Annotated in this window: 56 protein-coding genes, 1 tRNA gene and 1 pseudogene; 49 read left to right on the forward strand and 9 right to left on the reverse strand. The window is 67.8% G+C overall.

Features of this window, described 5'->3' with window-relative positions; translation table 11 throughout:
* Positions 1 to 815: Holliday junction branch migration DNA helicase RuvB (gene ruvB, locus VD997_13985; protein HYE63101.1), on the reverse strand; the 815-nt coding region annotated here is incomplete at its 3' end.
* Between the two features lie 10 nt (positions 816 to 825).
* Positions 826 to 2370 carry a hypothetical protein gene (locus tag VD997_13990; protein ID HYE63102.1) on the reverse strand — a complete coding sequence of 515 codons (1545 nt, stop codon included), beginning with the start codon at positions 2368 to 2370 and terminating at the stop codon, positions 826 to 828.
* Between the two features lie 299 nt (positions 2371 to 2669).
* On the opposite strand from VD997_13990, the gene rpsJ reads away from it, so the two are divergent.
* The 31 genes and pseudogenes from rpsJ (at position 2670) to VD997_14145 (ending at position 21087) form a co-directional block, all read left to right on the forward strand.
* Positions 2670 to 2978 carry a 30S ribosomal protein S10 gene (gene rpsJ, locus VD997_13995; GenBank protein HYE63103.1) on the forward strand — a complete coding sequence of 103 codons (309 nt, stop codon included), beginning with the start codon at positions 2670 to 2672 and terminating at the stop codon, positions 2976 to 2978.
* Between the two features lie 61 nt (positions 2979 to 3039).
* Entirely contained in the window at positions 3040 to 3726 is a 687-nt protein-coding gene (rplC, locus tag VD997_14000) for a 50S ribosomal protein L3 (GenBank protein HYE63104.1), read from the forward strand.
* Positions 3727 to 4076: 350 nt separating this feature from the next.
* Positions 4077 to 4775 (forward strand): 50S ribosomal protein L4, encoded by a 699-nt coding sequence (gene rplD, locus VD997_14005; GenBank protein ID HYE63105.1) that lies wholly within the window; start codon positions 4077 to 4079, stop codon positions 4773 to 4775.
* Positions 4775 to 5065 carry a 50S ribosomal protein L23 gene (gene rplW, locus VD997_14010; GenBank protein ID HYE63106.1) on the forward strand — a complete coding sequence of 97 codons (291 nt, stop codon included), beginning with the start codon at positions 4775 to 4777 and terminating at the stop codon, positions 5063 to 5065. The genes rplD and rplW overlap by 1 nt, the downstream gene beginning before the upstream one ends.
* Positions 5066 to 5112: 47 nt before the next feature.
* Positions 5113 to 5970, forward strand: a complete 858-nt coding sequence (gene rplB, locus VD997_14015; GenBank protein HYE63107.1) for a 50S ribosomal protein L2 — start codon at positions 5113 to 5115, stop codon at positions 5968 to 5970.
* A 15-nt stretch (positions 5971 to 5985) separates the two neighbouring features.
* A complete protein-coding gene (rpsS, locus tag VD997_14020) occupies positions 5986 to 6282 on the forward strand; it encodes a 30S ribosomal protein S19 (GenBank protein HYE63108.1) in 297 nt (98 codons plus the stop codon).
* A gap of 53 nt (positions 6283 to 6335) precedes the next feature.
* The gene (gene rplV, locus VD997_14025) at positions 6336 to 6899 is read left to right on the forward strand and encodes a 50S ribosomal protein L22 (GenBank protein HYE63109.1); all 564 of its coding nucleotides are present in this window, start codon (positions 6336 to 6338) and stop codon (positions 6897 to 6899) included.
* A gap of 2 nt (positions 6900 to 6901) precedes the next feature.
* Positions 6902 to 7603, forward strand: coding sequence for a 30S ribosomal protein S3 (rpsC, locus tag VD997_14030; GenBank protein ID HYE63110.1), 702 nt, complete (start codon positions 6902 to 6904; stop codon positions 7601 to 7603).
* A 50-nt stretch (positions 7604 to 7653) separates the two neighbouring features.
* Positions 7654 to 8073 (forward strand): 50S ribosomal protein L16, encoded by a 420-nt coding sequence (gene rplP, locus VD997_14035; GenBank protein ID HYE63111.1) that lies wholly within the window; start codon positions 7654 to 7656, stop codon positions 8071 to 8073.
* 53 nt (positions 8074 to 8126) lie between these two features.
* Positions 8127 to 8330, forward strand: coding sequence for a 50S ribosomal protein L29 (gene rpmC / locus VD997_14040; GenBank protein HYE63112.1), 204 nt, complete (start codon positions 8127 to 8129; stop codon positions 8328 to 8330).
* 120 nt (positions 8331 to 8450) lie between these two features.
* The gene (rpsQ, locus tag VD997_14045; GenBank protein HYE63113.1) at positions 8451 to 8717 is read left to right on the forward strand and encodes a 30S ribosomal protein S17; all 267 of its coding nucleotides are present in this window, start codon (positions 8451 to 8453) and stop codon (positions 8715 to 8717) included.
* A 34-nt stretch (positions 8718 to 8751) separates the two neighbouring features.
* Positions 8752 to 9138 (forward strand): 50S ribosomal protein L14, encoded by a 387-nt coding sequence (gene rplN / locus VD997_14050; GenBank protein HYE63114.1) that lies wholly within the window; start codon positions 8752 to 8754, stop codon positions 9136 to 9138.
* A gap of 45 nt (positions 9139 to 9183) precedes the next feature.
* Positions 9184 to 9570, forward strand: a complete 387-nt coding sequence (rplX, locus tag VD997_14055; GenBank protein HYE63115.1) for a 50S ribosomal protein L24 — start codon at positions 9184 to 9186, stop codon at positions 9568 to 9570.
* Positions 9571 to 9610: 40 nt separating this feature from the next.
* Entirely contained in the window at positions 9611 to 10342 is a 732-nt protein-coding gene (rplE, locus tag VD997_14060; GenBank protein HYE63116.1) for a 50S ribosomal protein L5, read from the forward strand.
* A gap of 39 nt (positions 10343 to 10381) precedes the next feature.
* Positions 10382 to 10567: a type Z 30S ribosomal protein S14 gene (locus tag VD997_14065; protein HYE63117.1), complete on the forward strand. Its 186-nt coding sequence runs from the start codon at positions 10382 to 10384 to the stop codon at positions 10565 to 10567.
* Positions 10568 to 10629: 62 nt separating this feature from the next.
* Entirely contained in the window at positions 10630 to 11028 is a 399-nt protein-coding gene (gene rpsH, locus VD997_14070) for a 30S ribosomal protein S8 (GenBank protein HYE63118.1), read from the forward strand.
* Between the two features lie 63 nt (positions 11029 to 11091).
* A complete protein-coding gene (gene rplF / locus VD997_14075) occupies positions 11092 to 11646 on the forward strand; it encodes a 50S ribosomal protein L6 (GenBank protein ID HYE63119.1) in 555 nt (184 codons plus the stop codon).
* A 28-nt stretch (positions 11647 to 11674) separates the two neighbouring features.
* Positions 11675 to 12037 carry a 50S ribosomal protein L18 gene (rplR, locus tag VD997_14080; GenBank protein HYE63120.1) on the forward strand — a complete coding sequence of 121 codons (363 nt, stop codon included), beginning with the start codon at positions 11675 to 11677 and terminating at the stop codon, positions 12035 to 12037.
* 50 nt (positions 12038 to 12087) lie between these two features.
* Positions 12088 to 12573, forward strand: a pseudogene (rpsE, locus tag VD997_14085) (30S ribosomal protein S5).
* Positions 12574 to 12901: 328 nt separating this feature from the next.
* On the forward strand, positions 12902 to 13513 hold the full coding sequence (rplO, locus tag VD997_14090; GenBank protein HYE63121.1) for a 50S ribosomal protein L15: 612 nt from the start codon (positions 12902 to 12904) through the stop codon (positions 13511 to 13513).
* Between the two features lie 151 nt (positions 13514 to 13664).
* Positions 13665 to 15068, forward strand: a complete 1404-nt coding sequence (gene secY, locus VD997_14095; protein ID HYE63122.1) for a preprotein translocase subunit SecY — start codon at positions 13665 to 13667, stop codon at positions 15066 to 15068.
* Positions 15069 to 15074: 6 nt separating this feature from the next.
* Positions 15075 to 15839, forward strand: a complete 765-nt coding sequence (locus VD997_14100; GenBank protein HYE63123.1) for a M24 family metallopeptidase — start codon at positions 15075 to 15077, stop codon at positions 15837 to 15839.
* Between the two features lie 103 nt (positions 15840 to 15942).
* Positions 15943 to 16167: a translation initiation factor IF-1 gene (gene infA / locus VD997_14105; GenBank protein HYE63124.1), complete on the forward strand. Its 225-nt coding sequence runs from the start codon at positions 15943 to 15945 to the stop codon at positions 16165 to 16167.
* A 183-nt stretch (positions 16168 to 16350) separates the two neighbouring features.
* Positions 16351 to 16467: a 50S ribosomal protein L36 gene (gene rpmJ, locus VD997_14110; GenBank protein ID HYE63125.1), complete on the forward strand. Its 117-nt coding sequence runs from the start codon at positions 16351 to 16353 to the stop codon at positions 16465 to 16467.
* A gap of 52 nt (positions 16468 to 16519) precedes the next feature.
* The gene (rpsM, locus tag VD997_14115; protein HYE63126.1) at positions 16520 to 16900 is read left to right on the forward strand and encodes a 30S ribosomal protein S13; all 381 of its coding nucleotides are present in this window, start codon (positions 16520 to 16522) and stop codon (positions 16898 to 16900) included.
* 96 nt (positions 16901 to 16996) lie between these two features.
* Entirely contained in the window at positions 16997 to 17371 is a 375-nt protein-coding gene (gene rpsK, locus VD997_14120) for a 30S ribosomal protein S11 (protein ID HYE63127.1), read from the forward strand.
* Positions 17372 to 17545: 174 nt separating this feature from the next.
* A complete protein-coding gene (locus VD997_14125; GenBank protein HYE63128.1) occupies positions 17546 to 18568 on the forward strand; it encodes a DNA-directed RNA polymerase subunit alpha in 1023 nt (340 codons plus the stop codon).
* A gap of 67 nt (positions 18569 to 18635) precedes the next feature.
* Positions 18636 to 19262, forward strand: coding sequence for a 50S ribosomal protein L17 (gene rplQ / locus VD997_14130; GenBank protein HYE63129.1), 627 nt, complete (start codon positions 18636 to 18638; stop codon positions 19260 to 19262).
* Between the two features lie 168 nt (positions 19263 to 19430).
* On the forward strand, positions 19431 to 19799 hold the full coding sequence (locus VD997_14135; GenBank protein HYE63130.1) for a hypothetical protein: 369 nt from the start codon (positions 19431 to 19433) through the stop codon (positions 19797 to 19799).
* Between the two features lie 76 nt (positions 19800 to 19875).
* On the forward strand, positions 19876 to 20916 hold the full coding sequence (gene pheS, locus VD997_14140) for a phenylalanine--tRNA ligase subunit alpha (protein HYE63131.1): 1041 nt from the start codon (positions 19876 to 19878) through the stop codon (positions 20914 to 20916).
* Between the two features lie 99 nt (positions 20917 to 21015).
* Positions 21016 to 21087 (forward strand) — tRNA-Gly (locus tag VD997_14145).
* A 93-nt stretch (positions 21088 to 21180) separates the two neighbouring features.
* Here the strand turns inward: VD997_14145 and pyrH are convergent.
* Positions 21181 to 21966 carry a UMP kinase gene (pyrH, locus tag VD997_14150; GenBank protein ID HYE63132.1) on the reverse strand — a complete coding sequence of 262 codons (786 nt, stop codon included), beginning with the start codon at positions 21964 to 21966 and terminating at the stop codon, positions 21181 to 21183.
* A 420-nt stretch (positions 21967 to 22386) separates the two neighbouring features.
* Here pyrH and VD997_14155 point away from each other — a divergent pair, with 420 nt between their 5' ends.
* From VD997_14155 to metG, 9 genes are read left to right on the forward strand one after another with little or no spacing between them, the layout of a single operon-like run.
* A complete protein-coding gene (locus VD997_14155) occupies positions 22387 to 23397 on the forward strand; it encodes a hypothetical protein (GenBank protein HYE63133.1) in 1011 nt (336 codons plus the stop codon).
* The gene (locus tag VD997_14160) at positions 23394 to 24620 is read left to right on the forward strand and encodes a hypothetical protein (GenBank protein ID HYE63134.1); all 1227 of its coding nucleotides are present in this window, start codon (positions 23394 to 23396) and stop codon (positions 24618 to 24620) included. Before VD997_14155 ends, VD997_14160 begins: the two co-directional genes overlap by 4 nt.
* Entirely contained in the window at positions 24617 to 25447 is an 831-nt protein-coding gene (locus tag VD997_14165) for a MotA/TolQ/ExbB proton channel family protein (GenBank protein HYE63135.1), read from the forward strand. The genes VD997_14160 and VD997_14165 overlap by 4 nt, the downstream gene beginning before the upstream one ends.
* Complete coding sequence (locus VD997_14170) at positions 25444 to 25854, forward strand: biopolymer transporter ExbD (protein HYE63136.1); 411 nt, start codon at positions 25444 to 25446, stop codon at positions 25852 to 25854. Before VD997_14165 ends, VD997_14170 begins: the two co-directional genes overlap by 4 nt.
* A gap of 3 nt (positions 25855 to 25857) precedes the next feature.
* Positions 25858 to 26271, forward strand: coding sequence for a biopolymer transporter ExbD (locus VD997_14175; protein ID HYE63137.1), 414 nt, complete (start codon positions 25858 to 25860; stop codon positions 26269 to 26271).
* A gap of 12 nt (positions 26272 to 26283) precedes the next feature.
* The gene (locus VD997_14180; protein HYE63138.1) at positions 26284 to 29040 is read left to right on the forward strand and encodes a hypothetical protein; all 2757 of its coding nucleotides are present in this window, start codon (positions 26284 to 26286) and stop codon (positions 29038 to 29040) included.
* The gene (locus VD997_14185; GenBank protein ID HYE63139.1) at positions 29037 to 31901 is read left to right on the forward strand and encodes a hypothetical protein; all 2865 of its coding nucleotides are present in this window, start codon (positions 29037 to 29039) and stop codon (positions 31899 to 31901) included. The genes VD997_14180 and VD997_14185 overlap by 4 nt, the downstream gene beginning before the upstream one ends.
* On the forward strand, positions 31898 to 32980 hold the full coding sequence (locus VD997_14190; protein HYE63140.1) for a hypothetical protein: 1083 nt from the start codon (positions 31898 to 31900) through the stop codon (positions 32978 to 32980). The genes VD997_14185 and VD997_14190 overlap by 4 nt, the downstream gene beginning before the upstream one ends.
* A 41-nt stretch (positions 32981 to 33021) precedes the next feature.
* A complete protein-coding gene (gene metG / locus VD997_14195) occupies positions 33022 to 33432 on the forward strand; it encodes a methionine--tRNA ligase subunit beta (protein ID HYE63141.1) in 411 nt (136 codons plus the stop codon).
* 3 nt (positions 33433 to 33435) lie between these two features.
* Here the strand turns inward: metG and VD997_14200 are convergent, their stop codons facing one another.
* From VD997_14200 to VD997_14210, 3 genes are read right to left on the reverse strand one after another with little or no spacing between them, the layout of a single operon-like run.
* A complete protein-coding gene (locus VD997_14200; protein HYE63142.1) occupies positions 33436 to 34419 on the reverse strand; it encodes a hypothetical protein in 984 nt (327 codons plus the stop codon).
* Positions 34416 to 34901, reverse strand: a complete 486-nt coding sequence (locus VD997_14205; GenBank protein ID HYE63143.1) for a hypothetical protein — start codon at positions 34899 to 34901, stop codon at positions 34416 to 34418. Before VD997_14205 ends, VD997_14200 begins: the two co-directional genes overlap by 4 nt.
* The gene (locus VD997_14210) at positions 34894 to 35481 is read right to left on the reverse strand and encodes a sigma-70 family RNA polymerase sigma factor (protein ID HYE63144.1); all 588 of its coding nucleotides are present in this window, start codon (positions 35479 to 35481) and stop codon (positions 34894 to 34896) included. The genes VD997_14205 and VD997_14210 overlap by 8 nt, the downstream gene beginning before the upstream one ends.
* A 499-nt stretch (positions 35482 to 35980) precedes the next feature.
* On the opposite strand from VD997_14210, the gene VD997_14215 reads away from it, so the two are divergent.
* The 5 genes from VD997_14215 (at position 35981) to VD997_14235 (ending at position 39569) form a co-directional block, all read left to right on the forward strand.
* Positions 35981 to 36580 carry a sigma-70 family RNA polymerase sigma factor gene (locus VD997_14215; GenBank protein ID HYE63145.1) on the forward strand — a complete coding sequence of 200 codons (600 nt, stop codon included), beginning with the start codon at positions 35981 to 35983 and terminating at the stop codon, positions 36578 to 36580.
* A 52-nt stretch (positions 36581 to 36632) separates the two neighbouring features.
* Positions 36633 to 37901, forward strand: coding sequence for a hypothetical protein (locus VD997_14220; GenBank protein HYE63146.1), 1269 nt, complete (start codon positions 36633 to 36635; stop codon positions 37899 to 37901).
* Positions 37902 to 38023: 122 nt separating this feature from the next.
* Complete coding sequence (gene rpmI / locus VD997_14225; GenBank protein ID HYE63147.1) at positions 38024 to 38335, forward strand: 50S ribosomal protein L35; 312 nt, start codon at positions 38024 to 38026, stop codon at positions 38333 to 38335.
* Between the two features lie 86 nt (positions 38336 to 38421).
* On the forward strand, positions 38422 to 38799 hold the full coding sequence (rplT, locus tag VD997_14230) for a 50S ribosomal protein L20 (GenBank protein HYE63148.1): 378 nt from the start codon (positions 38422 to 38424) through the stop codon (positions 38797 to 38799).
* A 101-nt stretch (positions 38800 to 38900) separates the two neighbouring features.
* Positions 38901 to 39569: a site-2 protease family protein gene (locus tag VD997_14235; protein ID HYE63149.1), complete on the forward strand. Its 669-nt coding sequence runs from the start codon at positions 38901 to 38903 to the stop codon at positions 39567 to 39569.
* A gap of 25 nt (positions 39570 to 39594) precedes the next feature.
* Here VD997_14235 and VD997_14240 read toward each other — a convergent pair whose 3' ends face one another.
* Positions 39595 to 40620, reverse strand: a complete 1026-nt coding sequence (locus VD997_14240; GenBank protein HYE63150.1) for an agmatinase family protein — start codon at positions 40618 to 40620, stop codon at positions 39595 to 39597.
* Positions 40621 to 40673: 53 nt separating this feature from the next.
* Here VD997_14240 and VD997_14245 point away from each other — a divergent pair, with 53 nt between their 5' ends.
* Genes VD997_14245 through galK form a run of 3 tightly spaced genes read left to right on the forward strand, consistent with a single transcriptional unit; the run spans position 40674 to position 43905 of the window.
* Positions 40674 to 41960 carry a hypothetical protein gene (locus tag VD997_14245; protein ID HYE63151.1) on the forward strand — a complete coding sequence of 429 codons (1287 nt, stop codon included), beginning with the start codon at positions 40674 to 40676 and terminating at the stop codon, positions 41958 to 41960.
* Positions 41957 to 42730 carry a hypothetical protein gene (locus VD997_14250; protein HYE63152.1) on the forward strand — a complete coding sequence of 258 codons (774 nt, stop codon included), beginning with the start codon at positions 41957 to 41959 and terminating at the stop codon, positions 42728 to 42730. The genes VD997_14245 and VD997_14250 overlap by 4 nt, the downstream gene beginning before the upstream one ends.
* A 44-nt stretch (positions 42731 to 42774) precedes the next feature.
* Positions 42775 to 43905: a galactokinase gene (gene galK / locus VD997_14255; protein ID HYE63153.1), complete on the forward strand. Its 1131-nt coding sequence runs from the start codon at positions 42775 to 42777 to the stop codon at positions 43903 to 43905.
* Here the strand turns inward: galK and VD997_14260 are convergent.
* Entirely contained in the window at positions 43899 to 45800 is a 1902-nt protein-coding gene (locus VD997_14260) for a peptide MFS transporter (GenBank protein HYE63154.1), read from the reverse strand. The two genes, galK and VD997_14260, sit on opposite strands and share 7 nt — an antisense overlap.
* Positions 45801 to 45896: 96 nt before the next feature.
* Positions 45897 to 47102, reverse strand: a complete 1206-nt coding sequence (locus VD997_14265; GenBank protein ID HYE63155.1) for an amidohydrolase family protein — start codon at positions 47100 to 47102, stop codon at positions 45897 to 45899.
* Between the two features lie 78 nt (positions 47103 to 47180).
* On the opposite strand from VD997_14265, the gene VD997_14270 reads away from it, so the two are divergent.
* Positions 47181 to 48065: nucleotide sugar dehydrogenase (locus VD997_14270; protein HYE63156.1), on the forward strand; the 885-nt coding region annotated here is incomplete at its 3' end.

Consider the following 48065-nt stretch of genomic DNA (forward strand, 5'->3'; position numbering starts at 1 on the left):
ATCGTACGCAGCAGCTTGCGATCGACCTCGTCGAAGCCCTGGTCGTCGACCTCGAGCAGCTTCAAGCCGGCACGCGCGACATCGGCCGTGATGTGTCCGTCCGCCCGGACCTGCGCGTAATCACGAACGCGCCGCAGCAGCCGGTTGGCGATCCGCGGCGTGCCGCGTGAGCGCTCCGCAATGGTCTCCAGCGCGCTGCGGTCCGCGCCCGGCACGTTCAGCAGCCGGGACGAGCGCTCGAGAATCGCCAGCAGGTCCGCCCGCGTGTAGTACTGCAGGTGGTGGATCAGCCCGAAGCGGGATCGCAGCGGCGAGCTCAGCATGCCCGCCCGCGTCGTCGCCCCGATCAACGTGAACGGCTTGCACCGCACCTGCACCGTCCGCGCCGCCATGCCGCTGTCGAGCGTCACGTCGATCCGGAAGTCCTCCATCGCCGGGTAGATGAACTCCTCAACCGCGACCGGCAGCCGGTGGATCTCGTCGATGAACAGGATGTCGGCGTGCTGCAGGCGCGTGAGCGCCGCGACCAAGTCTGTGCCCCGTGCAAGGGCCGGCCCGCTCGTAACCGCGATCTTGACGCCCATCTCCTGCGCCAGCACGTGCGCGAGGGTGGTCTTGCCCAGCCCTGGCGGGCCGTGCAGCAGCACGTGCTCCAGCGGCTCCTTGCGGGCCTTGACCGCCTGGATCGCGATCGACACGCGGTCGATGAGTTCGCTCTGGCCCACGTACTCGCTGAGCGCGGTGGGGCGCAGCGCCCAGTTCACCTGCTCATCCTGCGGCGCGGCCTGCGAAGACAGAAGTCGGTCAGTTGCCAACGGAGCCCCTTTACCGCTTGCCCTTCTCCACCGGCAGGTTCTTGCTCTTCCACAACTGCATCAGCTTCTCCGGCGTGACCGGCTCCCACACGGCGCCGTCGGGCATCTCGGTCCGCAGCAGCTGGCCCTTGCCGTTGTAGTAGCTCACCAGTGCAGGCTTCTTGTCGCTCAGCTTGGTGGTGAGCTTCCACAGGCCGGGTCTTTCGGCCGGCTGCTCCAGCGTCTCGCGACGGTAGCACACGGTGGACTCATCCGAGAGGTAGCTGTAGAAGCCGTAGTCCATGGCCGCGCCGCTCTTGAGCAGAATGAGCGGCAGCAGCACTGATTCCACGCGGCTCACATACCCGTCCGCGACGAACACCGGGCGGATCTCCCGCGGCGCCATGCCCGTGCCCTCGACCTGCACCACCATGCCGTTGCCGGCGCGGGCGCCGCGCTCGGTCATGGTGTTGACCTGCGTGCCCTTGCGGATGGCGTTCTGCACCGTCCACGACTCGTCGCCCATGTCAGAGCTGACGAAGTACGAGGCGGTGGTGTCGATGATCACCGCCTTGTCGAGCATCCGCGACTCGATCTGCACAGTGAAGCCGTCCTGGTTCCCGCCGATCTGCCCCGCGGCCCGGGGGCCGACCTTGGCTGTGATGCGGCGGTAGCCGATCTCGGTCGCATCGGCATCAGCCCCGCTGGGTGAAGGCTTGTAGCAGCGTTCCCAGCGTTCGGGGTAGGCCGCGATGACTTCCTTCAGCTTCTGCGGCGCGGCGTCCCCGAGCACCTTCTGCCCGGCCGCGATTGCCGCGGCTCGGGTCAGCATGAGCTTGGCCGGATCCTCAAAGGTCGCCGAGGCGACCGTCGCCTCGTAGATCGACCGTGCCTTGTCGTAAGCGGCCGGTGTGGTGACCAGCTCGAACACAACGAACTGGTTGGTCCCCGGCTTGAAGATGGTCAACCCGCGGATGATCTCGGGCGAATCGACGGTCGCGCCCGGTACCGAGAAGTACACCCGCTCGGAATCCATCCCGCCAATGCGGATGGTCTTCCGCTGTTCCAGCAGCTTGCCCTTGAGCCCCGCCAGCTCCAGGTTGTTGGGGTTGCCCTCCTTTGGCACGAATACCTCGCCCCCCGCATTCCGGAAGTGCTCGGTCACGATCTGGTCGCACACCTCGGCCGCGGTCGTGTCCGAGTTGACGACCCGCGGCGTCTGGATGTTCACGATCCAGGTGCTGTTGGAGGTGGTGGGGGTGATCTGGACCGAGCTCTTGCCCCCGGCGGTACTGGCCTGGGCCAGTGTGTCGATGGGCAGGAACATGCTCAGGCCGACACTCTCGAGCTTCCAGGCGTCGGTCGCAAGCTCAACCGGGGACGGGTTGTACGTGCGGCTGGGCAGGGAGGGCTGGGCTGCCGGCTGGCCCGCCGGCTGCCCCGAAGGCGCAGGAACTGCCGGAGGCCGCTGCGGCTGCCGCTGGGGAGAGGTCTGGGCCGCCGCGGCGCCCGCCGCGAGGGCCAGGGCGCAGGCGGTAACGAGCTTCCAGCGGGAGTGGGGGGCGAATCTGGGCATGGCTTCTCCGGTACGGACCAATGTAGAGAGTTGGATCGGCCGAAACACGGACCGGCTTGTAGGAATGCTGTTCGGGGTGCCGTCGGGGGTAGGTTGATCACCCCAATGGGCGTGGAAAGCCGCTGTGGGCGGCCGTTGGAGAGCCAACGTTCAGAAACTGCGAACCCTGCGCAGTTGACACGACGGGGGCTGGGTCTATTCTTCCCTCCCGCTTCTCCGGGAGGAGCGGGTTTTTCGCGCCGTACTTTGGCAAGTAGCACGGGCAGCAGGTTCGGGGACATCCCCCAGGTGGTTTACGAATGACTGGCGGCAAGATTCGAATCCGGATGGAAGCGTACGACCACCTGGCCCTCGATGCCTCGGCGAAGGAAATCGTCGAGCACGCCAAGCGCACCAACGCGAAGGTCGCGGGTCCCATCCCGCTGCCCACCCGCATCGAGCGCTACACCGTCCTCCGCTCCCCGTTCATCGATAAGAAGTCCCGCGAGCAGTTCGAGATCCGCACTCACAAGCGGATCATCGACATCATCGAGCCCAACGCCCGCACCGTCGAGGCGCTCAACCGGCTCGTGGTCCCCGCGGGTGTGTTCGTGAAGATCAAGGCCTGAGTTTGAAGCCCCTGGAGCACTGAGCCCCGGGGGTTTTCGTTGGTAGGAAGTCGAGGACGCCATGGGCTTGTCTCTGCTGGGTAAGAAAATCGGTATGACCCGCGTCTACAACGACGCCGGCGTCAGCGTGCCTGTGACGGTGATCGAGTGCGGTCCCTGCGTGGTGACCCAGCTCCGCACCGCCGAGAAGGACGGCTACTCCGCCGTGCAGATCGGCTACGGCGAGGTCAAGGCGCGCAACAGCACGATGCCGCTCATCGCGCACGACGTGAAGGCGGGCACCACCCCCAAGCGTCACCACCGCGAGTTCCGCGTTGACGAGAAGGGCGCCGGCAGCTTCACGCTCGGCCAGACCCTCACCGTCAAGGAGCTCGAGGGCACGATGTTCGTCGACGTCATCGGCCGCAGCAAGGGCAAGGGCTTCGCCGGCGTGATGAAGCGCTGGCACTTCAAGGGCATGTTCGCCAGCCACGGCACCGAGCGTAAGCACCGGTCCCCCGGCTCGATCGGCTCGCTCTGCTCCAACCGCGGTTTCGGCGGCGGCCTCAAGAAGGGCAAGAAGATGGCCGGGCACATGGGTGACGAGCGCGTCACCACCCGCAGCCTGGACATCGTCCGCATGGACCCCGAGAAGAACCTGCTGCTGGTCAAGGGCCCGGTCCCCGGCGGCAAGAACGGTCTCGTTGAGGTCCGCCCCGCGGTTCGCCTGTACAAGAGCAAGGCGCGGCGCGTGGCAGGGAAGAAGTAAGCAGTTTGGTCGCCCCGGCGAGGGCGGCTGCCTAGTATCTCAACCCCCAACCCAGCAATGGGGCTCAAAGGTGAGTGGGGGATATCAGGAGTTTCGGACAGTTGCAGTCGCCGGCCGCTTGAAAGAGTGATCGGCGAGCCCGGGAGGTCCCGAAGGGGAAACCGCCGGGCAGCGACAAACGGTTTGAAGACAGCCGAGTCGATTCCGATCCACCCCGCACGCATGGTGCGTGTACCCGAAGAACTCCTCTTCGGGACTGGAGGCTGAGACGGATAGGCGGCAGACGACGCGAAGGCGTGGGCAGCATGGCCCGCCCGGAACGTCAGGCGTCAGACGAGGTGGAAGACACGATGAATGTCCCCGTCTACAACATGCAGGGCAAAGAAGTTGCCCAGTTCTCCATCGACGAGAAGTCCCTTGGCGGCGAGATCAACGCTTCGCTGATCAAGCAGGCGTACGTCCGCTACCACGCGAACCTCCGCCAGGGCTCCGCCCGCACCAAGAACCGCACCGAGGTCGAGGGCTCGACCCGCAAGATCTACAAGCAGAAGGGCACCGGCAACGCCCGTCACGGCGACCGCAAGGCCAACCTCTTCAAGGGCGGTGGCCACGGCCACTCCAAGAAGCGGACCCGCGAGGACTACCGCCTCGACATGCCCAAGAAGATGCGGCGCAAGGCCAACCGCAACGCGCTGCTCTCCAAGCTGATGGACAACGAGGTCCGCATCGTCGACGGCATCTCCTTCAAGGAGCCCAAGACGAAGGCTTTCCAGCAGTTCCTGGAGGCCGTGAAGGTCGACCGCTCCGCCCTGGTCGCCCTGCCCATGGACGACGCCGCCTCCGAGAGTGCCCGCAAGAGCGGCCGCAACATGGAGGACGTGAGCCTGGTCCGCGTCGATCAGCTCAACTGCTTCAACATGCTCAACCACCGGTACCTGGTCATCAGCAAGGCCGACCTCGAGGCCTGGCTGAAGGGCCCCGTTTCCCAGACCGGTAAGGACGCCAAGATCAACCCGCTCGGCCGCACGGCCAAGGTGGAGGTGGCCTGATGCCCGCCAACGTTGACCCCATCTACGTCATCAAGAAGCCGCTGCTCTCCGAGAAGAGCACCTACGCGATGAACGAGTACAAGCTCTACGCGTTCGAGGTGGACCCCCGCGCCACCAAGGACGAGATCAAGAACGCCATCGAGCAGATCTACAAGGTCCGCGTCGAGGCCGTGAACACGCAGGTGCGCAAGCACCGCTCCCGCATGCTGAAGTACGGCATGCAGCAGCCGGCCAACACGAAGAAGGCCACCGTCCGCCTGCACCCCGAGGACTCCATCGAGCTCTTCTGAGCTGACGCCCGACTGAGCGAAGCCAGTTCGAAGAGAAGGACCCAGCCATGCCCATCCGTGTTTACAAGAAGACCTCCGCCGGGCGCCGCAACGCCTCGGTGAACGAGCACGCGGAAGTCACCAAGAACTTCCCGGAGAAGTCGCTGCTGGCCCCCCTGCCCAAGACCGGCGGGCGCAACCACAGCGGCAAGATCACCTCCCGCGGCATCGGCGGCGGCGTCAAGAAGATGTACCGCATGATCGACTTCAAGCGTCGCGACCGCGACGGCATCGAAGGCAAGGTCATCGGCATCGAGTACGACCCCAACCGCTCCTGCCACATCGCCCTGATCGAGTACACCGACGGCGTCCGCCGCTACATCCCCTCGCCCGAGGGCCTCAAGGACGGCCAGACCATCCTGACCTCCAGCACCGAGGCGATCGAGCCGGCCATCGGCAACTCCATGGCCCTCCGCTTCGTGCCCACCGGCCTGGACGTGCACTGCGTCGAGCTCGAGAAGGGTCGCGGCGCCAAGATCTGCCGCTCCGCGGGCACCTACTGCAAGATGAGCAACAAGGAGGGTGACTACGCGACCCTCACCTTCCCCAGCGGCGAAGTCCGCCGGGTCCCGCTCGACTGCCGCTGCACCATCGGCAAGGTTGGGAACCCCGACCACCGCCTCCGCAAGCTCGGCAAGGCCGGCCTCTCCCGCCTGATGGGCATCCGCCCGATCACCCGCGGCGTCGCCAAGAGCCACCACGCCCACCCGCTGGGCGGCGGCTCGGGCCGCAGCAAGGGCAACCGTCCGCTCGCCGGCCCCACCGGCGTGCACGCCAAGGGCGGCAACACGCGTAACCGCAAGAAGCACTCCACCAAGCTGATCATCCGCCGCCGCGTCAGCAAGCGCTACGGCCAGAAGAAGTAATCCAGGGACACGCACATGGGACGCAGCCTCAAGAAAGGTCCGTTCGTCGATGAGAAGCTCTACCGCAAGGTGGAGAAGCTCAATGCCAGCCGCCGTCGCGAGCCCATCAAGACCTGGGCCCGCCGCAGCACGATCGTTCCCGAGTTCATCGGGCACACGTTCAAGGTGCACAACGGCAAGGCGTTCCTCGACGTGTTCGTGACCGAGGACATGGTCGGGCACAAGCTCGGCGAGTTCAGCATCTCCCGCACCTTCCGCGGGCACACGAACAAGAAGGAAGGCATCGAGGGCGCCGCCGCCGCGAAGTCCTAAAGCACGTCGTTCAACCCGCCGGCCCGCTGGGGCCGGCAGACGAGGGCCTACCCGTGAGGATTCAAGGAAAGAAGCTCAAGCAGCGTGCCCAGCAGGCCGGGATCACTCCCGAGCAGCTGGCGCAGGCGATCGCCGACGAGAACCTGAAGGTCGACCGGGCCCTCAGCGCGGTCAACAACTGGATGGTCGGCCGCGATCACCCGCGCTGCAAGGCGCCGATGATCAGCAAGATGGCCGGCGTCCTGGGCTGCGAAGCCAAGGACATCGCCGCCTTCACCAGCAAGGTCAACGGCCACCGCGGCAGCCCCCGCAAGGCGGGCCTCATCGCCGGCCTGATCCGCGGCAAGGACGTCATCGCCGCCCAGGACCTGCTGAACTTCAACACCAAGAAGGCCGCGGTGAACTTCAAGAAGGCCCTGAACGCGGCTATCACCGACGCCGAGCAGGCCGGCGCCGACACGACTCAGCTCTTCGTGAGCGAGAGCCGCGTCGACAACGGCCCGGTCATCAAGCGGTTCCAGCCCAAGGACCGCGGTCGTGCCCACCAGATTCTGAAGCCGTTGGCTCACATCACCATCAGCGTTGAAGAGCGCTCCGCGAAGGCGGGGGCGAGGTAAGCATGGGACAGAAGACGCATCCATTCGGTCTGCGGCTCGGGATCACCGAGGCTCACAAGAGCCGCTGGTACGCCCCCAAGGCTCTCTACGGCGAGCTCCTCGTCGAGGACGAGAAGATCCGCAAGTGGCTCGACAAGCGCCTCAACCGCAGGCCCCCAAACGCCGCGGTGAGCGACATCCACATCGAGCGCACGCGTGAAGAGCTCAAGGTCATCATCAAGACGGCCCGCCCGGGCCTGGTGATCGGCCCCAAGGGCGCCGAGGTCGAGCGCATGACCGAGGAGCTCCAGTACATGACGGGCCGCAAGGTCGCGATCTCGATCATCGAGATCAAGAACGCGGACCTCGACCCCAACCTCATCGGTGAGGCGGTCGCGGAGCAGCTCGTGAAGCGGGCCAGCTTCCGTCGCGTCGTCAAGATGAAGTGCGAGGCCGCGATGACGGCCGGCGCCAAGGGCGTCAAGGTCCAGATCAGCGGCCGCCTGGGCGGGGCTGAGATGAGCCGCGTGCTCGCCGTGCGTCTGGGCTCGCTGCCCCTCTCCACGCTGCAGGCGCGGGTGGAGTACGGGTTCGCCGAGGCGCGGACCACCTACGGCGTGATCGGCGTGAAGGTGTGGGTCTACAAGGGCATGTACACGACCGAGGCCGACGAGAACACCTCGAACGCCGCCGGCGGTCGCGCCCGGGCCCGTGGTCGCAAGTAAAAAAGTTTCGACTGATTCGGGGCGGCCGCTAGCCCCGTGGAGTGTGTCCGATGGCGTTGATGCCGAAGAGAGTCAAGTACCGCAAGGAAATGCGGCGGGTCCGCCCCCGCAAGGCCACCAAGGGCAACTACGTGGCCTTCGGTGACTACGGCCTGCAGGCCCTCGAGGGCGCGTGGGTCCCCGGCAACGTGCTCGAGGCCGGTCGTATCGCCGCGATGCACTTCGTCAAGCGCGAGGGCAAGCTGTTCATCCGCGTCTTCCCGGACAAGCCCATCTCCAAGAAGCCCCTCGAGACCCGAATGGGTACGGGCAAGGCCGATGTGGACTACTGGGCGGCCCGCGTGAAGCCCGGCACCATGCTGTTCGAGATGGCCGGCGTGCCCGAGCAGACGGCCAAGCTCGCCCTCCTCCGCGTGGCGATGAAGATGCCCGTCAAGTGCCGGTTCGTCGGCCGCCGCGTCCGCGTGTAAAGCAAACCGCGCCGCGGGCCTCCCCGGCGATCAAGTCCGATCGGAGTTGGATCATGAAGGCAGCAGAAGCACACAAGATGAACGACGAGGAGATCAAGCAGGAGCTCGCGAAGCTCCGCAACGACCTCTACGACCTGCGCAGCCAGGCCGTGACCGAGAAGGTCGAGGACACCTCCAAGTTCGGCAAGATGCGCAAGGACATCGCCCGCCTGCTCACCGAGCAGCGCTCCCGGGCGCTCAAGGCAACCAAGGCGTAAGACGACCCAGGCGTAAGAGGAATCACGATGGCAGCCACCAAGACCAGCACCAAGTCGTCCGCCGCGGCCAAGAAGGCCGAGAAGCCGGCCGCGACCACCGAGAGCAAGACCGGTACCCAGATCGGGGTCGTGGAGAGCGACGTCCGCCAGAAGACCCGCAAGGTCGTGGTGAACTACCTCGACAAGCACCCCAAGTACGGCAAGTACATCCGCAAGCGGACCGTGCTGCACGTGCACGATGAGAACAACGAGAGCCGCAACGGTGACCTGGTCGAGGTCGCGCCCTGCCGGCCCCTGAGCAAGACCAAGAGCTGGAAGCTCGTGCGGATCGTCGAGAACCGGGCCGAGCAGGCCGCGGCCATCAAGAGCGTCAAGGAAGTGCAGTAACACGCGACGATCGCGTGAGGAACGAGACTGAGCCATGCTGCAACAGGAAACACGGTGTGAGGTCGCGGACAACAGCGGGGCGAAGATCGCCTACGTGATCCGCGTGTACGGCGGCTCGACCGCGACCGGCAAGTTCACCCGCCGCACCGCGGGCGTTGGCGACCGCGTGTTCGTGTCGATCAAGAAGGCCCTGCCCGGCGCCGACGTGAAGCCCGGCGACAAGAGCAAGGCCGTGGTCGTCCGCACCACCAAGGCCACGCGTCGCGCCGACGGCTCCTACGTGAAGTTCGACAGCAACGCTGTCGTGCTGATCCAGGACGACGGCAACCCCAAGGGCACCCGCATCTTCGGGCCGGTGGCCCGCGAGCTGCGCGACCGCAACTACATGAAGATCGTGTCCCTGGCCTCCGAAGTGATCTAACCGCACCTGATCAGCCTCAACCAGAGCTGGAAGAAGGATTCAGACATGCCCCGCCACGTCCGCAAAGGCGACACAGTGATGGTGACCAGCGGCTCCTACAAGGGCCAGGTCGGCGAGATCATCCGCGTCATCACCAAGACCGATCAGGTGCTGGTCAAGGGTGTCAACACCCAGACCAAGCACATCAAGCCCACCCGCATCGCGCCCCAGGGCGGCATCATCACCAAGGAGATGCCGATCCACATCAGCAAGGTGAGCCCCGTCGTTGACGGCAAGGCCGTCCGCGTCGGCTTCCGCACCGAGTCCGACGGCTCCAAGGTCCGCGTGGCCCGCCACGCCGGCAAGGAGCTCAAGGTCCTCGGCACCATCAAGGCCGCCGCCGGCGGCGCGGCCCCGGCGAAGAAGGCCTCCAAGGCCAGCAAGAAGAAGTAAGACTTTCCCCGAGCGACCCCTCGAGTAAGTGAGCAGACCCATGTCGAAGGAAGAAGCAAAGAAGCAGGCCGGTGAGGCCAAGCAGCACGCCCCCAAGGAGGGCGCGAAGAAGGGCGCTCCCGCCGGCAAGAAGCCCTCGGGCGGCGGCTCGGGCAAGAAGCACGTCTCCGAGGCCGTCGAGGCCGAGGCGGCGGCGGGCCCCAAGACGCCCCCGCGCCTCAAGACGCTCTACCAGGACCAGGTCCGCAAGGCTGTCACCGAGAAGTTCGGCATCGACAACCCGATGGCGATGCCCAAGCTCGAGAAGATCGTGCTGAACGTCAACATGGGCCGCCACCTCGAGGGCAGCAAGCTCCCCCCGCACGTCAAGGGCCAGGTGCTCGAGACCCTCGTCAAGGTCACCGGCCAGAAGCCCGTGGTGGTGAAGGCCAAGAAGAGCGTGTCGAACTTCAAGCTCCGCGAGGGCTTCGAGAGCTCGGCCGTCGTCACCATCCGCCGCGAGCGCATGTGGCACTTCCTCGACCGCCTCATCAACCTCGCCACGCCCCGTATCAAGGACTTCCGCGGCCTGCCCGACAAGGCGTTCGACCGCCAGGGCAACTACGCGATGGGCCTCACCGAGCAGGGCGTGTTCCCCGAGATCAACATGGCCGAGGCCCAGTTCACCCACGGCATGAACATCAACTTCTGCTTCTCCAACAGCACACCCGAGCGCAGCAAGTTCGTGCTCGAGCAGCTGGGGATGCCCTTCCGTAAGCCCGACCAGAAGTAACCACAGGATTCAAACGGCACGCACGCCGGAGCACCAGACATGACGACCAAGGCACAGATGGCCAAGAGCCGCCGGACCCCGAAGTTCAGCACCCGCACCGTGCGGCGTTGCCAGCTCACCGGGCGCGCCCGCGGCGTGTACCGCAAGTTCCGCATCAGCCGCATCATGCTCCGCAAGCTCGCCCTTGAGGGCAAGATCCCCGGCATGCGGAAGGCCAGCTGGTAATCACCGGCAACGCGTCAACGTACCGACTCAACGTCTCACGACCCAGGACTTAGGACTCAATCATGGCGATCGGCGACCCAATCGCAGACATGCTCACCCGGATCCGCAACGCGGCCCGCAACCGCTCCAAGACGGTGGCCTGCATCAACAGCAAGGTCTGCCGCGGGATCGCGGACGTGCTCCGCGACGAGGGCTACATCGACGGCTACGACGTGATCGAAGACGGCCGCCAGGGCCAGATCCGCGTCCGCCTCAAGTACGGCCCCGCCGGCGAGACCGTGCTGCACAAGCTGCACCGCGAGAGCAAGCCCGGCCGGCGCGTTTACACCAAGGTCGAGGACCTGCCCCGTCCCCTCCAGGGCCTGGGCATCGCCATCGTCTCCACGAGCAAGGGCGTGCTCAGCGACCGCAAGGCCCGCACCGAGCGCGTCGGCGGCGAGCTGCTCTGCACGATCGAGTAACACGAAGTTTCACCGCGGAAGCCCCGCCACCGGCGGGCGAGCCGCACGCGACAGGAGTTTGCAATGTCCCGTATCGGTAAGAAAGCAGTCCCCGTTCCCGCCGGCGTCAAGGTCGCGGTGAAGGACCAGGCCGTGCACGTCGAGGGCCCCAAGGGCAAGCTCACGCTTGCGACGCGCCCCGAGGTGAAGGTCAGCTTCAACGAGAGCGACAAGGCCGTGAGCGTCGCCCTTGCCGAGGGGTTTACCCCCGAAAACAAAGAAGCTAACGCGTACTGGGGCTCCACCCGCGCCCACATCCGCAACATGGTCGAGGGCGTGACCAAGGGCTACGAGAAGAACCTCGAGGTGGTGGGCGTGGGCTGGCAGGCGACGATGGCGGGCAAGCAGGTCAAGCTGGTCGTCGGCTACGCCAACCCGATCATGGTCGACATCCCCCAGGGCGTGACGGTCGCGATCGACAAGCAGTTCGTGAAGATCACCGGCCCCGACAAGGGCGTCGTCGGCCACTTCGCCGCGTCCATGCGGGCCGTCCGCAAGCCCGAGCCCTACAACGGCAAGGGCATCAAGTACACCGACGAGGTCGTGAAGCGCAAGCAGGGCAAGCAGTTCGGCGCCTAATCGCCGCCTGATCAGAAAGAGCAGAGCCATGAACAAGAACGTTGGAAAGCAGGTCAGGCGCTCCCGCCGTCGCATCGGCATCCGCAAGCGCATCAGCGGCACGCCCGAGCGTCCCCGTCTCTCGATCTACAAGTCCCTGAACCACATCTACGCCCAGGTCATCGACGACCTCTCCGGCAAGACCCTGGCCGCCGCGTCCACCATGGACAAGGCGATCAAGGCCGACAAGACCGGCAACTCCGCCGCCGCCGCGGCAGTGGGGGACGCCATCGCCAAGGCCGCCAAGGCCGCTGGCGTGACCTCGGTGGTGTTCGACCGTGGCGGCTTCAAGTACCACGGGCGCGTCAAGGCCCTGGGTGATGCCGCCCGCAAGGGAGGTCTGCAGTTCTAAGTGCCAAGCACGGCCACCGGCCGTGACCGAAGTCGAAGCGAAAGAGACCCATGAACGACAACTTCTCCGAATCCAGCCAGATCGAGTCCGCCAATATCGGCGTTGACCGCACGTCCGCGACCGTGAAGGGCGGCCGCCGCTTCAGCTTCGGCGCCCTCGTCGTCGTCGGCGACCGTCGCGGCCGCGTCGGCTTCGGCTACGGCAAGTCCAACGAAGTCCCCTCGGCCATCGAGAAGGCCGAGAAGTACGCCCGCAAGGCGATGGTCAACGTGCCGCTCGTCGGCACCACCATCCCTCATCAGGTCGAGGGCACCTTCTCCGCCTCCAAGGTCCGCCTCGTCCCCGCCGCCCCCGGCACGGGCGTGGTCGCCGGCGGCACGGTCCGCACCATCCTCGAGAAGGCTGGCATCACCGACTGCCTCACCAAGTGCTACGGCAGCACCAACAAGCGCAACATCGTCAAGGCCGTGTTCGAGGGTCTCGCCCAGCTCCGCCAGCCGACGCAGGTCGCCGACCTCCGCCGCCAGCAGCTCGAGACCACCGAGATCGAGGCCAAGATCGAGAAGGGCAAGCGCTTCATGCCCTCCGCCCCCAAGCGCGAGAAGGCCAAGGGCCCCGTCAACACCGTCGATGACGGCCGCAAGGGCGGTCGTGGTCGCGGCGGCCCCCGCGGCGGTCGCGGCGGCGGCGGCGGTCGTGGTCGCGACGGCGGCCCCGAGGGCGGTTCCGCCGGCGCACCCCAGGGTGGCGGCGAGGCACAGGGCGGCGCTGCCGCTCCCACTGCCGGCTGAGTTCAGTAAACGACACACGCGGGCCGGCCTCCCGGACCGATGCAGATAGCGATAGAGACTGGAGTACACGGTCATGATGATCCACGACATCACCGCCCTCGCCGGCGCTTACAAGAACCGCAAGCGGGTCGGCCGCGGCGAAGGCTCCGGCCACGGCAAGCAGTCGGGCCGCGGCAATAAGGGCGCGGGCTCTCGCTCGGGCAACGCCGCAAAGAAGGCGTTCGAAGGCGGCCAGATGCCCTACTTCCGCCGCTTGCCCAAGTTCGGCTTCACCAACGCCCCGTTCAAGGTCAAGTTCTGGACGGTGAACATCGGCGACATCGTGGCCCACCCCAGCTTCGCCAAGGGGGGCACGGTGAACTCCGAGTCGCTCATCAAGGCCGGCCTGGTCCGCGACGAGAGCCGCGACCTCAAGATCCTCGGCAGCCTGGGCAAGGAGAAGGGGCTCAAGGCCAAGCTGACGGTCGAGGCCAACCGCGTCTCCGCGTCCGCCAAGAAGATGATCACCGATGCCGGCGGCTCCGTGAAGGAGACCGGCACCCGTCGCGACCGCACCCGCGGCATCGACCTCACCAGCGAGGACCGCACCCCCAAGAACCTCACCAAGAAGCTCAAGCGCGGCAGCGGCAGCAAGGCCAAGAAGGCCGTGGCCGCCGACGAGGGCGAGGGCGAGAAGAAGGCCTGAGCAGGGGGATCAACTGATCCACGAGACGGCACGGGCAACCGTGCCGTTTTCTTTGGGTTTGTGAGAGCCCCTGATCCGAACTCTTCCCGCCTACGCTTCTCGCCCGGCGCTGGGTTGCGACCGGTTGTTTCCACGTCGTGAAAGGTCCGAAGTGCTCAGCACGCTCATCAACGTCTTCAAGATCGAAGAACTGCGGAACAAGATCCTGTTCACGCTCGGCATGCTCATCGTCTTCCGCCTGGGCCACTGGATCCCGCTCCCGGGCGTCAACCAGGACAAGCTCCAGGAGCTGTTCGACCAGGCCTCCAAGGGCAGCGGTTCGGGCATCGAGGCGATCGCCACGTACGTGACAATGTTCTCCGGCGGCAGCCTCTCCCAATCCACCATCTTCGGCCTGGGCATCATGCCGTACATCACCGCCGGCATCATCTTCCAGCTGCTCGCGTCCTTCCTGCCGCAGCTCAAGGCCATCCAGGAAGAGGGCCCCACCGGCCGCCAGAAGATCATGGAGTACACGCGCTACGCCACCGTGGCGTTGTGCGTCGTTCAGGGCTTCGGCTGGCTCGCGTACCTCAACCAGAACGACCTGATCACGCCTTACTGGGTGCAGAACCCGCTCTGGTGGGTGATGGCCGTGACCGCCCTCACGGCCGGCACCACGTTCCTCATGTGGCTGGGCGAGCAGATCGACAAGCACGGCATCGGCAACGGCGCCTCCATGATCATCATGGCCGGCATCCTGGCCTCCATCCCGCAGGCCCTTGGCCTGGTCCGCGCCAACTTCGAACCGGGCACGCCCGGCAAGATGGGCTGGATGGGTCTCATCCTCCTCGCCGCCGGCTTCGTCGGCGTCACCATGGCCGCGGTGCTCATGCAGGTGGCCCAGCGACGAATCCCGGTGCAGCAGGCCAAGCACACCCGCGGCCGCAAGGTGTACGGCGGCCAGAAGTCCTACCTGCCGATGCGCATCAACCACGGCGGCGTGATGCCCATCATCTTCGCCAGCTCGCTGATGATCTTCCCCACGGTGGTCTTCGCCCAGCTGAAGGAGATGGCCAACCAGAACAGCTGGACCGGCTTCGGCGGCGACACGCTCCGCTTCCTCTCCGACAACTTCCAGCACAACGCCTTCCTCTACCTCCTGCTCTACGTGGCGATGATCTACTTCTTCAGCTACTTCTGGATCACCGTCCAGTTCAATCCCGAGGAAATGAGCAAGCAGCTCAAGGAGCACGGCTCGTTCATCCCCGGCCTGCGCCCCGGCCCGCGCACCGCGGAGTACCTGGAGACGGTCGTCACCCGCGTGACGTTCGTCGGCGCCGCGTTCCTCGCGCTCATCGCCGTTCTGCCCACGGTGGTGAACTCGTCGATGAACGTGGACATGACGGTGACGCAGTTCCTGGGCGGCACGGGCCTGCTCATCGTGGTGTCGGTGTGCATGGACTTCCTCCAGCGCGTCGAGGCCAATCTGATGATGCGCAACTACTCGGGTTTCCTGAGCGGCGACGAGGGCGCGGGCAGCAGCCCGCGTCTGGGCGGCACTTCGCCCCGCTGAGATGGCATGCCCTGGCAGTTCACAACGCCCGGCGAGCTCGAGCAAGTCCGAGCCGCCGGGCGTCTTGCTTGGGACGTATTGCAGCGCGTGGCCGAGCGCGTGCGGCCCGGTGTGACGACGCTCGAACTCTCCGAGCTTGCTGAGTCGCTGATCGTGGATGCCGGCGCGACCCCAACGACAAAGGGCTTCCGCTTCGAGGGCGACCACGGGCCACCCTTCCCTCACGCGGCCAGCATCTGCGTGAACGACGAGGTCATGTTCGGCATCCCAGACGGCCGCGTTCTGCGACAAGGCGACGTCGTCACCATCGACCTGACACTCCGCACTACGCTCGGCTGGCACGCGGACGTTGCAACGAGTGTGGCCGTCGCTGGCGGCGAGCGGGCGCAATACATCGCAGCGGGCGCACAGGCCGCGCTCGACGCGGTGCTCGCGCACGCCAAGCCTGGCGCCTGGTGGCAGGATGTCATGGGTCACGCCGCGGAAGCAGTGGGGCTGCTGGGCCTCTACCTCCTGCCCGGCACCTGCGGGCACGGCATCGGGCGTGCCATTCACGAGGACCCCTGGCTCTCATACCCGAAGGGACGCAATGTGCGGCTCGCCCCGGGCATGGTGCTGTGCCTCGAACCCGTGGTGCTCGAACAGCCCGCGGAGGTCCTCACCAATGCTCAAGGCGTCGCGACCGCAATGGGTGGCGTCTGGTCCGCGTTCGAGGAACGGATGGTGGCGATCACGCCCGCCGGGAGCGAGCTGCTTTCCCGGTCCGGCTAGAGAACCCCCCAAATTGGCGCGCACCCGGGGTGGAAGTCGGCTACCCTTGGGCAGCCCCCGAAGGGGCGTTTTCATTGGGGATGTGAGGAGCAAGCAGACGCGTATGGGCAAACAGGACGACAAGTTCACATTCGAGGCCGTGGTGACGGAAGCTTTGCCCAACGCGATGTTCAAGGTGCGTCTGCCCAACGAGCAGAAGTCCGAGGTGCTCGCCTACGTGAGCGGGAAGATGCGGATGAACTACATCCGCATCCTGCCCGGTGACCGGGTCACGGTAGAGATTTCCCCCTACGACCTGTCCAAGGCCCGGATCACCTTCCGCCATTGAGCGCCTCCCATTGAGCCCCAAGCGAGCCCCGAGCGTCAGCGAGGGGGCTTCCATCGGGGCACCCTCTCGCTTACGCTCGGGGCTCGTTCAGCACTTTTCTCGTGACTCCCGCGGGGGCTCTGCCTAACATCCCCTCCCCGCCAAACCGGGCTGGTTGTGGCGTGGTTTTCCAAGAGGTGACCTGTGAAGGTGAAGGCCAGCGTCAAGAGAATGTGCAACGCCTGCCAGATCGTCCGCCGCAAGGGCAAGGTGCGGGTGATCTGCAAGTCCGACCCCAAGCACAAGCAGGTCCAGGGCTAAGCGAACCCCGAGAGCACTGACCCCTGGCCACCCAGGGCTGCGAGAGGATCCCATGCCACGTATCGCCGGTATCGACGTCCCTGACCGCAAGAAGATCTACTTCGCCCTCCAGTACATCCACGGGATCGGGGCGAAGTTCGCCGCGCAGATCCTCGCCGAGGCGGGCGTGAACCCCGACCAGCGGTCCAACGAGGTCGACGAGCAGAAGCTCGCCCAGATCAACGCCATCATCGACGCCAACTACATCGTCGAGGGCGCCCTCCGCCGCCAGGTTCAGCAGAACATCCAGCGCCTCAAGGACATCAAGTCCTACCGCGGCGACCGCCACCGCAAGGGCCTCCCGGTCCGCGGCCAGCGCACCCAGTCCAATGCCCGCACCCGCAAGGGCAAGAAGAAGACCGTCGCCGGCAAGAAGGGCGTCAAGGCCAAGTAATGACTTTCCGGGTGGCACGACCCGTCTTCGGGTCGTGCTCTCCATCATCACCACGGGTACGACCCTCCACGGGTCGGACGATCCGAGGAGTTTCGAATGTCCAAGAAGGGCAAAGTCCGCAAGAACGTCGTCCGCGGCATCGCGCACATCCGCGCGACCCAGAACAATACCATCGTCACCATCACCGACACCAACGGCGAGACCCTCGCGTGGGATTCGGCCGGCACCATCGGCTTCAAGGGCGCTCGTAAGAGCACGCCCTTCGCCGCGACCCGCGCCGCCGAGACCTGCGGCGGCAAGGTCCGCAAGATGGGCATGAGCGAGGTGGAGATCCGCATCAAGGGCGCCGGCGCCGGGCGCGAGTCGGCCGTCAACGGCCTGACCGCCAGCGGCCTCCGCGTGACCGCCGTCGAGGACCACACCCCGGTCCCGCACAACGGCTGCCGCCCCAAGAAGCGCCGCCGCGTGTGATCATTCGGGAACGTGCCACCACCTTTCGGCCCTGCGAAAGGTGGTGCGGTGCGTCACCGATCAAAGAACTCATTGTCCCCTCCAGGAAAGAAGGCCCCGCGTGCTCGGCAACGCGGCGTGCCGCAAACCTGCGAAGGGGTGTTCCAAGAGTGCTGCCGAGAGCGAGATTGATCCATGACCACCCGTGTCCGCTGGCGCGGCCTCGAGCTGCCCACCAAGGTCGTCACCGACCCCAAGTTCAAGAGCGATACCTACGGCCGGTTCTTCGTTGAGCCCTTCGAGCGCGGCTTCGGCACCACCGTCGGCAACTCGCTTCGCCGCGTCCTCCTCAGCAGCCTCGAGGGCGCCGCTGTCTCCTCGATCAAGATCAAGGGCGTCACCCACGAGTTCAGCCCCCTCAAGGGCGTGATGGAGGACGTCACCGACATCGTCCTCAACATCAAGAACCTCATCGTGAAGATGGAGGGTGAAGAGACCCGGACCATGAAGCTGGCCGCCCGCGGCCCCGGCGAGGTCACCGCCGACATGATCCAGGCCGACACCTCGATCAACATCCTCAACAAGGACCTGGTCCTCGCCACCCTCACTGACGCTGTCGACTTCGAGATGGAGCTCGAGGTCACCAAGGGGCGTGGCTACGTCCCCGCCAGCGAGCGGTACAACACCGGCGACGAGCAGGAAATCGGCAAGATCTTCGTCGACGCGATCTACTCGCCCGTGCAGCGCGTGCGCTACAAGATCGAGGACACCCGCGTCGGTCAGCGCACGAACTACGACAAGCTGACGATGGAGATCTGGACCAACGGCACCGTGCCGCCCGAGATGGCGCTGGTCGAGGCCGCCAAGATCTTCCGCAAGCACCTCAACCCCTTCGTCCAGTACTTCGAGCTGGGCGAGGACCGCGTGAGCGAGGAGGCGGCGGCCGCGGCGAGCGTCGACGAGGAGCTCATCCGCAAGCTGAACATGCCCATCAGCGAGCTGGAGCTGTCCGTCCGCGCCAGCAACTGCCTCGAGTCCGCCCGCATCGAGACCGTCGGCCAGCTGGTCACCCAGACGGATGGGGAGCTGCTCAAGCTCCGCTCCTTCGGCCGCACCAGCCTCCGAGAGGTCAAGCGCAAGCTCCAGGACATCAACATGGACCTGGGGATGACCCTGCCCGAGGGCTACACCGTCACCGCACCGCAGTTTCCCGCCTAATATCCGAACCCCCCAAAGCCCAGGGATCACGATCCCTGGGCTTTCCTGAAGAGATGGAGTGTGAGTTATGCGTCACGGCAGAGCTGGCTACCGACTGGGCCGCACCACGGCCCACCGCACGTCCACGCTGCGGAACCTGGCCGCCGGCCTCTTTGAGCACGGGCAGATCGTGACCACGATCCCCAAGGCCAAGGCTGTGCAGCCCTTCGTTGAGAAGATCATCACCGCAGCGAAGACCGGTGATCTTGCGGCCCGCCGCCGGATCATCGCCAAGCTCGGCGGCGACCGTCTCGGCTTCGACTGGCTCTACACCGCCAAGAACGCGTCCGAGGGCGAGAAGGAGCACGTCCAGAAGCTCCGCGACCAGGCCACGACGTTCTTCGACGTGCCGGATAGCTCCAAGGTCGAGCGCAACCGCTACGGCGAGCTGCGCAAGGCCCCGAAGATCGTGAAGCACATCTTCGACAACGTCGCGCCCCGCTTTGCGGACCGCGCCGGCGGCTACACCCGCATCGTCAAGCTCGGCCGCCACCGCATCGGCGACGGTACGGAGCTCTGCGTCCTGCAGTTCTGCGGGGCCGAGGACGGCGCCGAAATCGGCGGCCGCCCCAGCCAGCGCCGCAAGATCAGCGACAAGCGCACGGCCTTCTACGCCAAGCTCCGCAAGGAGAAGGGCGGCGAGGCGAAGGCCTGAGCCGACCTTGATATCCGAATCGAACCCAAACGCCCGCCACCTATGGCGGGCGTTTTCTTATTCCGGAACCAACTGGAACTGAAATCGTCCAAGCTGGCTATCGTTAGACACCTGCTCGGCGGTGCCGCCGACGCTTCCCATTGGATCCCACACCCAGGAGTTTGAAGAATGAAGAACCTGCTCACCGTCGTCCTCGCCGCCGGCCTGCTCTCCCTCACCGCCTGCAACAAAGAGAACAAGACCAGCAGCGGCGACATGGGCCAGAAGACCGAGTGCTGCAAGGACAAGGCCAGCATGGGCGCCACCGGCAAGAAGTCCGACTGCTGCGCCGAGGGCAAGAAGGCCAATATGGGCGCGACCAGCACCAAGGGCAGCTGCGAGAGCAGCTGCAGCGGCACCAAGGCCAACATGGGCGCCACCAGCGGCAAGAGCGACTGCTCCGGCAAGTCCTCCTGCGGCGACAAGGCCAACATGGGCGCCGTGAGCACCACCAAGACCGGTTGCTCCGCCGCTTCCTCCTGCACCAAGACCAACTAAGTTGGTCTGCTGATCTCACGATCAACGCGCCGCCGGCCGAGAGGTCGGCGGTGCTCGTTTTGGATACCCTCACGCCGTGCTTGAACAGCTGAACGAACTTGAGTCTCGCTCTCTCACCGAACTCGGCGCGGCCACTGATGCCGACGCGCTCGAGGCGTGGCGCATCGCCTACATCGGGGTCAACGGCAAGCTCAAGGCGATGATGGGCGGGCTTAAGGATGTTCCCAAGGACCAGAAGCCCGCAGTGGGCGCGCGGCTGAACGCCGTGAAGGTGAAGCTCGAAGAGGCCTTCAACGCCCGTAAGGGCGAGGTTGGCGCGAAGGGCACGCCGGCCGGCGAGATGATCGATATCACCGAGCCGGGGCTGATCGAGGCGTTCAGCGCGGGGCGTCCGCACGTGATCTCGCGGGTGCGGGCCGAGCTCGTCGAGGTGTTCGCGCGGATGGGCTTCGAGGCGGCCGAAGGGCCGGAGCTCGAGGACGACGAGCACAACTTCATCAAGCTGAACATCCCGGCGGACCACCCGGCGCGGGACCCGATCGACAACTTCTACGTGGACAACCCGGCAAAGGTGGCCAAGCCGCGGATGCTGCGGAGCCAGACGAGCACGGTGCAGGTGCGCACGCTGGAGGCCGCGGTGAAGCGCGGCGCCGGCAAGCTGACCGGCCCGATCAAGATCGTGGCGCCCGGGCGTGTCTACCGGCCCGACACCGTCGATGCCACGCACAGCTTTATGTTCCACCAGATCGAGGGGCTGTACGTCGACCGTGGCGTGACCATGACAGACCTCAAGACCACGCTCTTCCAGTTCGCCCGGGCGTACTTCGGCCCCGAGGCTCAGGTGCGGCTGCGGCCCAGCTTCTTCCCCTTCACCGAGCCCAGCGCCGAGTTCGACATGCGGATCCGCCTGCGCCCCGAGCAGGAGCCGCGATGGATGGAGCTGGGCGGGTGCGGCATGGTCGACCCCGCCGTGTTCACGGCGTGCGGCGTCGACCCCGAGGAGTGGACCGGCTTCGCGTTCGGCTTCGGCATCGAGCGGCTGGCCATGGGCAAGTACGCCATCCCCGACATCCGCCTGCTGTTCGAGAACGACGTGCGGTTCCTGCGGCAGGTGTAAGGGTGCCACGACCGTGCTCTAACGGCCGTGCTCTCCCTGTGAGGGCATCGAAAACTTGGCCTTTGGCCTTCGGCCCGCAGCCGGGTATGATCTGGGCGTGCGGGCGTAGTTCAGCGGTAGAACGACGCGTTCCCAACGCGTAGGTCGAGGGTTCGATCCCCTTCGCCCGCTTTCGAAAGAGACAACCCCGGCTTCGAGGCCGGGGTTGTTCGTTTTGGACGGCGGTGATCGGCGGTGCAACCCGCCCGCCCCAGCCCGGTACCACTAGGCGGAATGCAGGAGCGTGCCGATCCGTTCGCCTCGGGCGACGCGGGCGATGTTGCCCTTCCGCTTGAAGTCGAACACCATGACCGGGACCTTGTGCTCGCCGCACATCGCAAGTGCGGTCATGTCCATGACGCGGAGGTTCTTCGTCATGGCCTCCTTGAAGGTCAGCGTGTCGTACTTGGTCGCCGTGGGGTCCTTCTTGGGGTCGGCGGTGTAGACGCCGTCCACCTTGGTCGCCTTCATCAGCACGTCGCACTCGAGCTCGGTGGCGCGGAGGGCGGCGCAGGTGTCGGTCGTGAAGTAGGGGTTGCCGGTGCCGGCCGCGAGGATCACCACGCGACCCTTCTCCAGGTGCCGCACGGCCCGGTTTCGAATGAACGGCTCGGCCACCGCCCTGATTTCGATAGCCGACATCACGCGGCAGGGCACGTCCATCGAGAGCATCTTCTCGCGGAGGGCCAAGGCGTTGATCACGGTTCCCAGCATGCCCATGTGGTCGGCGGTCGCCTGGTGGATATGGCCTTGGGCGGCGAGCTCGGCACCGCGGATGATGTTGCCCCCGCCGACGACGATGGCGAGCTGCGCCCCCGCGGCCGCGGCGTCCTTGAGCTCCGCGGCGATAAAGTCGAGCTCGTCAGGGTCGATGCCGAAGGTCCCGGGCTTGGTGAATGCCTCGCCCGAGAGCTTGAGGAGGATGCGGCGGTACTTGCTGGAAGGGGAGGCGGCGCCCGCCTTGGGCTGGGTAGACGGGGCGGGGGTCGTCGGAGGGATCGTCGTGGCCAAAGAGGGCTCCTTCGGGCGAGTGGCTCGGGGAGGGTATTCAGATGGGGGAGGGTTGTCGGCGCGTGTCGGGGGAGGGGGCGGCCGGCGCGTCGGAGGCCGACGGAACGGCATCCTTCTGGGCCACTTGTCCGGCAGGGTGCGACCGGGGGCCGGGTCTACGCGTATCAGGGTGAGCGGCCCGTGGGGATGTGCCGCCGGCGAACCGACCCCGCCTGGACAAGGTGAGGGATGCGTGTGAGCCTGCTCAGTCCACCGGTCCGCCGGTTGGCCCGACGCGCAGGCGGCTGCCGATACACTGGCGGAAGAGCCGGTGGGATCCACAGAATATGGACAGGTGCGGACAGCCCCCCGGCTGGCGTGCATCTGAATGAGGGCCTCCGGTGTCAAGAGTGAGACGAGTGGGGTGATGTGAGCCGCACGATGCCGAACCTTCAGCCCAGCATGGACCCGGTGCAGCGACTGCGCGAGGAGCCTGGCGTGCTCCGCGTGATCGGGAGCGATTACAAGCGGGCCTCGCTGAGCGGGCTGCTGGTGTCGATCGTGGTGCACGCGTGTTTCCTGATCATCGCCGCGATGGTGGTGGTCGGGGGGCGGGGCGGGGACGGCACCGACGGCAGTGGGGGCGGTGACCCGGGGCCGATTGAAATGGCGGTGGTCAGCGAGGGCGAGCTCAGCGAGATCCAGGACGCGGCCATGGGCGCGGACACACCCTCGGTGCCCGATGCCGCGGTTCGGGACGTCGAGGTCACGACGAACATCCCCGATGTAGGCCCTGCGACCGGCGGCGGCGCGGAGGGATTGGGCGAGATTGGGACGCTCAGCGGCGGTGGTGACATCTCGCTGGGCGGGGGCGAGGGCAGCGGGCTGGGCGGCTCGGGCGGGGGCGGCGCCAACTTCTTTGGCGTCGAAGCACAGGGCAGCCGCTTTGCCTACCTCGTGGACGTCTCAGGGTCGATGGGCGAGCCGCTGGCGAACGGTGAGGGCACCCGCATCGAGACGCTGCGGAAGGAGTTGGCGCGGTCTGTGAATGGGCTACTGGAGAACTCGCAGGTATTCGTGATCGCGTTCTCGACGGGGGCGGAGCCGATCAACGGCCGGAGCGAGTGGATCGACGCATCGCCCGCGGGCAAGAAGAAGCTGGCCCCGCTGATTGTCGGGCTGCAGCCGCTGGGCGGGACGAACCCGATGCCCGGGTTTGAGATCATCTACAACATGAAGCCGCGGCCTGACGCGATCTACTTCATGACCGACGGTGACTTCAACGAGACGGTCGTTGACGAGGTCGCAAGCCTCAACCAGAAGCTGAAGATCCCGATCCACTGCATCTGCCTGGGCACGCAGGCGGGGCAGGAGAACATGAAGGCGATCGCCAAGCAGAGCAAGGGCAAGTTCACCGTCATCGGTGGGGCCGGGGGTGGCAAGAAGCCATGATCCTGCGGTACGCACCAGCGCTGGTGGCGGGGACGGTGGCGCTCGTGTGCGCGCGGGCATCGCTCGCGCAGTCCACGCTGGTCATGCGGGCGGGGGCCGCGGCGCCACAAGGGCAGGTCGCGGGGGTCGGGCTTGAGGGAGTCAGGATCGCGCTCGCGGCACCAACAGGGATGGCGCCGGGCTCGGCGGAGCGCCTGGTGAGCTGGGATGTGGTGGCGCGGATCGAGGGGCCCTTGAGCGCGGAGGCGGCGCCGTTCATGCCGCTGGCTGAGTCGATGTGGCGGGCCCGCACGCGCTTGGAGCGCGGGGACTCGCTCGGGGCCGAGCCGCTGTTCGAGGAGCTCTTCGCCAAGTATGCGGGGCAGCGTGGGCCCTCGGCCGCGGTGGTGTGCGGCGGGCTGCTGCGGTGCCGGTTGATGGAAGGCGCGCAGACGGGCGCGGTCGCGCCGTTCCTGGCGTACGTGCACGCATTGCCCGAGGAGCACGCGGCGGGGCTGGCGATGCCGAGCTTTGAGCCCGCGGCCGCCGCGGCGGTGGATGCTTCGACGCAGGTGGCGCCCCTGCTCCCGCCCGTGTGGGTCAATGTGACGTCCGTGCAGGCGCTCGCGAACGCCTCGTGGCCGCTGAGCAACCAGGAGGGCGTCCGTGCGCGGGCGCTGGTGCTCCAGTCGCTGTACCAGCAGGCCGCGCGGTTCGAGGCGGGGCTGCCGGCCGAGACGCCGGTGCTGAGCGCTGAGAAGGACGACGGCGTGGCGCTGGTGGGCGAGGTTGTGGCGGCGCGGATCGGCAATGAAAACCAGCGGGCGGCGGCCCGTCAGGCGCTCGCGGCACGCCTGAAGAAGCGGCCGGTGGCGTGGATCGAGGTCTGGTGCCGCGTCGGCATCGGACGCTCGCTGCTGCGGGAGGGTTCGAGGGATGCGCAGCTGCTGGGTGTCAGCGAACTGCTCGAAGTGCCAGCACGTCTGGAGCGAGTGAACGCGTACCTCACGGGCATCGCGCTCGCAGAGGCCGCCGTCGCGCTGCACACGCTCGGCGACCACCCCGGCGCGACGCGACTCCGCACGGAGCTCAACGACCACTTCGCCGGGCACCCCGCGCTGGAATGGGAGCAGCTGCGGTCCTGGCCCAACTACGCCCCGCCCAAGGCGGCGCCCGTGCTGCCGCTACCAAAGACAACGAGTGACGACCTGGAGTCCCCCAGCATCAACGGAGGCCCTTCTTGAGTTCGATCATGTTCCACATCATGTCCGCGGTGGTGGCCCAGGCGGGCGACGCCGCGTCGGGTCAGGCGTCCACGCCCGCGGCGGAGTCCAGCCGCACGCTCTTCCAGTACATCAAGGAAGGCGGGGTCATCGGCGCGATCCTGATCTTCCTTTCCGTGGTGGCGCTGACGCTGCTGATCATGCACCTGATCCAGGTGCGGCGGGCGCAGCTTATTCCGGTGGAGGACGCCACGGAGCTGCAGCGGCTGTTCCGTGAGAACGACATTCAAGGCGCAATCCGCTACTGCGAGCAGCGGGAGTCATTCCTGACCCGTGTCTTCGGCTCGGCGCTGGTGCGGTGCTCGCGGTCCCCCTTCGGCTTCATGGAGATCCGCACCGCCCTCGAGGAGGCTGGCCAGCGTGAGGCCGACCGCCTGAACAAGTCGATCGACTGGATCGGCCTCATCGCCGCGGTGGCTCCCATGCTCGGCCTGCTGGGGACGACCATCGGCATGATCGGCGCGTTCAACAGCATCGGGCAGCTTGAGGGCGCCGCCCGTTCGCGCGAGCTGGCCGGGTTCATGTCCCTCGCCCTTGTGAACACGGCCGAGGGTCTCGCAGTGGCCATTCCCTGCACCGCCGCGTTCTCGATGCTGCGGCGTCGGCTTGACCGCCTGGTGGCCGACGCCGGCGAGGTGGTTGAGAACCTCGCGGTGTACATAGAGAACCCCGCGGCCGGCGCGCCGAAAGCCCCCGCGGTTGTGCGTCCAACGCCGCGCCCCGCCACGCCCGCGCCGACCTCCGCGATGCCCGTGCCCGGCATGACCCCCGGGGTGCGGCCCACATGAAGTTCCGTCCCCGCGGCGAACTCCCCGAAGCGCACTTCGACCTCACACCGATGGTTGATGTGGTGCTGCTGCTCATCATCTTCTTCACGCTGACCGCCCAGTTCGCCAACGTGCTGAAGACGCCGCTGGAGCTGCCGGCGGAAAAGGGCGCGGGGAAGCCGGACACGAGCGAGAAGGCAGTGGTCGTCGATCTGCTGGCGGACGGCGAGCTGCGGCTGGACGCCCGGCCCATCGCGCTCATGGAGTTCCTGCAGCGGATGAACCACGACATCAAGTCGGGCGAGGTGGAGCTGACCGTACGGGCTGACCGCGCGTGCCCCGCACAGCACCTCAACGCCCTCGCGTCGGGCCTGACGCAAATCGGGCTGCGGAACTGGAAGCTCGCCACCGCGTCGGAGGGGACGTAATCAATGCTCATCCGACGCAGCCAGCGCAAGGAGTTCCAGTTGCCGCGACTGCCGCTCGCGGCGTTCATCGACGTGACCCTGTTCCTGCTGCTGTACTTCATCCTCGCGAGCAACTTCGCGAAGGAGGAGTCGTGGCTGGATTCAACCATCAGCACCGACCGGCGCGGCGCGGCCGCGGGCAACCTTCAGCCGCAGATCGTGACGGTAGGCGTGAACGGCGACAGCCCGTTGTTCCGCCTGGGCGATCGGTTCTTCAATGACCGCGGCAGCCTGGAGGCGGTGCTGCGGCAGTTGCCTAAGGACGACGGGGTCTTCATCAAAGTGCCGGGCGACGTGCCGGTATGGGCGGCCACCATGGCCCTCCAGGCCGCGCGTGACGCCGGGTTCCACAAGGTCAGCTACGTGCCGGCGAAGTAGCGGGGGAGTATCGTGAGGGATCGGGCAGGAGCATGGTGGCTCGCGGCGGCGCTCGGAGTGATCCCAGCGGCGCATGTGTGCGCGCAGGACCTTCCCACGCTGCCGCCCCCGCCCACGCAGCCGGCGCAGGCCGTCACGACCAGCGACGAGGAGGTCGAGAACTACCTCGCAGAACACAACCTGCTGGAGGTGCTCGCGGCCCGCCTTCGGAAGCAGCACAAGGACGGCTCACAGGAGGAGCAGGTCCGCGCGGCCGAGCTGCTGGGCAAGCTCTACGTGCGCATGCTGACGGAGGCCACGGCGCCCGAGCAGCGGCAGCACATCGAGGCGATGTGCCGCGAGCTGATGAAGGACGAGCGGGCCAACACCTTCGAACTGCGCCTGGCGATGGCCAAGGCGACGTACCTCAAGGTGGAGGAGATCCTCGAGCGAGACCGGCTGCGGCTGGCGAGCAGCGAGGAAAAAGCCGAGGCCGACCGCGTGCTGCGGACCGTGCGGCCCATCTTCGACGAGATCGCCCGGCGGCTGGAGACCAAGGTGCGCGGCCTGGAGAGCAAGGAGCGCACGCAGACCGGTGACATGGATGCGCTGCGGGCGGAGCTCGCGGATGCCCGCCGCCTGCGCTCCCTCGCGTGGTATTACGCGGGCTGGGCGCACTACTACACGGCGTACCTAACGAACTCGCAGAGCGAGGCCCTGGAGGCGATGAAGCGGTTCGGCGGGCTGCTGAACTCGGTCTCGCCCGAGCGGGCTCCGACCGTCGACAGGATGCCCAAGAACCTGCTGAAGTACGAGCACGTCGCACGCGCGGCCATGGGGTGTGCGTTGTGCGCGTCAATCATGAAGGACGAGGTGCAGGCCAGCCGCTGGCTCGACGAGATTGAACTGGCGGAGGACGTGCCCCCAATCGTGTTCGACCAGCTGTTCTCACGCCGCATCATCGTGCACGGCGCGGCCCGCCAATGGGCGGATATCGAGCGGGCGGTGCGGTTGCGGCGGCAGCCCGACCGCGACCAGGAGGTCAAGCCGTTGTCGGTGGGCGATGCTCGCCTGCTCGCAGTGGTGGCGCTGGAGGCCTCGAGGTCGGCGGGGAACAACAACCTGCAGAGCGAGGCGGAGAAGCAAGCGCAGGTAGCCCTCGGCGACCTGATCCAGCGGGGCGAGGCGGGGCACGTGCTGGACCTTGTGTCTCTTTACGGCACGACGCCCATCGGCCAGCAGGGGTTCATCGTCAACTACGTCCGCAGCCTGCAGGCCTTTGACAAGGCCCGCCAGGCGCACAAGAACGCGGGCAAGGAGGAGGAGCCCACGGCGGACCCCACGGTGGTGAACCTGTACCGCGAGGCGGCCGAGCTGATCAGCACGGCCACGGCCAGCGACGACGCGGCGAGTTTCCCGCGTGAGCGTGAGAAGGCGGAGATCCGGCGCGGGCTGGCGCTGTTCTACGCCGGTGACATGGAGGCCGCGTCGCGCCAGTTCCAGGCCGCCGCGGCGGTGGCGGTCTCGCCCGAGACCAGGCGCGATGCGCTGTGGTACGCGATCGTCTCGCTGGACCGCGCTGTCGAAGCCGGGAATCGCGGGCTGGTCGGCGAGCGTGACCGGGTCGCCACGCTCTACCTCGAGCAGTTCCCGGCGTCGGAGAACGCGGCGCGGCTGCTGCTGCGGCAGACTCGGGCCGACCGGTTGACCGATGCGCAGGCGCTGGAGATCCTGCTGAAGGTGCCGCGGGATTCCGGTGTGTACGAGGCGGCGCAGAAGCAGGCCGCGCGCCTGCTCTACCAGCTGTACCGCAAGGCCCCGCAGGAGGAGAAGGACTTCGCTGCGGTGCGCTTTGCCGACGTCGCCGAGGGCGTGCTCAAGCTCGAGCACACGCGGGCGATGGCCGACCGCGGTCAGGTGGCGAAGGACGCGGCCGCGGACCTGGTGATCCGGGTGCGCCAGCTTGCCGATGCGCTGCTGGCGATGACAGCGCCGGATATCGGTCGCGTGGAGGCGGCGCTGGCCTCACTGGACGCGGTAGCGGCGTTCCACTCGCTGGACCTGTCAAGTCTGGAAGGGGAGCTCACGTTCCGGCGCGTGCAGATCGCGGTGGCGCAGGGCGACGAGGCGGCAATCGTGCGGCACACCGATAGGCTCCGAGCTATGGGCGGAGCATTCGCGGATGCGAGCGACCGCGTGCTGTTCCGGCGGGCGCTGCGGCTGTTCAAGCAGAGCGGGGAGAACCCGGGGCAGGCGAGACAGGTGCTCCGCTATGGCCGGCGCGTGCTGGAGGGCAGCGGCGGCTCGCGCGACGCGTCGATCGTGGCGGTCCGCGACTCGGTCGCGCACGCGGCCGCGGTGATCTGGCGGGCTGAGCAGGACGCGGACATGCGCGACCTGGCCATCACGCTCGACCGCGAGCAGCTGGAGGCGGGGCAACGCACCGCGTCGAGCCTGCGGCGGCTAGGCGAGCTGCTGGAGGCCGCAGGCGATAAGCCCAAGGCGCTGGCGGCGTGGCGGGAGCTGCTCAATGGCATCCAGAATGGCACGCCCGAGTGGTACGAGGCCCGGTACGAGTCACTGCGGCTGCTGCTGGACGTGAGCCCTTCGGAGGCGGTCGATGCGATGAAGCAGCACAAGGTGCTGCACCCGGAGTTCGGGCCCGAGCCATGGGGGAGCAAGCTGCGCGATCTCGATGGGAGGATGCGGAGTGTGGCGCCTCAGGCACCCGCGACGCCTCCAACCGCGCCGACACCCGGGGGCGGCAGCGCGAAGGGCGGTGGGCGTTGAGCGCCGACCTGTTCGCGAAGTTTCTTGGCGTCAACGAAGGCTCGAACGATCCGGGTGTGCTGCTTGGCGTCGGGCCAGCGCCCGTGAACGAGGGTGTCGTCGTCACGGCGCTCCAGAACCGGCTCACGCAGATCGCGGCGCACCCGGAGGGGCTGTCACCAGAGGCGGATGAGGTGCGGCTGGCTTTGCACGCGGCCGCGGCGCGCTTGCTGAGCCCGGCGGTGCGTCGGCCCGCGAGCGAGGCGGCAGCGCCAGTGGATGCACAGCCGACACCGCTCGAGGCGGCGCTCCTGCTCACGCTCGCGACCATGGGCGGGTGGAACCCTCGGTCGCGCGAGCGGATCGGTGTGCTCGCGCAGACGTACGGCGTGCCCGTCGAGCAGGTGGTCGCGCTGGCGGAGGGGTTGATGGGGCGGCCGGTGCAGCACCCGACCGCACCCGTGCAGCCGTCGAAAGTTGACGTGACGAGAGCGGCGACCGCCGACGCGTGGAGCGCGGCGCGGTCCGGCGCGGCGCGGTTCAGGCCACCGCCAGTGGGGGGGGTGGTGGTTGCGCGGCCGTCGCGGCCTGATTTCGACGACGACCCGCCGGTAGTTACGCGGTCGGATCCCGGCAACCGTGTGGTTCGTAATCTCGTGATCTTCGGCGCGGTCGCACTCTTCGGCTCGGCCGCGCTCATCGTGCTCTCGGTGACGATGACGGGGCCCGGCTCGGATCCCGCGGCCGCGACCCCCGAGCAGATCGCGACGACCGACACCAAGTCAGCCCCCCAGGAGCTCTTCCCAAGCCGGCCGCGCGAGCAGAAGCCCAAGCCCGCGCCACCAGCCGCGCCGCCTAAACGGATCGGCGACTGGGACGACCTGCTCCGCGCGGCGTCGGCGAGTGTCAATACGCTCAACACCGACACCGACCAGGGGCTCGCCGCACTCGAGAAGGTCTATGCGGAAATGTCGATGCGGTGGGTGGAGACCAGCGGCGACGGGATGCTCGCGGGCGTGGACCGCCTGGTGGAGTTCCTCTACCGCGCGAACACCAAGGGCGACGCGGCTGAGCGCGCCATCGTGATGATGATCGCCGCCGGCCAGTCACTTCAAGGCCCGGAACGGCTCACGCCCCAGGCGGTGCTGAGGAGCGCGTGGACCTCCGGCGTGCTCGCACGGGTGAGCCGCGAGAAGGACCTGCCCGCGGGCGTGCGCAACCGCGTGCACGACGCGCTCATTGCGATGTTCCCGGGCGCGAGCGGGCCCGGTGAGACGACCTTCCACTCCGGGTGCATTGCCGCGCTGTCGACGGCCTCCGTGCGGCTGACCAACCAGAGCGCCGGGGGCACGGACGACGAGACCAAGGCCGCGCAGGAGGCTTGGAAGGCGTGGCTCACGGGTCTGGCTGCGATTGCCGGAGCCGAAACGCCGCTGTACACACGCCACGCGCTGCTGGCGCTCGACACCGTGCTCACCCGCGGACCCGACCCGCTGAAGAGCCGCGCGGCGTTCCAGGCGATCGGGGTGCTGACGACGGCCGTGCAGTGGCGGAAGGACGATGAATCGCGACTGTGGCTGCTGCGGTGGTTTGATGACGACGCGGTGACCTCGGGCGACCTGTACGCGGTGACCGCGGCCCTGGCAGGCGCGAGCGGGGCCGAGGGCGTGGACGGCTCAATGGTGGTCTCCGGCGGCGCAGGGGCGGGTGATCGCACGGAAATGCGCGACCGCTACGCCGCGATGTGGGGGCTCGGCGCGGGTGAGACGCGCGATGCACTGGTGCAGCGCTGGATAGAGGCCGTCAACGCCCAGCAGGGAGCGGAGGCCTCCAACTCGAGCGACCCGCTCGTCATGGGGGAGGAACTCCTCCAGCTCGCCCGTTACAACCGGGCGGCGATGCTGCTGTGGGCCGGCGAGGTCGACGGGGTGGCGGACTTGCTCGAGCCAATCCAGCGCGCGAGCGAGTCGTCGCAGGACTTGACAGTGCGGACCAAGGCCGAGGCCCTGTACCCGGGCCAGGCCGTAAGTGTCGAGTGGCTGCGCGAGTACCTTGCGGCCGGGCAGAACATCCCGCTGCGCCGCGAACTGCTGGCGAAGATCACTGGGCCGTTCGACCCGATCGTCGCCGAGGTGCTGGTGGAGGAGGCGTGCCGCGGCTCGCCGATGCAGGTGCGGCAGGATGCGAAGGACAAGATCATGCCCTTCCTGAACACGCCGCCCATGTTGAACGCCCTGCTGGAGTTCGCACCGCTGATGCCCATCACGCGTGAGAACGCGGCGCTGGTCGAGGCGGCAACGCTGACCCAGCTGCCAGGGCTGCGCGACCCGACATGGCGCGTGGCGGTCCGGCGGGCGCTGGTGGAGACCCTGCTCCACGTGTTGGCGGGCCAGAGCTCGCTGTCGCGCATCGATGGACTCGCCGAGCAGATTGCGGAGCTGTACACACCGCCCGCAAAGGCGACCGAGCAATCGGCCCCGGAGGGGCAGCAGGAGCCGCCGCCGGTCCGGGCCGCGGCAACGCAGTCGATCGATGTCGCGGCGGTGCAGCTGCGGCTGAGCCTCCAGCGCGAGGCGGAGATGCTGGTGCCCACGGCCCGGGAGCCATACAACCTCACGCAGATGGAGCAGCGGCGGCGGGCACGCGCTGAGCTGGCGAACGGGCGGGTGCAGGAGTTCCAGGCCGAGCAGATCGCGATGTGCGAGCTGATGGCGTACATCTGCGTCGCCGAGCAGCCTAGCCGAGCGGCTCAGGCCGGGACGATCCTGAGCGAGATGGATCAGGAGCGACGCCGATGCAAGACGGCGTTCGAGCAGCTGGCGGTCACCGAGCGGGCACGCCTGCGGCTATGGATCTTGCGGTTCTCGGAGCGCAAGGCATGAGGGCTGCCATCGCAATCCTTGTGCTGCTGGCGGGCGCGTCATGGTCCAGCGCGCAGGGACCGGCCCCGGCCGCGCCCGGCACACCGCCCACACCCGCTCCATCCGCACCTCAGCCGCCCGCGCCGGAGCCGGCGCAGCGCCCCGATCAGGCTCCGCAGCCAACGCAGCCGCGTCAGCCACTCGCCGAGAAGTACGCGCAGCGGCTCGCCGCTCTCGACCCCTCCCGGCCGGAGGAGTACTACCGCCTTGGAGAGGAGATTGCCGACGAGGTCGAGCTGGTGGAAGACCGCCGCCTGGCGACGTCGCTCTACGTGCTCGCGGCCACGCTTGACATCAAGCGAGGCGGCCGCCCCGTTACCGCTTCGGCGGCGTGCGTCGCCCTTGCCGATCTCATCCGCAACGAGCGGGAGCGGCGCTGGCTGGTGTACCTCTCGCGCACACTCGACCCACGCCGCGTGCCGCCCGAGTGGCTGGCACGCGCGGCGCCGACCACGGCCGACTCGCCTGTGTACCAGATGGCCGCGGCGTTGGGGCTGGTTCGCTCGGGGCACGGCATCCAGGCGAGGCAACTACTCGAGAAGCCGGAGGTCAAAGCGGGTTTGGCGCGGCTGGAATCCATGCTGCAGCGGATGGGCGGCGGCAGTCTGTTCCAGGTGACGCGCGAGGCTCAGCGCTGGCCGTGCCCGGAGTGCAGCGGCGGGCGGATCACCAAGCGCGGCAACCCGCCCGACGCCAAGATCTGCCCAATCTGCAAGGCGGACCCCGGGCCCGTCATCTCCGAGAATGTGTTCCTGGGCCAGCTGCGGTTCGAGGCAGTGCTGCTGCAGGGCAACCAGCGGTCCTGGGCAGCACAGCTCGCGGCTGATGAGGGCGCACCGCTGCGAGACACCGATCCATCCACGCTGCCGGTGGTGTTCGAGGTTGACCCCGACAAGCCCTTCTGGCGCGACGGCCAGTGGGTACCCGATCCGTCCGCGCCGAGACCTCCGCCCAAGCCCGCGAAGCCGGCTGATCCGCCCGCGTCCGGAGCCCCCGCCGAAACCGCTGATCCGGTCCCCCCGAGTAGCAGCGGCAGCTGAGCGGGCCCGACCTACACTCGGTCCTTCTGAAAGGACCGCGTATGGCCGACCCCACCCCTGCTCCCACTCCCACCCCCGCGCCCGCGGCTGGCCCCGAGGCGAAGCCCACCATTACCTTCGACGAGTTCGCCAAGGTCGACCTGCGTGTAGCGAAGATCCTCAAGTGCGAGCCGCACCCCAACGCGGACAAGCTGTTCAAGCTGCAGCTGGATGACGGCAGCGGCACGCCGCGCCAGATCTGCGCGGGCATCCGACAGGCCTACACGCCCGAGCAGCTCGTCGGCAAGACGATCATCATCGTCGCGAACCTCGCGCCCCGCATGCTCCGCGGCGAGGAATCGCGCGGCATGCTGCTGGCCGCGAGCGACGCGCCGAAGGACGGCGGCGTTGAGCGGCGCGTGGTCGTTCTGACCACACTGTCGGACATGCCCCCGGGATCCATCGTCTCCTGACGTTCAGCGCTTCGGCGCGGTGGTCGCATCGGGCGCGGGCTTGTCGCCGTCCTTGGGGCGAGACTCGCTCCGCTCTCGGGCGCGGCGTTCACCGAACTCCCGGACGCGCTTCGCCATCTCGTCGATGGCCCCGTTTCGCGTTGAGCGCTTCTTCTGCACGTCGTTCTTCAACTCTTCCAGACGACGCGTCAGGCTCTCGATCTCGTGCTCCTGGAGTTCGAGGCGGGTGTCGAACTGGGTTGAAAGCGCGGCGCGGAGCTCGGCCGTGGCTTGCTCGATCCGGGCCGGGTCCTTGGATTCACGGGCCTCGCGGTCGACGCGGATGGCCTCCACGACCTTCGCCTGCCCGTCGATCTCTCGGACGCGGAGCATAAACAGCTTGGGATCGGACTTGCGGACGCCTTCGGCTTCGAGCACTCGTGGGATGATCCGCATCAGCGCCCGCTCTGCCCGCTCCGGCTCGGTTTTCTCGTACTCTTGCATCCGGGTGGCGATATCCGGCAGGTGCTCGCGCATGAACGCCATGGCGTGGGCCTTCTGCTCGGGCGTGGGCGGGTGCTCGAGACGACGTCCTGTGCTGCGGTCGCCCAGCGCCTCGGCCAAGCCACCGGGGTCGCCGCCCATGCGGATGCGAGGCTCACCGTTCGGGCCGCCTGGACCGCCGGGCCCATGCTCGGGGCGCGGCCCACGCTCGGGCCGCAAGTCCACCCCGCGGAGGGCCTCACGCACAGGGGTGCCCTGCTGGATCTTCTGGATTGCCTCGCGCACGCGCTCGCGCCGCTCGTCCAGGTCCTGGAGAGTGCGGTTGAGCAGGCGCGTGGCCTCGGCGGGGTCCTCGGGCACCTCGCGCCTCGGCTCGGGCCGCTGTGTCCCAGGCTGCTGGGGCTGCTGTGGCGGCCACTCGCGACTCTCCACAGGCCGACCCTGCGCCAACACGTTGGCTGAGAGCGCCGCGACCGACAGCAGGATCAGCGGAATCCGTCTCACATTGCCTCCTCGTAGCTCTCGCCGGTGCCGATGGTCTCAAACTCGCTCCGCAGGTCCGACGCCTTGTTCGAGAGCAGGTCGAGCTCATCGCCGAAGTCATCATCGAACACCACCGACGCAATGGTCCAATCGTCGACGGAGGGCGCGCTGGGCGCAGCCGCCATGAGCTCGGTCCCGGCGGGAGCGGTGGGGGACGCCCGATGCGTGCCAAGCCACGTCAGCGCCGCCGTTGCGGCGATGGCAAATCCCGCGGCGATCCGCAGGGCCGTGCGGCGGCTGCGGGTGTACGTCACCGTGGTCGTGACCGTCTCTGTGCCGACCAGCCGCAGCGGGGGGCGCGAGGCGTTCTGGAGCACCGGCAGCGAGGCCGCGAAGACGCGGCTCTCCAGGCCGGCGTCGCCGCGGTCCTCGAAGGCGAGACGGTCGATCTCCGAGGCCAGGGCCAGGAGTTCGCGGTCGTTCAGGTGCGGGTTGTCATTCATCATCCACCTCCGCTGCCGACTTCTGCTCGCTCGCCTCCAGGGCGTCGCGGAGCTTCTTGAGCGCCCGGTGGTGCCGGGCCAGCAATGTTCCAACAGGTTCTTCGAGCACTTCCGACATCTGCTTGAAGCTGAGCCCGCCGTGGTGCCTCAGCTCGATGATCTCGCGGTCCGCCTCCGACAGGTCCTCCATCGCCAGCCGCAGCCTCGAGACTGCGCCCGCATCGAACGCCGGCGCCTCCTCGCGTCGCCCCGGCTGGTTGGCCAGCACCTCGGGGTCGTGCGACTCGGGCCGCCGCCTCGCCTTCCTCACCGTGTCCCGCACGCGGTTCATCGCGACGCGGAACAGCCAGGACTCGAACCTTCCAACCTCCGTGTACTCGCCCCCTCCGACCTTCGCGGCCACTGTCGCGAACACCGACTGGGCGATCTCCTCCGCCACGTCGTCATTCCTGCACCGGCTCTTGGCGAGGGCGTACACCCTGCGGCTGTACCGGGCCACCAGCTCACGCCACGCCGCGGGGTCGCCGCGGGAGGCCGCCTGAAGCAGGTCTGCGAGTTCCTGCGTTGGGTCCTGACTCACACCCAGCGCTCCATCAGAGGGTGAAACGCACCAAACCGACACCTATTGCCCGCCGCAGAACGCAAAGTGCCCCCCGATGTGTCCCCTCGCTGGGTATTCTCTGCCCCCATGGCCCGGGTAGCGTACACAGTCACCGCGACTTTACCGGACGAGCCCACCCGGGATCGGTATGAACGGTGGTTGACCGGCGGGCATGTCCAGCAGGTGGTGGAGGGCGGGGCCAGCTCTGCCCTGGTGGTCCGGCTCAGCGATCCCCCGATGTCGGTGCAGAGCCGGTACGAGTTCCCCTCCGACGCGGCTTACCAAGGGTACCTTCGGGACCATGCTCCACGATTGAGGGCGGAGGGGCTGGCGCTTTTCGGCCCCGGTTCTGGGGTGGTTTTCAGGCGGGAAGTCGGAACGATCCTTGAGTTCGATCCTTGAATAGGTGGTCGGCGTACGTCCGAGCCGGTCAGCTGGCGTGCCCTAGGACGAGGTAGGAAGACCCGGTTTGGATCAGGTGACAGACGAGGTCCTATTCGAGCAGTACCGGGGGGGCGACCGCGCGGCCTTCCGAACGCTTATCGAACGCCACCAACCGGAGCTGCTGCGGTTCCTGATTCGACTGGTCGGCGATCAGGCGGGCGCGGAGGACGTGTTCCAGGAAGCGTTCCTTCAGGTGCACCTTGCGGCCGATACGTTCGACGCGACCCGCCGCTTCCGCCCATGGCTTTTCACGATTGCCGCGAACAAGGCCCGGGACTACCTGCGTAGGAAGGGTCGTCGCCGCACGCTTGAGCTTTCCGCCCCTGTTGACAGGGGGGGAGATTCAGGGGAGGCGGGATCGTTCGTGGACCTCATGGAGGTGCGTGTTCCGGCGCCCAGCGACGCGCTGGACAAGGACGAGACCAACCGGCAGGTGCAGAAGGCTCTGGACGAACTCCCGCTGATTCTCCGGGAAATCTTGCTTCTGGCGTACTTCCAGCGCATCAGTTACGCACAGATCTCCGACGAGTTGGGCATCCCGCTGGGGACGGTCAAGTCCCGTCTGCACGCCGCGGTCGCGGCCTTCGCCAAGAAGTGGAAGATGATCGACGAGCAGCGCCGCCCCAAACCGTGAGCAACGCACCATCGTACCAGCCCTTGAAGCACCTACACCTTTCCAGTGACGCATGACCGATCTCCCGAACCACACTCACCACCATCAGCTTGTCGGCGCGGATGCCGATGCGGTTGACGCCCTGATCGACGCGGGCTTCGACCTTTCTCGTGTGCCGCAGGCGATGCACGTGCGGGCGGGCCAGGCCGCGGCCCTGATGGGCCTTATCGGCGGCGCTGAGAGCGGCGACGGGAAGACCCTGATCGACGTGACGATGGCGCGCCTGGCGCGGATCGCGAACCCCATTGCGGATGTCGATGCCGTGCTCTCCGCCGACGACGCGGAGGCGCTGGATGCGTATGTGAGCGAGGGCTTCCGCGCGGGGAAGGTGCCGTCGTCGCTGCGGGCGCGGGCTGAGCGGCTCGAGGGCCTGGGTCAGCTGCTGACCGACGGCCCGGCGATCAACAACACGCTGCTCATCGAGCGCACGATGCGCGCGGTCTCGGCCGCGGGCCGCCCGGCGCAGGAGCTGTCGCCGGCCCGCACGGGCGGGTTCCGCTTCGCGGACCTGATCTCGGTGGCCGCGGTGCTGCTGATGGGTGTGGCGGTGGTGTGGCCGGTGATGTCGACCGCCAAGTCGTACTCCACGCGCTCGGATTGCATGGCCAATCTCGCGGGTATTGCGTCGGCGTTCGGACGCTACACCAACGACTTCCGCGATCAGCTGCCGATGGCGGCTGCGTCCTTCGGCGGCTCATGGCTCAACGTCGGCACCACGCCCGAGCAGAGCAACTCGGCCAACCTGTACACGCTCGCCCGCACGGGCTACACGCCGTTGGAGACCCTCGCGTGCGAGGGCAACCCGATGGCCTGCCGCACCCCGGCCGCGGCGGGGAGCCACGACTGGAAGTCGCTCCCGGAGGTCTCGTACAGCTACTACATCATGTTCGGCAAGGATCGGCCCAGCCCGGTCTCCAACCCCGGGACGGTGATCTTGACCGACAAGTCGCCGGTGCCGGTACGGCTGGCCAATGGCGAGGTCTTCCCCTTCCCCAACGAGAACTCCCCCAACCACGCCGGGCAAGGCCAGTTTGCTCTGCGGGCGGACGGCTCGGCGCTGTGGGCGACCACCCCCCAGGTCGGGTCGGACAACATCTGGATGAACCGCCAGCAGGAGAAGGTCTGGAACGCCATCCAGCCGCAGCTTGCGGAGGTGAAGCGGAACCTTCCCAAGCACGTCAAGGGGACGCTCCTGATTCGGGTGGAGGGGGTGCCGATGGAGTGGCTGATGGACGGGGCGCAGCTTCCGGCGGACGGCAATGACGTGTTCGTGGGCCCGTGAGCCGGCACATCGAGCGCCGGTAGGGTTCGAATCGGGCTCCGCCCCTGTGGAACGCTGAAAACCGAAGGTCTATAGTCCGGGCCCGGCGTTGACCGGGCTTATCGATTTGGAGTTTCCCGGCCATGCCGAAGAACAAGAACCACAAGGGCCTCGCGAAGCGGATGCGGATCACCAAGACCGGCAAGATCCGCCACCGCTCCGCTAACCACAAGCACTTGCGCTCGGGCAAGGGCGGCAAGCGCCTGCGTCAGCTCCGCAAGGACCCCTACATGTCCTCCGCGGACGCCAAGCGGCTCGAGAAGCTCCTGTTCCGCCGCCTCCGCGGGCGCAACGCCCCCAAGGCCGCGCTCCGCCGCAGCCCCTCGCCCGCGGAGCGTCGCGCCGCCCGCGCTGAGAAGGCCGGCGCCGCGAAGGCGACGGCCAAGAAGGACTGAGTTCGTTCCATCCACCCGTCTGCCGGGACCAAAGCCGGCGGGAGACTCCCGCCGCCCCGTTCAGGCCCAGTTTCGGAGTTTGACCTATGCCTCGCGTTCGTAAGGGTGCGGCCCGCGCCCAGGCTCGTAAGCGGATTCTTCGCAAGGCCCGCGGCTACTTCGGCACGAAGCACCGCCACAAGTACCAGGCCGAGAACGCGGTCATCCGCGCCGGCGTGTACGCCTACCGCGACCGTCGCCGCATCAAGCGCGACTACCGCCGCCTCTGGATCATCCGCATTACCGCCGCGTGCAAGATGCGTGCGACGCGCTACAGCCTGTTCATGAACGGGCTGCGCATGGCCGGCATCACGCTCAACCGCAAGATGCTCAGCCAGATCGCCATCGAGGATCCCAAGCTGTTCGACGGGCTGGTCAAGACCGCCCTGAAGGCCAGCCGGGCCACGCCCGCGAAGGTCGCCTGAGTTCTTCAACAGTGATCGATCGAAGGCCCCGCAAACCGCGGGGCCTTTTTCGTTCCTGAAGCCGGGGTGGTAGGCTTCCGGCTGAGCGAGGAGGCAAACTGATGATGGGCTCTGGCTGGTGGTTCGCGGAGTACTGGAACGTGCTGCCGATGCTGGCCGTCGGCTGGGCGTTCTGGGTCATCACGTCGGTGTGCCTGCACGAGCTTGCGCACGGCGTTGCGGCGATCCGTCTGGGCGACGACACGCCCATTTACACCGGCCACATGACGTGGAACCCGGTGGTGCACATGGGCAAGATGTCGCTGATCATGTTCGCGCTGGTGGGCATCACATGGGGCGCAATGCCGGTGAACCCGTCGAACTTCAGGCACCGCTATGGCGACGCGATCGTGGCGTTCGCAGGTCCGCTCTCGAACCTGCTGATCTTCCTGGTACTGATGCCGATCCTGATCGGCTGGACGCGGTACGCCGCGGGCAATGTTGATCCGGTGCTGTTCAAGAACATGCACGTGTTCCTGAACGCGGGGTGCGCGATCAACCTGATCCTCTTCATGTTCAACCTGCTGCCGGTGCCGCCGCTGGACGGGTCACGGATCGTGGGCGACTTTTTCCCACGGTTCAACGAGTTGTGGCGCGGGCCCAACCGAGAAATTGTGGCGATCGGCGCGTTCGTACTGGTGTTCTTCGTGGTGGGCCGGCACGTGGCCAGCTTCGCATTCCGCGTGAATATGGCGGTGCTTGATCAAGGCGTGACGCTGCTGGGCGGGTGAGCGGGTCAAGCCTTGCTGCAGCTGTTTAGCGCGGCATGGCCGCGCCGCAGAGCTTGTAGAGGACGCGGGCGCCCACGTTCGCGTCCCACTCCGGGGCCTCCTCCGCGCCGGGCGCGACCTCCACAAGGTCGAAGCCGACCACGGTCTTGCCGCTCTCGCGGAGCATCTGCAGGATCAGCGAGGCCTGATTGAACGACAGGCCGCCGGGCACGGGGGTGCCGGTGTTCGGGCAGAGCGAGGGGTCAAGCGCGTCGATGTCGAAGGAGACGTAGACCTTGTCGGGCAGAGCGGCGATCACCGACGCCGCGAGGTCGTTGAAGCGGGTGCCGTTGCCGAGCTGCTCCGCCCAGACGTCGTCGTAGCGGACTTCGACGCGGCCGCCCTGGGCGCGGGCGAACTCGAGCTCCCGCTCGCCGACGTCGCGGATGCCGACCTGCACGAGCTTGGTCACCTGCGGGATACGCGAGAGCACGTTGTGCATGATCGACGCGTGCGACCACGCGAAGCCCTCGAAGGCCTCGCGGAAGTCCATGTGGGCGTCCAGGTGCAGGATGCCGATCGCGCCGTAGTGCTCGGCGACGGCGCGGATGGCCCCGAAGGGCACCGAGTGCTCGCCGCCGAGCAGGCCGGGGATCTTGCCCGCGTTGAGCACGAGCTTGGTCTGGTGGTAGGTGAAGGCGTTGACCTGCTCGCACGCGGCGTTCACCTGGTGCAGGATGCGCTGGTCCTCCTTCGCATCGCCAGTCGTGCCGCCGCCCTCGATGAGCGGCGCCGCCAGTTCCCCCGCGCGGTCCGACAGGTGGCGGATCTCAGCCGGGCTCTCGTGCATGAAGATGCCCTGCTCGTACACGCGCCCGAAGCGGCGGTCGTAGAGGTCGACCTGCATGGTGGCGGTGCGGATGGCCTCGGGCCCGTCGGCGGTGCCGCGCCGGTAGGAGGTGGTTGCATCGAAGGGCACGGGCAGCAGCATGATGCGGCTCTCCTGCAGCGTGTGCGGGAGGCCGAAGATGCCGGTGCCGGGTGCGGCCGCTGCGTCGGGGTCAAAGGGCATGGGAGGCTCCGAGTGAGGGCGGAAGCGTAGCGGGGCCGGGTTATGCTTGGGCCGTGAAGTATGTGGCCATCATCCTGGCGGGCGCGGCCGGCGAGCCAGCGGAGGCTCTCGGCGGCAAGACGCCGCTGGAGGCGGCGACGCTGCCGAACCTGACGCGACTGGCCGCGGCGGGCCGGGTGGGGTGCGCATACACACTGCCCGAGGACCTGCCGCCCGCGCCCGAAGTCGCGGCGATGTCGATCCTGGGCTACAGCCCGCTCGAGTTCCCGGTGGGGCGGGCGGCGCTGGAGGCGCTGGGTGCGGGCGTGCAGCTGCGGGCTGGTGAGTGGGTGCTGCGGGTGTCGTTCGTCACGATGGGAGAGGTCGAGGAAGAAGCGGGGCTGCTGGTCGATGCTTCGCCCGAGGGGCTGACCGAGCGCGAGGCCCGCGTGCTGCTGACGGACCTGCTGGGACACTGGCGGGCGACGCAGCCGCAGCTGGTTGGGGGCCTCTCGATCGCGCCGGGCACGGGCAAGCGGCTGATGCTGGTGGATGGGTCGGGCGCGTCGTACCAGAAGGTGATGACCTCGCCGCCGATCGCTGCATGGCAGGAGGCGGTGAAGGATCACTGGCCCAGCGGCGGCGCGGAGGGCACGCGGCTGCGGCGGTTGATGGAGTCCTCGCAGGCGTTCCTCAGCAGGCACGAGGTGAACCTGGCGCGGGCCGAGCAGGGGCTTCGGCCGGCGAACATGGCGTGGCTGTGGGGGCAGGGCACCGCGGTGACGCTGCCGCCACTGAAGGAGCGGCTAGGTGTGCGTGGGCTGATGTTCTCGGGCGACGAGGCGGTGGGCGGGCTCGCGGTCGCGGCGGGGCTGGACCGGCAGCCGGTGTTCTGTGGACTGGATGGCGACGAACTGGGGCTGGATGCGCTTGCAGAAGCTGTGAGCGACGGCCTGCGGCGCGCCGACCTCGTCTGCTGCTATCTCGAAGAGCCGCTCCACGCGTCATTGCGCGGCGATCCGCACGAGAAGGTGGCCGTGCTCGAGCAAGTCGACGCCCGTCTCATTGGCCCGCTCATCCGCGACCTCGATGAGTCGTACGGCGACCCCGCTGCCGACGCGGGTGCGGAGGGCTGGCGGGCGCTGGTGATCAGTGATGTCACGGCGAGCAGTGAGCGGCGGCAGGTCCTGGGCGGGCCGGTGCCGTTTGTGATGGCCGGGGCGTGGGTGCGGTCGGTCTTGGAGCGGCCGTTTACCGAAGAAAGTGCCGCGGCGAGCGACCTGCAGATCAACCCGGGGCACGAACTCATGGAATACTTCCTGAGGGGCGGGCTGGCATCGGTGAGGGCACGGGCGCGATGAGCGAGGAACGCAAGCACGACGACCGCTTCCCGCCGCCCAACCGCGTCGAGCCCGCGGAGAACGCGACGCCGTATGAACTGGCCCCCGAGCCGGAGCCGGTGCCTGTGCCGGAAGCGCCTCCAACACAGGCGACGCCTCCGCCTCCTGCGCCAGCGGAGCCCAAGGCAGGCAAGCTCTCCGACAGCGGCCTCATCGACGACTTCGACGACGACGCCGACTTCGACAAGGACCCGGAGGTGGAGCGGGTCATGAAAGGTGAGCCGGACGAGGCGGCGGAAGCCGCGGGCCCGGCGATCGACCCTGAGCGCCGCAAGCACCGGCTCGTGAAGCCGGCGGGCGACCCGCAGGTGTACGCGATGATCGGCGGCGGCATCGCGATCGCGGCCGCGATCATTTCGGGGTACAACAACCAGGAGCACTGGTTCCTCTCGGGTGTGCTGGCGCTGTACATGTGCCTGTTCAACACGATTACGGGTGTTGGGGCGATTGGGGCCGTGGCGTACTTCGAGCAGGCGCGGCTCGGCAAGGTGAAGCACGCCGCGCCGCGCATGCTAATCACGGTGGCGGCGGGGTCGCTGGTTCTCAGCATCGGCGTGGGCGGGTACAACGTCATTACCGCGCCGCTAGGGATCGCCACGTACCTGGGGCTGCTCGCGGTGCTGTACCGCTGGCCGCCGGTGCGGGTGCTGCGGGTCGCGGCCCTGCACGCGGCCATCATGGGGGCGCAGTACTTCGCGATGCTGCTCTATGCGTGGGCGGTGGGGGCGTAGTGGAGCGACAGCCGCCCTCATCTGAGCGTGCACACGCCGCGCTCGTGCACGCGTTCGGGCGCGAGCCTGTCGCGGTGACGCAGGCGCCCGGGCGTGTCAACCTGATCGGCGAGCACACCGACTACAACGACGGGTACGTCATGCCCACGCCGATCCCGCTGATGTGCAGCGTGGCGGTGGGGCTTGGCGGGCGCGAGCACGAGGTGGTCGCGGCGGCTCTGGGCGAGCGCTGGCCGTGCGGCGTGGAGGCGGTGGTAGCCGGTGATGCGGCAAACGCGGGTGTGCGGGCGGGCTCGTGGGCGAGTTATGTGTTCGGTGTGATGCACGAGGTGCAGGCGGTGCTCGCCGCGCGCGGCGCGGGAGCATTGCCGGCGGTGCAACTCGCGATTGCGAGCGACGTGCCCATCGGTTCGGGGCTGTCGAGCTCGGCGGCACTTGAGGTGGCGGTCGCGCGGGCGCTGCTGGAGGAGGAAGTCTGGGGCGGGGCCGCGCCGGCGCTCGACCCTCTCGAGGTAGCGCAGCTCTGCCAACGGGCCGAGCACCGCTTCGCGGGTGTGCCGTGCGGGATCATGGACCAGCTCGCCAGCGCCGCCGGTGTGCCAGGCGTCGCCAGCGTGATCGACTGCCGCACGCTCCAGACACGGCACGTGCCACTGCCCGACCACCGGATCGCGCGGTTCCTGGTCATCGACTCGGGCGTGCGGCACGCGAACGCCTCAGGCGAGTACGCGGCCCGCCGACGTTCCTGCGAGGCCGCGGCCCGCGAGTTGGGCGTGAACGAGTTGCGAGACGCCGACGCCTACATGCTCGAGCACGCCCGCGCGGCCCTGCCGCCGGAGGTCTACCGCTGCGCCCTGCACGTGGTGAACGAGAACCCGCGGGTGCTCATGGCCGCAGAGGCGATGCGCGGCGGGGACATGGAGCGGCTCGGCGGGCTAATGAACCTCTCACACGCGTCGCTCCGTGACCTCTACCGCGTGTCGTGCCCGGAGGTGGATCGATTGGTCGAAGCACTCCAGAGCACTGAGGGGGTGAAGGGAGCCCGGATGACCGGCGCCGGGTTCGGCGGGTGCGTGGTAGCCCTCGTTCCCGCAGGCCACGAGAACGCCGCGCTGCAAGCCGCGGCGCGCATCATCGGTCTTCAGGTCAGCGCGCTCTGGCTCGGCAGTCAGTGACCGCCGGCGCTCGGCCCACCCTCGTCCGCCTCGCGGTGCATCCACTTCGTGAGCAGCGGCGACAGCACCAGCACGATGGCGGCCGAGATGCACGCGGCGATGCCGATCTTGCCGAACACCTCGCCGTACACGCCCACCGTCTCCTGGGGCGGCGGCAGCACCTTGGGGCCTTCCTCGCCGTGGCCGACGCCCGTGAGGGCGGCGATCAGGCCGGCGAGGAAGTTGGAGAACGCGGTGGCGAGGAACCAGCCGCCCATGACGGTGCTGACCATGCGGGCCGGCGAGAGGCGGGTCACCATCGACAGCCCGACGGGAGAGAGGCACAGCTCTCCGGTGGTGTGCAGCATGTAGCCGATCACCAGGAAGGCCATCGCGGTCATGCCGCGGTCGGTCCCGTTCTTGGCCGCGTACCAGAAGACAAGGAAGCCAAGCCCCAGCTGCGCCAGTCCAAGCGCGAACTTGATGGGTGTGCTCGGCTCCCACCCGCGCTTGCCCAGGAAGCTCCACAGGGACGAGAACACCAGGCCGAACACCATGATGCACACCGGGTTCACGGCCTGGAAGACCGTGGTCTTCACCTCGGTGCCCGCGTACTCACGCCCGACGTGCTCGGGGAGCACGGTCCAGGGGATGTTGGGGCGGGCGGGGGTGCCCTTCAGGTCGTTCTTCGCGCGGTACTCCTCTACCGCCTTCTCAATTTCGGTGAGGCTGACGGAGGTGCCGTCCGCCCGCCTGAGACCAACCAGGGCCTGGTTCGCGGGGACCTCGATCGTCGTGCCCACCTGCTCCTGCGTGAACGTCGAGGACTGGACCACGCGGTCCACGTTGCGGTCGGTGAAGTTGTTGACCGAACTGCCCGCCTGCTCGAAGAAGGCCCAGAACAGCATTGAGAAGAACATCATGATGAGCACGACGATCAGCCGCTCACGCTCGATCTTGGGCGAGCGGATCGCCGACACCAGGATTGTGCCCAGGGCCAGGATGCCGAAAGCGGTCAGGCACCAGCCGGCGATCTCGCTCCGCTGCACGAGGAATGCGAGGACCGGCACCGCCAGGATGGTCCCGCCGTAGACCATGAACTCATGGGCGCGGCTGGGCTGCTTGGCCGGACGGCCGGCGGCGTCGGGGATGCCGCCCTTGCCCATGGCGGCGGCCGCCACGAACGCGGCGACCAGCAGGGCGATCCCAACGGGAGCGTTCACCGCCAGCATCAGCTTGTCGTTCTGTCCGATGTAGACCATGCTGGCGGCCACCGCGAGGGCCCCGAGCACGACCAGCGCCTGCGTGATCAGACGCGGGGCGACGAAGATCGCCACGCCGATCAGCATGCCGATGGTCGCCAGGCCAAAGCCGTAGTGCCAGCCGTAGGTCTCGCCAACGTACCCGCACAGCAGGGGAGCCAGCGCGGCCCCCAGGTTGATGCCGATGTAGAAGATGGTGAAGCCGGCGTCGCGCTTGCCGCTGCCCTTGGGGTAGAGCGAGCCCACGATCGTCGAGATGTTCGGTTTGAAGAAGCCGTTGCCCGCGATGAGAAGGGCGAGGGCACCGAAGAACGCCGTCTGGTTCTCCAGCGTCATCAGCAGGTGACCGGCCGCCATGAGCAGGCCGCCGAACACCACGGCCTTTCGCGCCCCCAGCAGCTTGTCGGCGAGCATGCCGCCAATGAAGGGTGTGGCGTAGACAAGGGCCGTGTAGGCCCCGTACACCGCGTACGCCTCTTTGTCCCCGTACTGGAGGAAGCCCTTGAGCATGTAGAGCACGAGCAGGGCCCGCATCCCGTAGTACGAGAAGCGCTCCCACATCTCGGCGAAGAAGAGCGTGAAGAGCCCGACGGGGTGGCCCAGCAGCTGCGGCTGGTTGCTCGGGTCAAAGGACGACGACGTAGCCTGGCTCATGCAGTGGAACCTCGTGGCCGCGGGGCGGCGTGGGGGCCAGCATAACCGAACCCTTCACGGACGGAAACCGGGGTGGCTCGTTTCGGGTCGTTCGGTTCAGGCCTGCCACCGCACCTCACCGCCCGTGATCGTCGCCCTCAGCCACCGGTCGTCCCAGGCGTAGAGCAGGTGCGAAAGCGGGTCGTGGGAGCTGAGCCACTGGGTGGTGGGGCGGATGACGAGCAGGTCGGCGGTATTGCCGGGCTTGAGTTCGCCGGTGTCGGACAGGCCGAGGAGGGCCGCGTTCCAGCGGGTGATCTGGCTCCACGCGGCCGGGCCGGCCTTGGCGTGGTAGCCGAGCTGCCGCTGGGTCTCGAGCATGGCCCGTGCGACGCGGACCATGGAGCGGTCGGGGCCGCCGGCGACGTCGGAGCCCAGCGCCATGAGTGCACCGGACCGCAAGGTCCGTTCGCGGTCCATCTCGCCGGCCATCAGGAAGCGGTTGGCGGTGGGGCAGTGGGCGACGATGGCGCCGGTCTTCGCGACGGTGGCGAGGTCGTCGGAGTCGAGCCACACGCCGTGGGCGAGGAGGGTGCGTGGGGTGAGGAGACCGGCGTCCTTGTAGACCTCGAGGTACGACCTGCCGGGGAAGAGCTGGCCGACGAGGTCAATCTCGGGCTGGGTCTCGCTCAGGTGCGTCTGGATGTGCCAGTTCGTGGCCTTGGCGAGCTTGCCGGCCTCGTTCAGCAGCTCGCGGGTACAGGCGACCGCGAAGCGCGGCGTAACCGCGGGGGCGATCCGGCCGATGGCCCGGAGCCGCGAAGCAGACGCGACGGATTCGCGTGCGGGACGGCAGAGGTCCTTGGGCGCATTGCGGTCCATCAGCACCTGGCCGATATAGCCGGAAAGGCCGGCCTTCGCGCACACCTCGATGGCCGCCTGGGCGCTCTCGTGGTGCACGGTCGCGTACGCGGCGATATTGGCGGTGCCGAAGCTCAGGAGCTCGCGGGCGACCCGCTCGCACATGGCCGCGGCGTAACCCACATCGGCCCACTTGAGCTCCGCGGGGAACACGGCCCGATCCAGCCACGTCAGCAGCTCCAGGCCGTCGACACCGATGGAGTCGAACTGCGGCAGGTGCACGTGAGCGTCGACGAAACCGGGGGTGATGAGGAAGTCGGGACCGCCGAAGTCCGGGCTCGCGTGGATGCGGGGGGCGATGGACTCGATGCGGCCGCGCCGGACGATGAGGCTGCCCTCGGCGAGCTCGAGCGTGCCGTTAGCGTCGGGGAGCAGGAGATGGCCGGTGATCAGCAGGTCCATGGGGTCTGCTGAGAGTACGGGGCGTGCAGGGGCGCGGGGCCGAACTCCGCACGCACCGCCCCGGTATAGTGCGGGCGTATGGGCTCTGACCTTGCAAGCGCGATGATCCAGCGTTTCAGCTCCCGCCAGGCGACGGTGGGGGTGGTGGGGCTGGGGTACGTCGGCCTGCCGCTGGTGCGCGCGATGCACGAGGCGGGGTTCCGCGTCGTCGGGTTCGACATCGACGACCGCAAGATCGAGATGCTCAAGGCGGGCGAGCCGTACCTCAAGCATCTGGGGGCGGAGCTGGTGCGGTCGCTCGCGGCGAGCGAGCGGTTCACGCCGACGGACAACCCCGACGACCTGCGGGCCTGCGACGCCATCGCGGTTTGCGTGCCGACGCCGCTGGGCAAGCACCAGGAGCCCGACCTCTCGTATGTGCAGCGCTCGATGGAGATGGTGGCGCGGGTGCTCAAGCCCGCGGCCCTCGTTTCGCTTGAATCGACGACCTACCCCGGCACCACGCGCGAGCTGTGCCTGCCGATCCTGGAAGGGAACCAGCGCACCTGCGGGCAGGACTTCTTCCTCGTGTTCTCGCCCGAGCGCGAGGACCCGGGGCGGCAGGGCGTGGAGACGCGGACGATCCCGCGCCTGGTGGGGGGGATCGACGAGGCCAGCACGCGTGTGGGCGCGGCGTTCTACTCCGCGGCCATCGAGAAGGTGATCGCGGTGGAGTCGGCGGAGGTGGCGGAGGCCGCGAAGCTGCTGGAGAACATCTACCGGTCGGTCAACATCGCGCTGGTGAACGAGCTCAAGCCCGTGCTGGCGGACATGGGCATTGACATCTGGAAGGTGATCCGGGCCGCGGCGACCAAGCCTTTCGGGTTCCAGCCGTTCTACCCGGGGCCGGGGCTGGGCGGGCACTGCATCCCGATCGACCCGTTCTACCTCACGTGGAAGGCCCGCGAGGTGGGCATGCCCACG

The sequence above is a fragment of the Phycisphaerales bacterium genome (assembly GCA_035627955.1).
Lineage (GTDB): Bacteria > Planctomycetota > Phycisphaerae > Phycisphaerales > UBA1924 > JAEYTB01.

Excerpts from the sequence above, each read along its gene's own strand:
- VD997_13990 (HYE63102.1), bottom strand. The coding sequence starts at position 2,370 with ATGCCCAGATTCGCCCCCCACTCCCGCTGGAAGCTCGTTACCGCCTGC.
- rpsJ (HYE63103.1), top strand. The coding sequence starts at position 2,670 with ATGACTGGCGGCAAGATTCGAATCCGGATGGAAGCGTACGACCACCTG.
- rplC (HYE63104.1), top strand. The coding sequence starts at position 3,040 with ATGGGCTTGTCTCTGCTGGGTAAGAAAATCGGTATGACCCGCGTCTAC.
- rplD (HYE63105.1), top strand. The coding sequence starts at position 4,077 with ATGAATGTCCCCGTCTACAACATGCAGGGCAAAGAAGTTGCCCAGTTC.
- rplW (HYE63106.1), top strand. The coding sequence starts at position 4,775 with ATGCCCGCCAACGTTGACCCCATCTACGTCATCAAGAAGCCGCTGCTC.
- rplB (HYE63107.1), top strand. The coding sequence starts at position 5,113 with ATGCCCATCCGTGTTTACAAGAAGACCTCCGCCGGGCGCCGCAACGCC.
- rpsS (HYE63108.1), top strand. The coding sequence starts at position 5,986 with ATGGGACGCAGCCTCAAGAAAGGTCCGTTCGTCGATGAGAAGCTCTAC.
- rpsC (HYE63110.1), top strand. The coding sequence starts at position 6,902 with ATGGGACAGAAGACGCATCCATTCGGTCTGCGGCTCGGGATCACCGAG.
- rplP (HYE63111.1), top strand. The coding sequence starts at position 7,654 with ATGGCGTTGATGCCGAAGAGAGTCAAGTACCGCAAGGAAATGCGGCGG.
- rpmC (HYE63112.1), top strand. The coding sequence starts at position 8,127 with ATGAAGGCAGCAGAAGCACACAAGATGAACGACGAGGAGATCAAGCAG.
- rplN (HYE63114.1), top strand. The coding sequence starts at position 8,752 with ATGCTGCAACAGGAAACACGGTGTGAGGTCGCGGACAACAGCGGGGCG.
- rplX (HYE63115.1), top strand. The coding sequence starts at position 9,184 with ATGCCCCGCCACGTCCGCAAAGGCGACACAGTGATGGTGACCAGCGGC.
- rplE (HYE63116.1), top strand. The coding sequence starts at position 9,611 with ATGTCGAAGGAAGAAGCAAAGAAGCAGGCCGGTGAGGCCAAGCAGCAC.
- VD997_14065 (HYE63117.1), top strand. The coding sequence starts at position 10,382 with ATGACGACCAAGGCACAGATGGCCAAGAGCCGCCGGACCCCGAAGTTC.
- rpsH (HYE63118.1), top strand. The coding sequence starts at position 10,630 with ATGGCGATCGGCGACCCAATCGCAGACATGCTCACCCGGATCCGCAAC.
- rplF (HYE63119.1), top strand. The coding sequence starts at position 11,092 with ATGTCCCGTATCGGTAAGAAAGCAGTCCCCGTTCCCGCCGGCGTCAAG.
- rplR (HYE63120.1), top strand. The coding sequence starts at position 11,675 with ATGAACAAGAACGTTGGAAAGCAGGTCAGGCGCTCCCGCCGTCGCATC.
- rplO (HYE63121.1), top strand. The coding sequence starts at position 12,902 with ATGATGATCCACGACATCACCGCCCTCGCCGGCGCTTACAAGAACCGC.
- VD997_14100 (HYE63123.1), top strand. The coding sequence starts at position 15,075 with ATGCCCTGGCAGTTCACAACGCCCGGCGAGCTCGAGCAAGTCCGAGCC.
- infA (HYE63124.1), top strand. The coding sequence starts at position 15,943 with ATGGGCAAACAGGACGACAAGTTCACATTCGAGGCCGTGGTGACGGAA.
- rpsM (HYE63126.1), top strand. The coding sequence starts at position 16,520 with ATGCCACGTATCGCCGGTATCGACGTCCCTGACCGCAAGAAGATCTAC.
- rpsK (HYE63127.1), top strand. The coding sequence starts at position 16,997 with ATGTCCAAGAAGGGCAAAGTCCGCAAGAACGTCGTCCGCGGCATCGCG.
- VD997_14125 (HYE63128.1), top strand. The coding sequence starts at position 17,546 with ATGACCACCCGTGTCCGCTGGCGCGGCCTCGAGCTGCCCACCAAGGTC.
- rplQ (HYE63129.1), top strand. The coding sequence starts at position 18,636 with ATGCGTCACGGCAGAGCTGGCTACCGACTGGGCCGCACCACGGCCCAC.
- VD997_14135 (HYE63130.1), top strand. The coding sequence starts at position 19,431 with ATGAAGAACCTGCTCACCGTCGTCCTCGCCGCCGGCCTGCTCTCCCTC.
- VD997_14155 (HYE63133.1), top strand. The coding sequence starts at position 22,387 with ATGCCGAACCTTCAGCCCAGCATGGACCCGGTGCAGCGACTGCGCGAG.
- VD997_14160 (HYE63134.1), top strand. The coding sequence starts at position 23,394 with ATGATCCTGCGGTACGCACCAGCGCTGGTGGCGGGGACGGTGGCGCTC.
- VD997_14170 (HYE63136.1), top strand. The coding sequence starts at position 25,444 with ATGAAGTTCCGTCCCCGCGGCGAACTCCCCGAAGCGCACTTCGACCTC.
- VD997_14175 (HYE63137.1), top strand. The coding sequence starts at position 25,858 with ATGCTCATCCGACGCAGCCAGCGCAAGGAGTTCCAGTTGCCGCGACTG.
- VD997_14190 (HYE63140.1), top strand. The coding sequence starts at position 31,898 with ATGAGGGCTGCCATCGCAATCCTTGTGCTGCTGGCGGGCGCGTCATGG.
- metG (HYE63141.1), top strand. The coding sequence starts at position 33,022 with ATGGCCGACCCCACCCCTGCTCCCACTCCCACCCCCGCGCCCGCGGCT.
- VD997_14205 (HYE63143.1), bottom strand. The coding sequence starts at position 34,901 with ATGAATGACAACCCGCACCTGAACGACCGCGAACTCCTGGCCCTGGCC.
- VD997_14220 (HYE63146.1), top strand. The coding sequence starts at position 36,633 with ATGACCGATCTCCCGAACCACACTCACCACCATCAGCTTGTCGGCGCG.
- rpmI (HYE63147.1), top strand. The coding sequence starts at position 38,024 with ATGCCGAAGAACAAGAACCACAAGGGCCTCGCGAAGCGGATGCGGATC.
- rplT (HYE63148.1), top strand. The coding sequence starts at position 38,422 with ATGCCTCGCGTTCGTAAGGGTGCGGCCCGCGCCCAGGCTCGTAAGCGG.
- VD997_14235 (HYE63149.1), top strand. The coding sequence starts at position 38,901 with ATGATGGGCTCTGGCTGGTGGTTCGCGGAGTACTGGAACGTGCTGCCG.
- VD997_14240 (HYE63150.1), bottom strand. The coding sequence starts at position 40,620 with ATGCCCTTTGACCCCGACGCAGCGGCCGCACCCGGCACCGGCATCTTC.
- VD997_14250 (HYE63152.1), top strand. The coding sequence starts at position 41,957 with ATGAGCGAGGAACGCAAGCACGACGACCGCTTCCCGCCGCCCAACCGC.
- VD997_14260 (HYE63154.1), bottom strand. The coding sequence starts at position 45,800 with ATGAGCCAGGCTACGTCGTCGTCCTTTGACCCGAGCAACCAGCCGCAG.
- VD997_14265 (HYE63155.1), bottom strand. The coding sequence starts at position 47,102 with ATGGACCTGCTGATCACCGGCCATCTCCTGCTCCCCGACGCTAACGGC.